Below are 55618 nucleotides of genomic sequence, written 5' to 3'. Positions count from 1 at the left end.
GTACCATACCGGCTTAAAAGTAAAGAAAAATCACTATTTCAACGCAATAACCACAACGTGGTTACATTTCTCACTATCCGTAGAAAAACGCCAAGCGACTTTCAGTCGCACGACCTTTGGTCACATAAGGCTTTTTCATATAAAACAACACAAGAAAGGAGATATTAAATGAAAACAAAACTGGTTTTAGGAGTATTGGCGGTATTGTTACTGTTACAGGCGCAGACGGTTTTTGCAGATGATTACGATAATTTTATAAATGAATTAAACCGTAATAATATCGGTAATATTGAAAAGCTACTTCAAAAAAGAGCAGGGCAAATGGATTTGGCGAAATGCATGTATGGAACAATATACTCTTCAATATATGCCGAAAGTTTTAACAAGGCAAATTGTCTGGATGTGCTTAGACTACTGGTTCGTTATGGAGCCGATGTGAATAGGCAATATAAGTATGATTCTTATTACCCTTTAGAAAATGCAGTATTTAACAAACACTCATTCGCTGTCATACAATTTTTACTGGATGCTGGTGCAAATCCCAATCGTGCTTCTTCTTTTATGCCAGTAAGAAAGGCTTATTCGAATAAAGATATGCCTGTGGTAAATCTTCTGTTGGACAGGGGAGCTAACGGAGAAGAAATTCTACCATCTGCTGCTAGTAATGGAGACAACCAGATGATTCGGCAGCTTATTTCAAGAGGAGTGCAAATTCGTTCCGAAGCAGGAGCTGATGCATTAAGACGGGCGGCATTTCTCGGAAAGTTAGATACCGTAAAATTGCTTGTTGAAAACGGCGTAAATGTTAACGCACGCGCTAATAATAACGATGTCTTGGTTGAAATTGGATCTATCCCGCTTGGCGCAACAGCCGCATCTCTCGCCTACGACAAAGGCGAAATAGAAATCTACAACTACCTCAAAGCCAACGGCGCGATAGACTTTGAACCACGTCAGGTTGTGCAACAGCCGTCAGCGCCTGCGCAATCTTCAAGCAATTACACCCCTCCTCCTTCATCGTCAAGCGGTTCTTCAAGCCAATCACAATCATCGGGTCCAAGCGGGGCGGACGTTGCCGCGCGAGTTGTCGGCGATATTAACAGCGCATTTCAATCGCCGCTTGAAAACGGCAGGTACAGAATTTCGGGAAGACCGGAAGAAATTAGTTTTGCCGGAATTGCAAAAAGCGGAATGGTATATTACAAGGACGCTGCCGGTACGCAAAACAAAGGCACTTATTCAATAGACGGTGATCGTCTAACAATCAATGTAATGAATAGGTCTTACATTTACAGCATAACCAGTAAAACGTCATTTTCCGGAAATGGAGAAGCTTGGTACAGAGTTGGATTTTAGGCATCTGCTAGGCGCCTGACAAAAAAAACATAAGGAGAATTAAAATGAAAAAGAAAATGGTTTTAGGAATAGCGGCGGCATTGTTGCTGTTACAGGCGCAGACGGTTTTTGCGGCGGATACTTATAGTGATTTTGAGGCTGCAATAAGAGAAGGCAATCTTTCCAAAGCAGAACGCATCCTTAAAAACAACGCTAAAAAATGGAGTATTGATGAGCAGGGCAAAGCTTGGCTTTTCACAGTCTTTGATGAGCAATTCAGTTCCTCAAGGTCATTACAGGCAGCACAGTTATTGTATCAATATAATGTTGATTGGGATGATTGGAGTATTAATACTGCCTTACATAGTAAGAAATCAGAAGATTTGATCCGTTATCTGATAACTATTAGAATGCCGTTTGGACGTTACTGTTGGGCTGCTATTACCAATGGATATGGGGAAAATTTTACACGGTTTTTGATAGATAAAGGCGCACCTATTGATTCTCTTATCTATGCTGCCATTGAGAAGGGATATAGCGATAATTTTTTTCAATTTTTATTAGATAAGGGAGTAAAAATAAGCAGTCAAAACTTACAAAAAGCGGCACAAAATAAGCGATGGTCGCTGGTTTCTCTCATGGTAACCCGCTTAAGCGAGGATGACATGAGTTATCGCTATACCCGAGCTGACGCTACCACTGATTACAATTCACAATCAGCGGCTTACCGTAGTAGGAATTCTTTTGATTATGACCCTAATGATAGCAAAACAGCCCTCATGTATGCCGCACAGTCAGGACAGCTTAGAATTGTCAGGCTTTTGGTAGAAAAAGGCGCAAAAGTAAATCTCCGTGCTGATGACGGCGCAACCGCCGCTTCTCTTGCTTACGACAACGGCGAGATTGAAATTTACAATTACCTTAAAGCTCATGGCGCAATTGACTTTGAACCACGCCAAGTTACACAACAGCCGGTAACTCCTGCCCCCGCGCCGGCGCAATCTTCAAGCAATTACACCCCGCCTCCTTCATCGTCAAGCGGTTCTTCAAGCCAATCACAATCATCAGGTTCAAGCGGGGCGGACGTTGCCGCACGAGTTGCAAGTGATATTAACAGCGCATTTCAATCGCCGCTTGAAAACGGCAGGTACAGAATTTCAGGAAGGCCGGAAGAAATTAGTTTTGCCGGAATTGCAAAAAGCGGAATGGTATATTACAAGGACGCTGCCGGTACGCAAAACAAAGGCACTTATTCAATAGACGGTGATCGTCTAACAATCAATGTAATGAATAGGTCATACATTTACAGCATAACCAGTAAAACGTCATTTTCCGGAAATGGAGAAGCTTGGTACAGAGTTGGATTTTAGGCATCTGCTCGGCGCCTGACAAAAAAAACATAAGGAGAATTAAAATGAAAAAGAAAATGGTTTTAGGAATAGCGGCGGCATTGTTGCTGTTACAGGCGCAGATGGTGTTTGCGGCGGATACTAATCGTGATTTTAATGCTGCAATAAGAGAAGATAATTTTTCAAAAGCTGAACGTATCTTGAAAAACAATGCTCATAAATGGAGTATCAAAGACCAAAGAGATTGTTGGTTTATGCTCTCTTTTTATAATAATTCTACAGCATTAAGAACGGCACAGCTTTTATATCAATATAAGGTAATTTTTGGTGATAACGATGTTGATAATTTCATAGTCTTTGAAAAATCAGAAGAATTATGCCGGTATCTGCTTAGTATTGGAATGCCAATAGGAAATAATGCTATTGCAATGGCTGTTAACAAAGGTTATTCAGATAATTTTGTACAATTACTGCTTGAAAAAGGAGGAACACTTAATGATTGGGCTTTACGAGCAGCGGCAAAAAATAAACGTTGGGTATTGTTTCCTGATTTAATAAACAAATCGACAGAAGACAATATTAATTACCGCCAGACTCGCGATGAATATACGGCATGGTACAATTCACTATCTGCATCATTCAAACAAGATGTTTCTTTTAATTATGACCCCAGTGAAAGCAAAACCGCCCTCATGTTTGCCGCACAATATGGACAATTTAGAATTGTCAGACTATTGGTAGAACATGGTGCAAAAGTAAATCTTCGGGCAGAAGGCGGCGAAACCGCCGCTTCATTAGCATACGACAACGGCGAAATTGACATCTACGATTACCTCAAAGCCAACGGCGCAAGGGACTTTGAACCGCGTCAAGTTACACAACAGCCAGCCACACCCGCACCCGCTCCTTCTCAATCGACAACCAATGTGTATGTACAGCCTTCTACGCCTTCACAATCAACCCAATCCACTAATCAATCCCAGTCCGCCGGTTGGAATCTAAGTGTAATGAGTGGAACAAACAATATTGGCGGAACATGGAATAGCTCTGTTGGTAATGGTTTTATGGTTTTAAATGGTAATGGTTCAAGCGGAAGCGTGAATATACAGGCGAATGGTAAAAATTCATCGGGAACAGCAACCATATCCGGTAATAGTCTTCACCTGTATATTACAGATGGTCAATTCAAGGGACAGCAGTTCAAGTACACTATTGTTACCAACAAACTAATTCAGGGAGACGGAGAAAACTTTAGTAGATATTAAGCAGACAGACATTGTGGGGTAAGCTAAATGTTTGACAACAAAAGTGCCGCTGATAATTTTGTAAAAATGCCGATTTTCGGCTTTTTAATAAACCGCCCGTATGGGTGGGTAATGCTAACAACGAGGGGTAAATCCTCGAAAGACAGGGGAATATTGCAAAAAGGCGTATCGGTGGCATAGCCAATTTTTTGGCTAAGACGGCTTTTGAATATTACTTTGTTTTTTTAGAAAGGAAGGGGTTTTATGAAAAAGAAAATTTTCCTAACAGCTTTAGTAATGCTTATTATTTTGGCAGGCGTAGTTTTTGCGGAGGACGATGTATGCAATTACTATGAAAATGGCACTGCTCAAATTGACGCAAGGATTAGTTTTTCTACAGACAAAAAAACTGCCACTATCGAAATAAAAAGTTATGTCGGCAAAGAGCGAATTGAAGTTTATAAAGTAGTGGTTGACAAACATTCCTTTGATACATGGGATATAAAAGGTACTAAAGTTATTGGACCTCACGGTTTAACAAGCATTATAGTTACCTCTGATAAGCCTTTTGGTTTTGGTCAAAATGCCAACGCTCAAACACCTTTTAAAGTTTATTTGAAGACTTGCCCGTAAACTATATAAATAATTACTGTAGCCGCCACCGGCTACAGCACACTAGGTAAACGCAACAGTGACACCCAAATTTCATAGTGTCGCTGACAAGTCGGCGGCACTTGATATGGGGTAATTTGGATTATGTAAAAGGATGTATAACGTTTGCAGCTAACGCTTTTTCCAAGTGTACCTGCTCCCTCTTTGTGATCTTTGTACCTTTGTGCTCTTCGTGTGAGATTTTTCGTAAGGAGATTTAAACTTGAATGAAACAAACCATCGCCTTCGCCCTATTCTTTATCTTCTCCTCGCTTTCCTCGCCGGTTGCCTATGCGCAGGACTTTTCTTCAATAGACAACGATTTAGCGCAGTTGGAGAACTTGATAAACGATACTCTAACCAACACGCAAGAGCAGCAGAAACTATTGGAAGACTTGAAACAGAACTTGACCGCGAGCGGGATATTAATCGCCAACTACGAGAACACAATCAAAGAGCAAGAGACCTTACTGGCGAGCTTACGGGAACAACTAACCGCAATGTCAGAAACCTACAAGAAGCAGTCGCAATTATCAGCGAGATACGCGCAAAGCTCAAAATTCTGGCGGACTTTTACAATAATAGCGATCCCAGTAACAGCAGTAATTAGCGGCGGCGTGGTGTGGGCGGTGAGTAGGTAACTCTCTTTTTTTTACCACGAACCAACACGAACAATTTGGAATTTATCCGTAATATTTCTCACAAAGCTCACGAAGGTACAAAGATCACGAAGTGATAAATTGCTAATTACCGCTAGAAGATGTATGCCGAATAAATTCCTTGAGTACAGGCGGGCAGGCTGCGTGCGATGTAAAAACATCTTTCGGAAATTCCCCGCCGTAGGAGACTTGGGAATAAAACAAAGAAAATTCAGAGAATAAAAGTTCGGCGACGACCCCTAGATAAAGCTTTCTGCCTACCGCTGTCTAGTCGCCGAAAGGCTCCGTAGGCGGGTTCTTCCGAAGTTTTTACAGCGTGCGCAGCCTGCCCGCCTGTACTAAAAAAATTCCTTGGGCATACATCGTGTAGTAAAAAGGGAACATATTACCGTATCACTCCGCAACTTTCCCCATTTTTTCGTGTCAAAATCATAGACGAATAAGAAGCTATAATTTACAATAAAATCTGGAGTAAAACATGAATGGAACATCCGCCGCCGCACAGGTAATTATCGCGGTAATTCCCATAGTGGGAATTGTAATGGGTTCGGTAGTTATTTTCTTCTACCTGTTGTGGAATTACAGACGAAGGACATTATTGATTAAGGCGGGACAATACGCGAAACCGGATTTTAACCTGCTTACGTTCAGCCTGTTAGCGGGCCTTCTTTTAAGCAGCGTTGGCATATCGTTAACTGTATTTTTATCAGTAGCGGTTGAAAAGGCGTCATACGGCTTATTGGGCGGGATCATTCCACTGTCGATGGGCATAGGGCTTTTAATCTTCTATGTGATAAAGCGGACTGAAAAGCGTGATGGCTGATGAATCTGAAATAAACGATCGGTTAGTCGTCAGCCAAATTGTTTCGGGACAGAAAGATTTGTTCCGCCTTTTAGTGCGACAGCATGAAAAGGCCGTCTATGGAATGGGAATGAGCTTCTTCCGTAATTCGGATGACGCTTCAGATTTCGCGCAGGAGGTTTTTTTAAAGGCGTACCGGAGCCTTCCACGTTTTGAAGGAAGAAGCCGGTTTTCAACGTGGCTTTATAAAATCGCCTATAACACGGCGTTAAACGAGGTGAACAGGAGGAAGGAATACCACAGCCTTGCGGAGGAAGACGCTGAAAAACTTACAAACAGCGGGGAAACGCCAGAGCGCATAACGTTGCGTAACGCGGCAAGAGAAGCAGTCCGCGCGGCGATAGATGAGTTGCCGGAACGTTTTAGAATTTGCATCGATTTGTTTTTCTTTTATGACCGTTCATATCAGGAGATTGAGGCGATTACGGGCATTCCCGTAAATACGATAAAATCTCACGTGTTTAGGGCGAAGATATTATTGAGGGAGAAGTTAGATGGGTTATCAGAAAGTTGACATTGACAAAAAGGAGAATGACACAAGTTGTTCAAAGAATATGGATTTGTATTATGAATCGCAAGAAGGCGGGGAAGATTCCATGTCGCTTTTAAGCCAGATACAGGTGTGGGCTCATTCTCTTTTTTGCCATGTCTGCGCTGAAAAAATAGAGCGTTATGAAGCCGCGAAAATTTTAATGAAGGAAGATTTTTTCCCTTCCTCTCCCGCTCTTGAAGAGACAATAATGGCAAGAATAGACGCCGAGCAGCCGGATGAAGCGCGTGATACCGTGGGCGGCTTTTCAACGCAAAGCTGGGTAATAGCGGGATTCGTTATTCTAATATCGCTCGCGACCGTATTTTTCGGGCTTGATTTCCAGCGTCTCGCGTTGGAATCGGGAATGTCATTCATGCTGCCCGTAGGCATAACAATCGGCATTGTCCTAACCACCTACGGCGCTCTTTTTATCGGCAGCCACCTGAAGGAATTATCTGAACGCTTTGGTTTGTAAGCAAATAACAGTTTCATTGTCACTTTGTTTATTATTCTTCGTATCCTGCGCCGAACAAGTTACAACCCGTACAGATTTCGCGCTTGGAACAGTCTGCTCCGTCACTATTTTTGAAAAAGGGCAAACGGGAGTTTGCGATGAAATTTTTTCCAGAATACGCGAAATAGAAAATCTTATGAGCGTGAATATTTCTTCCTCTGATGTCAGCAGAGTAAACGCCGCCGCAGGAATCGCGCCGGTACAGGTGCAGGAAGACACGTTTAAAGTAATTGAACGCGCCATATATTTTGCCGAATTAAGCGGCGGCGAGTTTGACCCCACAGTGGGGCCTATTGTTTCTCTCTGGGGAATTGGCTCCAGACCGCGCGTCCCAAGTAACGAAGAAATTAACGAAGCGCTGCCGTTAATAAATTGGCGTAACATTGAAATGGACGCGCGGTCGAAAAGCGTATATCTGACGCATAACGGCATGGCTCTTGATTTGGGTGGCATCGCTAAAGGTTATGCGGCGGACGAGGCGGTTAAAATAATTAAATCGAGTAATATAAACAGCGCGAAAATTGATCTTGGCGGCAATATTATCTTGCTTGGCATTAGGCGTGACAAGAAACCGTGGAAAGTCGGCATTCAAAATCCTGACGGTAGACGGGGTTCCATTATCGGCGTTTTACAGATACCGGAAAAAACTGTCGTAACTTCAGGAGTTTATGAGCGGAACTTTGAAAAGGACGGAGTGTTGTATCATCATCTGCTGTCCGTAACAGACGGCTATCCCGTGAACAATGGGCTTGTATCGGTGACAATAATAGCGGATGTTTCCATGGACGCAGACGCTCTTTCTACGGCGGTCTTTGTTTCAGGTTATGAAAAGGGAATATCAATTTTAAAAAATTACGGGGATGCGCGGGCGGTTTTTGTTTTTGAAGACAAGAGCGTAATCGCCACGCCCGGTTGTGATTTTACGCTTACAGATAAAAAATATAGTATGGCAGCCATGAAAGAATAACAACTAAAGCTATAATAACAAATCCCGCGGGTTTGGTTTTTACTGTTTTTTCGTCAGGCGCGGGCAGGGTTATATCGCTTAATTCCAACATCAGATTGTCAATTTCTACGAGAATGTTTTTTTTAGGAAAGTTGTATTTCTTGTTCATTATTGCGGAAAATATATGCAAAGACTCGCAGAGTAATTCGCCAAAAGCGCCGGGAATTTTTAAATCGCGCCTAATCGTCAGCTTTGACAGCATTACAAACGATTGTAAGGTGAAAGCCCTATGGACTCCGGCCTGTAACGCGCCGGAGGTTATTTTTATCGCGCCAAAAGAAAATAAAACGCGCCCGTAGGGAATAATCAAATTAAATACGATAATAAACATTATTATTGGAAACGTGATTAAAAAATTGATTTTTTGTCCTGAAAGCAAAACCAAAATACAGAAAAACGCGAATTGATAACACCGGTATCCCGTGCTGGGAATAAAAAGCAGAGCCGGCATAATTAACAAACCCGTGAAAAACAACGCTTTCGCGCTAAAAATATTTTTGTAAACTTCAAGCCTGCTCATAATTTTCTCTCATTAATCTGATACCATTTTGAAACGCGGGTAAAGGCTTCGCAAAAAACACCTAACGCGATTCCCGTAATAAGCCCGGTCAGCAAAAATGGCGGCGCGATATAGCGGATATTTCCCTTAAAAATAAAAAAATGCGCGAGCGCCAACTGCGAAAGATTTGAAATAACGGCCCCCGCAGTCCCCACGCCGATAAATGTTATGTGTTTTTTCCCCAACAATCGGCGTAAGACAAACATAAGGGCGGCTGACAAAAAAGTCCCGACAAGCGAAAATAAAAAAACATATGAAAATAAAGTTCCGGTAATCAACGCCTGCCCTATAATTTTAACGCAGATCAATAACAAAAAAGCGGTAAAAGGAAAAATATCCAGCGCGAGCATTATCGGCATATTGGCAATCCCAATACGCATAAAAGGCAGGGGCTTTGGTATCATGTATTCAATGGCGGAAAGAAACAGGCACAAAGCGCCTAACAGGGCGAGATTTTTTCTACCAGGAAATTCCGTCAATATCATCTTCAATCCCATTTACAATTACAAATACATTATTGGGAAGACAAGCCGCCCACTCTCCTTGCCTTGAAAGAGAACCTACGGCTATACAAGTATGATTATCACATGGCGAAGACTCAACCCACGCGCAGTTTCCGCAAATGCGTACCGTCGTATCTCCAATCGGCCCCGCCACTACGACCGTCGCGTCGGCTTCAATGGGATAAACCCATTCTTTGTCCTGCCCTTGAATCACCACCTGCGCTTTTCCATGCGGCCTTAAATACGCCATGTAAGCGGCAAAAAACGTCAACCCCGCCACCGCAAGGATGATGATAATGTCAAATATTTTTACCCCAATTTTCATAATGACACTATATCATAAAAAGCGCAAAATTAACCGTCTTTACTCTTTTTAAAAAACTAGTTACATTAAATCTATGAAAAAGATTTCTCTTACAGGCATTAAACCCACAGGCGATTTGCACATTGGCAATTATTTTGGCGCGATAAAACCCGCGCTTGAGCTTGCCAAAGAATACGACGCGCGTTATTTTATCGCCGATTATCACGCCTTAAACACAATGAAAAATCCTAAGGAACTCAATACTACGATAAGGGAAGTGGCCGCAGGCTGGCTCGCCTCCGGTCTTGACCCTGATAAAGTAATTTTCTACAGGCAAAGCTCAATCCCAGAAGTTTTTGAGCTTACTACAATGCTAATGGCATTTACGTCAAAGGGGCTGATGAACCGCGCCCACGCGTACAAAGACGCCGTGCAGAAAAACAATGATAAGGGCGATGATACCGACGCGGGAATTAACATGGGATTGTTTACATATCCCGTGCTAATGGCGGCTGACATTATTCTCTTTGATTCCGATATAGTTCCAGTCGGCAAAGATCAATTGCAACATATCGAGATGGCGCAGGATATAGCGCAGTCTGTAAACGCAAATTACGGGCAACAGGTTTTAAAAGTGCCGCAGGCGGGAATTCAGGAAGATGTCGCGGTAGTGCCTGGCCTTGACGGGCGAAAAATGAGCAAGAGCTACGGCAACGTTATCCCTCTTTTCGCGCCGGAAAAAATTCTGCGTAAAACTATCATGAGGATAACTACAAATTCGCAAACCGTAGAAGAGCCGAAAAATCCCGATGAAAGCCAGATTTTCCAACTCTACAAATTATTCGCGGACTCCTCTGAGCAGGCCGCTCTTGCCAGCCGTTACCGCGCGGGAGGCATGGGCTGGGGGGACGCAAAGGAAGAATTATTCCGTGTGGTAAACCGGTGTCTTTCACCCATACGCGAAAAGTTTGACGCGATCATGGCGGACATTCCGTCACTCGATAAAATTTTGGCGCAGGGAGCGGAAAAGGCGCGTCCTATCGCAGCCGCGACCGTTAAACGTTTTAGAAAAGCGGCAGGAGTAGACTGATGAGTATTATTTCATGTATCGGAAGCGGAAACATGGGTTCCGCTTTAATGAGCGCCGCCAAGGGAGCGGACATTTACATTACGGACGTTGATTTAGAAAAAGCAAAGACCTGCGCGGCGGCTTTAGGGGCGAAACTTTTATCCACAAACATTGAAGCCGTGCAAAAGGGAGACATTATTTTTCTAGCCGTAAAGCCGCAAGTTTTACAACAAGTGTTAGCTGAAATTGCCCCAATCGCGAATCAAAGACTTAATTCAAACCGCGCGCCCGTTTTTGTTTCAATGGCGGCGGGCTGGTCTATCGCTAAAATACAAAGTATTCTCGGCGCAAAAATGCCCGTCGTGCGCATAATGCCCAACACTCCGGCGTTAATTGGCAAAGGAATGATAGCTCTGTCAGCCTCGCCAGAAGTTTCCGCGCAGAGTGTATCGGAACTTGAAAAAATCTTAGGCGGCGCGGGCATTATCGATAAAATTGACGAGCGTTTCATGGACGCCGTTACAGGCCTTTCAGGTTCCGGCCCCGCGTTTGTCTATTTATTCATAGAAGCGTTAGCTGACGGCGGAGTCCGCGCAGGTTTGCCAAGAGACAAGGCCCTCCGCTACGCCGCCCAAACAGTGTTGGGTTCCGCCGCAATGGTTCAGGAAACAGGAAAACACCCGGGAGAATTAAAAGACATGGTAACCTCCCCCGGCGGAACCACAATAGCCGGAATCACCGCCCTAGAAGCCGGCGCATTTCGCGGCACGGTAATCAAAGCGGTAGAAGCCGCTTGGAAACGCTCCTTGGAAATTTAACCCCAAGACCTCACACAAAGATCACAAAGGGACAAAGATCACAAAGGAGGATTAAGGGTTGAAATATAGCGGTAACCACCCCTGAATTTGCCGCATTGGTTGCTCTTGCCCCCGCCACGGTAAAAAAGTTCGCCGCCACTCCTTGCAATGTATAACCTGTCCTTGCCGTCAGGGTAATTGTCGCCGTGTACGCGGTCCCAGCTTCAAACAACGCGTGGTTGGGCTCCACGTAACGGTTCCCCGGTACTGCAACGTAGGTGTAACTTCCGTTACCGGCTTTGCTCCGACTGCCGGAGCTGTTACGCCTACAATTTCCTTAATGTCGATTGCGGGAAAGTTTTGCGCCGTTACCGGCCTCGCCAGCGCAAACACGGTAATGGCGATAACCGCCATCCTTGTGATAAATTGCCATTTTCTCGTATTTTTCATAACACGCTTCCTATTGTGATAATTAAAAAAGAGAAACTTGTGCCTGATGCCGTTTTGGAATTTCTTACGCTCATACGGAGAATATTAACAGTTTAAATTATATTTCTCAAGGGTGCCAAAAAGGTGACAGTCACCCTTTACCAAAATAAACCTCCCGAAAAATGTTTTTACATCTCACGCAGCCTGCCCGCCAGTACTCAAGGATTTTTTTAGGCATACATTCTGACCACTAAAACACATTTAAAAAAAAGAATCATCAAAAAAACACTATTTATGTGTTTTAGTGGTCAGACGCTAATTAGCATTTTATCACTGTGATCTATTAGCAATGAGCAATAAACACTATCGGCAGCATACAAATGTCGCATAACGACATTAGAGAAAAGCGGTATCAGATTACTTTGCGCTCCGCAGGGCTCAGGGACAGACCAGTCGGAAGCCGAGCATGATGTAACGGCCTCCTGTAAAGGTGTAACCCCGAACCGCCGAAAGCAGGACCTCGTCGTCGCCGTTCCATGCCCCGCCGCGAAACACCCGGCCAAGACCGGCAACCGCTCCAGTGGGATTAGTTTGGATACTGCTTGAGTAGTCTCCATACCAGTCCCAGCACCATTCACAAACGTTCCCATGCATGTCATATAAGCCCCACGCGTTTGCAGACTTCAATCCCACCTGATGCGTATGATTTCTGCTGTTGACTCGATACCACCCCGTGCTGTTGCTTATCGTAGCCCCCGTGTTGTACGCAGTCGTCGTCCCCGCGCGGCACGCGTATTCCCACTGCGCCTCGGTCGGCAAACGGTAACCGGTGGAACCTGAAACCACCTCCACGGCATCCCATGCCGCAGTGTCACCAACTATATATTCATCTTCGTAATATGGCACGCTTCCCCATACCGCAGGATCGGTACTCCCAGATATTCTGTACGCCGGGCTTAACCCTTCCATAACGCTCAACTTGTTGCAGAATACTAAAGCGTCATACCAGTTTACCATCTCAACAGGTAATTTGCCGGGCGTACCGCTTTCCCCCGCTACGGCTAACCTAAAAGCACTCGGATTGCTCCCCATTACCGCCTGATACTGCTTCTGTGTTACCTCATACTTGCCAATCTTAAAACCGTCCAAAAATACCGGATGTTGCGGTTGGTCTTCTCTGCCCATTCCCATTATAAACATTCCGCCGTCTATTGTTACCATTTCCATTGTTGAGGCTGTGCCGCCATCATCTCCGCCACAGCCTGTCAAAGGCATGGCTAAAAACACGATTACCGCAATAAAGGCGATAAAGCCGAAAATTTTTTTTGTAAAATTCATAAAAAACTCCTTTCGCTCATGGTTAGAAAATAGCATAAATTAAAAAAAAACGCAAGGGCAATTATTCCTCGGATTCGACGCTACGAATTTTTCTTGTTGTTTTTTCCCGCTTATTTTGGTTGGCAAGTAAAATAGCGTCGGCGTCATCTGACAACTCATTTGCACATAACGCGCAGTGGTAAAAGCCGCCCATAGGCGGCGTACTTTTACCGAGGCAAAAACGGCACCCTTTAGAAACAAAGCGTGGACCTCACGATAAGATAGCGGACATAAACCCCTTCTTCCCTCTTCTTTGTGATTTTCTCTTCTTTTATGTGAAGTCTTTTGATTATATTTAAAGCGTTAAATTTCCGATAAATTAGTATGCTCCGTAAAGGAATGTTGTCTTTTTGCCTATTTTTCTCTGTTTTTTACGCTGTTTACGCGCAGGGTACCGAATTTGGGCAGCATCCGCTTGTTTTACGCGGCGAAGTATATGTAGATTTAGAGCAAATATACGCCGGCCACGTAGACGAAGAATACCCGCTAACCATTCCTTCGGCAAGCAGACGCGCGCTTGAAGAGGCTGCCCTGTTTTATTCGGCGATGATCCACGGGTGGACGTTTAGTTATGAAATAGGAGAACGGGCAAGAAAAATTGACGAACTCCTTGAATTGGAACCTGCGGGAGAAATTAAATTCGGCGATCCATCGCTTGTAGTTACAGATACCGAAATCAAAGATATGCGGCTTAGGGTATGGACGGATTACCATTTGACCGACGCGGGACAAAAAAAGATTCATGTGTGGCGCACGGGAATGATAAGAAACATGCAGGCTACAGGTTACGCCCCTACTTCCTTTAAAGAGTATCCCGGCTGGATCGCCGTAAAAAAACTTGCCCTTGAGGATTCGGCGAGAGCGGCGTTACGTGCCGCCTTACGCGGAAGCGAAAGAAATCGGCCAAAACATGCGAATGGATTTATCAGCCTGGCCGCTTTCCCGCGTTATTACATTGACGGCGGGCGTTGGGCAGTCTTCGCCAGATTCAGAGTGCAGATAACGGAAATAATTCCTTTTGCCGCTTATTGATTTTTTTCAGGGTCTAAACGGTATTCTTTAATTGTTCTTCCTTTAACTATAGTACAATTTCGCCCGTTCTCCTTGGCGGAATACAACGCTTTATCCGCCAGAGCGTACATTTCTTCCGTATCGGTTGAAGCGCCGCATTTTTCCACATATACTCCAAGGCTCATTGTCACATATTTGGAAACGCTTGATTTTTCATGAGGGATTTTCAACAATTGTATTAATTTAGTAACGCGCGATATGACGGCATTTACATGAGTAACGTCTTCTTTTTCAAACCAAAGCAGGGCAAATTCTTCACCGCCGACTCTGGCGCAGTAGACCCCCATTGTATCTTTTAATCTGTTAAACGCTTCGCCTATGGCGCGAAGGCAGTCGTCGCCTTTTGGATGACCGTAAAAATCATTGTAGTTTTTAAAAAAATCAATATCCGCGACGGCGAGGCATAAAAAATCATCGCCCGCCCTGTAATTAACAAGATACCTGTGAAAAGTCTGCATAAAATCACGGCGATTTCTAAGTTTTGTTAATTCGTCCACCGTGCTTTCTTCCAAATACTTGTCTCGCTCATTTTCCATTTTAGAAATGCTTAATTCCGACATAAAACGCAGCTTAGTAATCCGCCAGCAGGCAAATACGCTGACCATGACGGAAAATATCACGTTGAAAATATCGGTAACATATATTTGTGGCGGTTTAAAAAAAACTGATAAAACTATAAAAACTGACGCTGCCGTCAGCGTAAGGCAAATATTTAAAATAGGAGAATTGACAAATAAGATCAGGGCGCATACAAGAAGGATCATAAAGCCCACGGCATAATTATTCCGATCCGCCAAAACGCTTATATATAAACCAAAAAATATTATATTCACATAATAAATTACGGTTAATATATAAATATAAGTTTTATTAATTGCCTTTCTATGACTGTTAATTAATCTGATATAAATACCGGTAAGCGCGGTAAGCAGCAGCCCGACTAAAGCGGTAATTAAATATATGCCCGCGCCATAAATATTATTTTTTATAAATATGGGATAACACGCGAAAATACAGGCTAAAACTACAACAAAAATATTTACAAGGCGAAGACTATACAAATTATTTTTACATTCCTTATTCATGAGTAAATAATACTGCTCGCGCCCCAGCGAATAATACCGCCAGAAATTTAACAATCCGTACATTCTTTTTCCTTAATAACCAATTTATCTAAATTTCTTCAAAAAATCAAGATATTTCCTGTTTTTTTAGTTAAATTTTAAGCTTGATAGGCATATCTTTAAATTTTAAATATTCTTACTTTTTCCCTGAATACAAAGTAAACTCCATTTTTTCCTTGTTCTGCGAGAGGGCATTTAACCATAAATTTTTCTTTTTTGTAATTTCCTTGCTCTTTCGGCCTATTGCGCGTAATTTTTCATATACCATCGAACCGTTCTTGGCGGCAAGCCATGTTTTGTAATGATCCCCATGAAAAATTGCCGTGGATTTTTCTTCGACTTCTTTATCAATGTACTTTTCAAAAGCGTCAAGAAGAAGCTGATATTTTTCTGTAATACCCCTAAGATAATCAAGAATCAGCCTGTCAAACGACGGTATCTGTTCGCTGATATTAATTAAGTCGTGTAAAAATTCAACGGCAAGATAGTAATCCTCATCCCTGCAATACGCTTTATACCCAAGACGGCATATATGCACATAAGATTCATTTGTTATAGTCTGCATGTCCCGAATCGGCTGGGGCGGCGTTATGGAAAATTTAGGCATGGCTTGCGCGACTCTTACAAGCAGTTCAACCATATCTTGATATATGCGCTGTTCCCATAAATTTTCGCGAGTGGAAGAAAAAAGTTTAGTTATGTACTCAGCGAATTGTTCCTTATAACGCTCATTCTTGTCAAAAACAACTTCACAGGTGGGAATCATAACCCCTTTAAACTCAATATGGCCGGTATCAAAGAAATAAATCGCGTTATTTCGCGCCAGAATACATTGTTCCGCGGCGTTTTCTTTCTCATAATTCATCATTACCTGTTTGGCAATCATGATTCTCGATTCTTTGGGCGAAAGCTCGTTTGCTCTAGTTTGCAGTCTCGCCCCTGAGTTAAGAAGGAAACCGGAAAGGTTGCCTCTTTCCGTAATTATCAACGGGCTTTGCGTATTTCCGCCCGTAATTCCGGCGGAAATTTTAAAAACAGGGAGGTTTTCAGCGTTACTTGAACGCTTTGTGGGTATTTCCGGATCTCTGACATTATCGGTCTTGCCAAAATAATCAATAATGCACAGAGTTACCATAACCGCGTCTTTGGCGCTGGCGGCGACGACAACCATTTCATCGCCCCTTTCCCTCTGGCTTATCGCGCCACATTGGGTAGAGATGCGCCTGATTTCATTTTCAATAGCCCAATCCAAATTGTGCATCATAGAAAGATTTTTTCTGGATTCCATGCAGAATTTCGTATAACCGTGAATATCAAGCATCGCGATATAAAGGTTGGATATTTGCAGAGTTTTTTTCAAATCCCCCGCTTCGGGAAAATCCCTGTCCGGAATGATCAATTCTTTCCAGAGTTTTTTGTGGGTGGTTGGAGAAATAGCCGCAAAAAATCCCCAATTCAGGCCTTTTAACAGTTGAAACGCCCTCATTATCACAGGATGCGTCCATTTATCCTTAATCGCGGGCGCGATCAGTTCCCTTAACTTGGAAAAAGCGGTAATTTCCTTTGTAATTATTTTGTCATAAAGGAATGAGAAAAACTCATATTCTGTCATTCCGCTGTTATATTCGCCAATGTTTTTCACTTTTATTTCCTGAATATGATTATACTATATACCAAAAAAAAATAATAGAGTGTAAATTAAAAATATATTGTTAATTCAATATTTTTAAGTTATTATTAAGATAATGGAAACTGTTGCGAATCTTAACAATTCAGCTGTCGCATTAACAGAGGCAAATAAGCCTTTTGAGGCGATTCCCCTGTTCCGCGAGGCGTTAATTTTAGAGCCGGAAAATCCCCTTTTATGGCTAAATTTAGGCATAGCCCAGCAGAAAACAGGCGAGTACGCGGAAGCGATTGACAGTTTTAAACATTCATTGGTTATCGACAATGATATTTGCGAGGCATGGAATTCAATGGGCCTTATTTATTACGAATTGAATGATTTTGTTCTTGCCGAAAATTGCTACAAAACGGCGTTGTCCTGCAACGACAATGATCCAAAAGTTTGGAACAATCTTGGCGTTTTATATTTTAACATAAATAATTTTGAAGAAGCCCGTAATTGCTTTGAGAAAACGATAAGCATATTCCCGCAGTATAAAGACGCGTTGATCAATTTGCGGGACACATGCAGGGAATTGGGCGATTACCGCGCGGCTGCGGAATTTGAGCGGATTATTTCCAACATAGATATAACTGTCGGATATAAATTATAAATGAAAGTGCTTTATGTCGCGGAACTGGTAGGTAAAGCGGGCGTTTATACGTTTAAAAAAACGTTATGTGAACTAAAAACCCGTTTTCCCTGGGATTTTATGATTGTCTGCGCCAACGGAGCTACTGGAGGGAACGGGCTTGGCCGCACTCACGCCGCATACATTCACAAACTTGGCGCTAATGTTATCACCCTTGGAGACTGTTGTTTCTACAAAAAAGATTTGACGGAAAATCTTGACAAATGCCATTATGTTCTGCGCCCGGAAAATTTAAGTACTGACGCTCCCGGAATCGGATCAAAAATTTACGCTGCGGAGAACGAAAAAGTAGCCGTCGCGGTTTTTATCGGCCAGAACGGATTTGGCCGCGTTCACGCGAATAACCCCTTCACTGCCCTGCCCACGGTTATTGAACGTCTAAGAAAACAAACTCCCTACATCATAGTAGATTTTCACGCGCAGGCAAGCGCTGAAAAAAAGACTTTTATTTACGCCGCCGACGGCCTTTGTTCCGCCGTAATCGGTTCCCACACCAGAGTCCAAACCGCCGATGAAACTGTCATGCCGAATGGAACCGCATACATAAGCGACGCTGGCCGCACGGGGAGCCAACAGTCCGTCGGCGGCTGTGAGATAAATTCGCGCATAAAAGAATACCTGACAGGCATCCCCGAATGGACAAAAGAAGCCTGGGAATCCCCCGAACTTCAAGGCGTGTACTTGGACATCGGCAAAGACGGTAAAGCGCGTTCTATAGAGCGGATACGTCTTGCCGCAAATTAATTTTTATTTTTTTGAATCGCTTCTAAAAGTCCAGACAGATAACTTAAACCGATGGCGCGGTCGTATAATCCGTATCCTGGCATGGAGACTTCGCCCCAGATGGTTCTTCCGTGATCCGGCCTTATCGGGCCGTCAAATCCAGTGTCGTATAACGCTTTCATAATGGCGTACATGTCAAGGGAGCCGTCGCGTGACAGATGGGCGGATTCTTCAAAATCGCCGGGGGCGTTATGTTTAACGTTGCGGACATGGGCAAAATGCACGCGGCCTTTCAGGCTGCGTATAATTGCGGGAATGTCGTTGGCGGGGCTGCTTCCTAAACTGCCGGTACAAATCGTTATGCCATTGCAAGGATTGTCTACCGCTTTAACAAGACGCAGAAGATCATCTTTATTTTTCATTATTCGAGGCAGGCCGAATACCGACCATGACGGATCATCGGGGTGAATCGCCATTTTTATTCCGTACTGTTCGCAAGTCGGCATAATCGCTTTAAGGAAATATACCAAATTTGCAAATAACGTTTCCTCGTCAATTTTATTGTAAAGTTCAAACAGTTTGCGGATATTCGCCATTCTTTCAGGTTCCCAACCGGGAAGCAAATGCCCATGCGCCTTTTCGCTCATTACGTCAAACATATTGTCGGGATTGACTTTATCAATTAATTCCTGCTGATACGCCATTACAAAAGCGCCGTCGGGACGGGGTTTCGCCAAATCAGAACGCGTCCAGTCAAAAACGGCCATAAAGTTATAACAGACAAGACTTATGCCGGCCTGCGCGATTATTTTTAAAGTATTAATATATTTTTCTATATATTTATCGCGCTTATTCCCGGCGGTTTTAATATCGTCATGAACATTGACGCTTTCTATTCCCGCTATAACAAGCCCGTTATCCTCAACTTGTTTTTTAAGCGCGAAAAGCTCCTCTTTTTTCCATTCCACCCCAGGCGGAACGCCGTACAGAGTGGTAATAATTCCGCTAATGCCGGGAACCTGCCGTATCTTGTCCAAAGTTACGGGATCAAAACCAGGTCCGAACCAGCGCATGGTCATTTTCATTTTTAATTTACTTTACCTTGAAGCGTAACGACGCTTTTTTAAGATTTTCGCCATATGCGCGTAACAATAAATTTCCTCCCGAAGCGCCCGCTTTAATCATCGCAAGCGCCCTTCCTTCAAAAGTAACAACTTTTGTTTTAGTAAATCCCAAATTTTGGGTCAAATCACCGGAACAGGCTCCAAGGAATTCCGCGTCCCCTTCCAGTGAAAATTCTATCAATTCTTCATTGGGGCAAAGAATGCCGTTTTTATCGGTAACGTTAATTTCTATATGCGCGATTTCACCGGCTTTAAGATTAGCGTTATCAGAAATAAGTTTTATATTTTGCGCCTTGTCCGCCGTCTTTAAAATATATGTGCAAGCCTCTTTGCCGTTGTTGATTCCCTTTACTTCAATATTACCTTGCGCGTATTCAAAAGTCCACTCTACAATTCCGTTTTTAAAATCAATTTTCTTTCTGCGCCCCATTTTCTTACCATTGATCCACAGTTCCACTTCATCGCAGGTTGTAAAAATCGCGATCTTTACGGTACTTCGTAAAAAATGCTCATGGTTAAGGTGGGATGTCAGCTGGGGGAACGACCAGCGTCCCCGCGAATAGTCAGGCTTTTTATATTGATCATAAAACGCAAAATAGACAAAGGGCTCATCCGTCCAGATGCTTTTGCGGAAAAACGCATTAGGCTTCATAAAGCCGCAAATATCCAAAATTGATCCCGGCCAGCCTTTTGAAGGCCAAGAGCTTTCGCCAAGATAATCAATTCCCGCCCAGATAAATTGTCCTATTACGTTTTCATTTTCAAGAACAAACTGCCACGGGTTCTTATCGCAAATATCTTCATAGTTAGTCCCTACGCTTGAATAATACTCATAACACTCCGTCCCTACAATGGGCTTTTCAATTGACTTTGTATAATGTTCGTATAACGGCTCATGGTAATTAAGACCCAATACGTCAACGCTCCTTGCAAGTTTTTTTGTTATTTTTACAAGCTCTTGCGGCGGTTGGTTCACAAGACTGCGCGGAATCGCGTGCGGGGCAAGGGCGCAGGTCACAGGACGCGTATCAAGACCGCGGACAATGGCGGCTAATTTTTCTTGCGTATCAAGCATGCCGTCATCGCCCTGATTTTCCACCTCGTTGCCGATACTCCACATAAAGACGCACGGGTGGTTTCTGTCGCGCAGAATAAAATCCGTAAGGTCACGCTGGGCGTCTTCGTCAAAATGCGTGGCGTAATAGCCGCTCTTCCATTTGTCAAAACACTCGTCTATTACATAAAACCCAAGTTCATCGCATAGATCCAAAAATTCTTCCGCTGGCGGATTGTGGCTTGTCCTTATCGCGTTACAGCCTAGAGTTTTTAAAATACTTAGCCGCCGCCGCCAAACAGCGTCATAATAAGCGGAACCCGTTATACCGCCGTCATGGTGCAGGCACACTCCTTTCAATTTTACTTTCTCTCCATTTACCGTCATTCCCATGTTATACGCAATCTCCACAGCGCGGACGCCGAATACGGTCTCTATTGCCTCCCCTGCCCCGCCCTCCTGCTCCAGATAAACGACTGCGCGGTATAAATTCGGCTCTTGCGCTGACCACAGTGCGGGGTTTTGAATACGCAAAGTTTGTTTCACCTCTGTTTCTTCTTTCCCGCCGCAGTCAAAGGAAATTTGACTCTCAGCGGCGCAGGTTCCATCGGGGGCAAGCAGGCGCAGGCAAACGGCGCCGCCGCCTTTTTTATCACGGCTGACAATTGTTACAGTTACGGCAATTTCGGCGGATTTTTTGTCAGCTGACAATAAAGGCTCAACATGAACGCCCCATGTTTTAATGTGCGTAACGGGATAAATTTTTAAATAGACATTCCTGAAAAGCCCGCTGCCTGAATACCACCTGTCCGGCGCTTCACAGCCGTTATCCAGTCTTACGGCGATGATGTTTTTTCCCTCTTTCACAAAATCAGTAATATCAATCTCAAAACTTGAATAGCCGGATGAACGTCCGCCCGCTTTTTTTCCATTTAAATAAATCGCGCTGTTACGGTATGCGCCGCCAAAATAAATATAAACTGCCTTTCCTTCAATATCCTTTAATGTAAATTCTTTACGGTACCAGCAAACTCCCTCCCACGCGAAAAATCCCTGCATATTTTGACTTGTCCTAGTATCCCCCTCTCCGCGGAAAAACGGCTGTGATATAACCCAGTCATGCGGAAGATCTGTCTTTTTCCATGCGCTGTCACAAAAATTCTCCGCATAGGCGTTTTTAACGTCACCAAGCAAAAATTTCCATGACTCGCTAAAAAGAACCGTTGAATTATCATTCATATATAACCTCAAATCTTACAGATACTTTACCATATAATAAATAAAAAGTCATAAAAACACGTCATTACTAAATTAAATGGTATTAATTAAAAAATAATAAAAATATAGGATTTAACCGCTATAGTTTATATCAAAAAGATATGTTAGTATTTTTTTATGACAAAAATAGGAAATACAAAGGTGCTTATTATTGATAATCATCCGCTTTTTATTATGGGACTTACATCTCTTCTTGAAAAAACTTCTAAATTTAATATTATCGGTACAACCGAAAATTACAGAGACGCGTTCAAAATCGCTGAAAAGGAGAAACCAACACTGGTACTGATGGAAATCCGCCTTGGCGATGAAAACGGATTTGAGTTAATTAAAAAATTAAAGATTTTAAATCCTGAAATTTCAATTTTAATAATTTCTTTTCTTGATGAGCGTTTTTACTCTGAAAGAATTCTTCGTCTTGGAGCGCAGGGATATGTTTCAAAAACAAAATCTGCCGACATTATCATTGAAGCCATAAATACGGTTTTGGATAATAAAATATATTTAAGTGAAAATGAAAGAGAAAGGTTATTTACCTTTCTGGAAGAAAACGCCGGCAAAGACAAGAAGGACTGGACTGCTTACATGCAGACGCTTTCCAACCGCGAATTACAGGTTTTTTTGCTTATTTCCAAAGGATATGGCACGGTTGAGATTGCTTCTATGCTTAAATTAAGCGCCAAAACAATTGACACGCACAAGGAACACATGAAAGCTAAACTGCATTGCAATACGACGAAGAAACTAAGGCAGCACGCGATAGAATGGGCTAACCACCATGAGCTTTAACTTTAGTTTTTAAAAGTTTTTATATTTAATTTGATATTTTTATATCGTCAAACCAAATAGAAATTCCTTTCATCGCGCCGTTTTCACTGACAAACTCCAGTCTTTGTATGTCTTTCCATGAAAATTTACCTTCCGGCGAAAGCCATTTTTGAGTCGCGTTAACCCACGCTCCGTGTTCAGTCATTCGCGCGAGAGGGATTTTTATAACGTGCCATTTTCCATCAGGCGGAAGTATCGCCTCATTTATCGTATAACGTATGCGCCACGGAATCGCGGCTTCGCTGTTTAAGAAACGCACGTCAAAATTGACTGAAGTTTGCGTCCGCGCCTTAAATTCCAAATTAAAACCGTTATTAACAATTAAACTGAAATCCTTTATTGAATTGTCAATGTCAAAATAAAACACGTCGTACTGCGACGTGTTCCCCCAGCGGATTGCAAATTCCCCCTGCGCCGAATTCGCGTCGTACAGGCTGAAATCCACGCCGTTTCCCCAGAAACCTGCCGATACGTATTCATTGTTAGGATAATCGTCATATATGACAAAACCGCTATTCAAAGCCTGTTCCACGCGTTCAATCTGAGCGGGAGGATTATAGCCCATAGCGCGTACCACTTCCGTATTAAGATCATGGTTAAAGCTTCTCCTATTTGAATTAAAAATTCCAAAACCTCCAAAATAATCCCAGCTTGCCCTGGAGATATTTCTTTTATCCAAGGCGTCCGAAACAATTTTATACCATGTTACGCGATCTTCTTTTGGGCTGTTAGGAATATATACGCCAAACTCTCCGCAGAAAACGGGAACATTCCTTTCATTGGAAAAAGCGATTACCCTGTTTAATGACGCGTAAAGCGCGGAGGGGGCGGATTCACGCGAATAATTCGCGATGGCGGTTTCAATCCATGTTCCCCTTAAATTAGCCGGAACCTTAGGCATTTTTTCTTTTATGTAAGGAAAGGGAACGCCTCTAAGCGCCGCCATTGAAGGCTCTCCCCATGTCGCCCCCTGATGAGTGAAAATAAATGGATCATAAAAATGAAAAGTATAAATTAAATTCGCGTCCGAATACTTTGGAATCGTATTAAGTTTTTTTATCGAATTGTAATCAGTCCCACCCACAATAATAGTATGCTTGCCGTCAATTCGCCGTATAGCTTCAATCGTCTTCCCCTGAATTTCCCCCCACCGCGCGTCAGATATGCCGTGAGGCTCGTTTAAAATTTCATATAACACATAACTGCCGCGATCTTTAAAGAGACGCGCGATCTGTTCCCAAACGGGAATTAAAATCTTATCTACATCCGTACTTGTAGGAAGTATAGGATCAAAAGAATGGTTGTCAATAATAATATAGATTTCGTGTTTCTCCGCCCAATCCACCGCTGTTTTTAAAAACTTAACCAAAAGCGGATCAAGGGTATAATTGGGGGCTCCGCCCGTCATATTGTGCATTTTAATGGGCAGTCTTATCACGTCCGCTCCAAGGCTTTTAATATCTATAAAGTTCTGTTCTGTAAACTTTGTAAAAGGAATGCCTCCCGCGTTATTCGATTCAAACCACTCTGAATAATTAAACCCTTTAGAAAAAGGAGCCGACCGGACAGCCGCTTCTACGGTACCTGTTTCCGAAAAATCAACCGGTTTTGATTCAGTTGTATTGTTGCCGCTGCTGCTATTGCTACTACAGGCGGCTAAAATTATCATAAAAATAAGAATTAATTTAATTTTCAAGAAATCCCCCTAATTTTATTCTACCACATACCGAAAGAAAAATACGAAACTTTTTGTAATTATATGTAAAGATTCACACAAAGATCACGAAGGTACAAAGATCACAAAGTAATAATCGCGGTTAAAAAAACAGGTAATAGTCATTAATATCGAAATTAAGTTGTATTTTCATATGCTTTGATTAAATTGATCTTGTTCTTTTTATAATAATTTGTTATATTTCCATATAGGAGGGATTGATGGACGAAAATTTCGTTTCCTGGGATGATTCTTATTCTGTGGGCTTCGAGCATATTGATAACCAGCACAAGGAACTTGTAAAGATGGTAAATGAGCTTTACATGGCCTGTAAGATGGGGGCTCTCAAAGAGGACATTGTATATTTACGGACTGTCAGCAAAGCTTTGGAATATGCCAGAGTGCACTTCTCTGACGAGGAAGAATATATGGGCATGGTTTCCTATCCTGAATTGGCAGAACATAAAAAACAGCATGAAGCATTTGTCGTAGAGATTAAAAAGTCCGTAAAATTATTTGAAGATGGAGAAGCGGCGCCGATTGAATTGGCCAATTTCTTGAAAAATTGGCTTCTTAACCACATTGCCATATCTGATAAGAAATACGCTCCATATTTAAAGCAATTAATTCAGGATACAGAGCCTGTTAAATAAAATTATTTTAAAATAAAAAAAGATAAAACATCGTTAAAAATATTCGCGCAGTTTTTCTTTCCAGTTGCCGCCTTTCTGGATAGTCGCCTTAACTCCCATGTCCGCAAGTTTTTGTACCCGCTCGTCATTATCGCTGGCAGTCACGGCTATAATTGTCATTGAATGGCCGGAAAATTTAAGCTGCCTTATTAATTCCTCGCCTTTCATATCGGGAAGTTCCAACCCAGTAATAACGCAGGATACTTTACGCGTTCCGACAGCGTCCAATACGTCTTCGCCTTTGCTGAAATCTTCGGAATTAACGCCCAGTTCCGCCAAAAAAGACTTCATTACCTTGCGAAAAAAACCGCTGTTATCAACATGGATTACATTCATACGACCTTCCCTTTAGGATAAATTCCCTTTTAAATTGACGGATACATCCTCAGCAACCAGTATACACGGAATATTTAAAAAATGCAATGATTTTATATCCAAAAATTCACGCCATCTTTCAACGCAAAAGCGGTAATTTGTTAAATTTTTAACCCCATAGCTTGAATAATTTCTTTATCCAAATCAGCGGGAAATGTCCCCCTGAATTGCGTTTTAAATACTCCAAAACCGCCAAAATAATCCCAGCATATCCACGGGATTTTCTTCTTCGTGAGTTCGCCGCAGATAAATTTGTACCACGTTACGCGATCTTCCCTGGGGCTTTGTTTCATAAATACGCCGAACTCTCCGCAGAAAACGGGAACTTTTCTATCCTTAGAAAAAGTAACCGCCCTTTCAAGAGTTTCGCTTAGTTTAGCCAGCTTTGAATCCTTTTCGTATCTTTTTAAAGATTCTTCAACCCATGTGCCTTTAAATGTTTCATGGACTTGAGGGATAAAATTTAACGGGGAAGGAAACGGAAGATCCGACAGCGGGTCAAGAGACGGTTTATTCCATGTCGCGCCCTGATGCGTAAAAAGATGAGGATCATAAAAGTGAAAAGTATAAATTAAATTTTTATCGGCATATATGGGAATTTGAAATAGTTTTTCTATTGAATTGTAATTTGTGCCGCCCGCGATAATCTGCCGCTCTTTATCAAACTTTCTTATCGCCTCTATCGTATTCCGCTGAATTTCTCCCCAACGATCATCGGCAATGCCGTGAGGCTCGTTTAACACTTCGTATAATAAAAAATTACCGCGATCTTTAAAAGTCATGGCAATCTGTTCCCACACAGGTATAAGAATTTTATCAATATTATCGTCCGTGGGATTAATCGGATGAAACGAATGATTGTCTATAATAAGATAAATCTGATGTTTTTCCGCCCAATCGGCGGCGGCCTCAAGGTATTTTAATAATTCAGGTTCAAGGGTATGATCTTTTTCGCCAAGAACAAAATTATGAAAAGCGACGGGAAGGCGGACAACGTCGGCCCCCAGACTTTTTACATCGATAAAATCCTGTTCGTTGAACTTTTTAAAATCAATATCCTTAAAAGTACGCGCCTCAAACCATTTGGAAAAATTAAATCCGCGCGAGAATGGAACATTTGCCATATATTCTCCTTTTTCGTCCATAATAATAACTAGGAACCTTTAAAAATATAACCGAGGTTTTTTGAGATTTCCTCTATTTAATATTACCGCAAATAATGATAAAATCAATATATGGAATTTAAGTATCGTAATCCGGTGTTAAGCGGATTTTACCCCGACCCGTCAATTTGCCGCGTCGGTAATGACTTTTATCTTGTCAACTCAACGTTTGCCTATTTTCCCGGCATACCAATTTTTAACAGCAAAGATTTGATAAACTGGAAACAGATAGGCAATGCCATTGACAGGCCGGGACAATTATGTTTTGACGGGCATGATATTTCACAAGGTCTTTTCGCCCCGACAATCCGTGAAAACAACGGCGTTTTTTACATTCTTTGCACGCTTATAAACACGGGCGGCAATTTTATAATTACTGCGAAAGACCCAAAAGGCCCCTGGTCAGATCCAATCTGGCTCTCCGGCGCTGATGGAATTGACCCTTCGATTTTTTTTGACGACGATGGAAAAGTCTGGTATATCGGCACTCATCCCGCGCCCGAAGGCGAAGCGTATTCAGGCAACTATGAAATTTACATTCATGAAATGGACATGGAAAAACTTGCCAACGGAAAAAATCCGCTGACCGGTCCAAGCATTGGCTTATGGCGCGGCGCTCTTCACGGCGCTATCTGGCCTGAGGGGCCGCATATCTATAAAATCGGCGGCTGGTATTATTTATTGCACGCCGAAGGCGGGACAGGTATTGAGCACGCGGTTTGCATCGCGAGGGCAAAAGAAATTAAAGGGCAGTGGGAAGGCAAAAGGAGCAATCCCATCGTCACGCACAGGCATCTTGGAAAGAGGGCAAAAATAATTAATGTGGGACACGCCGATTTAGTTGACGATACTGACGGAAACTGGTGGATGGTTTTACTCGCGTCCCGCCAGTTTGACGGCGTATGCCCTCTTGGGCGCGAAACTTTTATCGTTCCGATTTATTGGGAAAACGAATGGCCGTTCATAGCTACCGCTACCGGCCTTATCGAAGACGGATTGCCCCAGCAGGAATTTGACGGAGAAAACGTAAATTTTGACCTGCTTGATTCCTGTGATTATTTTAACGGTGACTCGCTTCCGTTCCATTGGCTGACCTTGAGAATGCCGGTTGATAAAAAAGACGCGGCCTTCAGTTTAACGGAACGAAAAGACGCGCTGCGCCTCTTTACAACGGCGGCTTCAATGCGCGGGAAAGAACATCCGGCTTTCGCTGGAAGAAGAATCAGGCATAAAGACTGGTCGTTCCGCGTTTTAATGGAATTTACCCCTAAAAAAGAAAATGAGTCGGCGGGATTAATCTTATTGCAAAACGAAAATTTTCAGTACCGTCTGGAAAATTATCTTTCACCTAACGATACTTTTATGATCCGCCTGATAAGAGCCGCCGGCAATGAAGACGAAATAATCGCCTCTGATCAGTACCCAAATTATGAAACGCCAATGATGTTAGCCGCCGTGAATAAAGACATGAAACTTTCTTTTTTTTACGGCAAAGACAAAAACTCCCTTAAATGTTTAAAAGACGATATGGACGCTCGCCTGCTCAGCACGGAATACGCGGGCGGTTTTGTGGGAACATTAGCCGGAATCTTTGCCACTGGCGGCGGGGAGAACACGGGCAATTACGCCGACGTGATATTTGCCGATTACAGAGGTTTGGCGTGAAAGATCTGTTAATGTCGCCTCTTTTTAGCGACGGAATGGTTTTACAGCGGGACAGCCATTTCCCTATTTGGAGCAGAAAAAAAATAACCGTTATTTTTTTAGGGAAAACTTACGAAGCAAAACCCTCAGACGGAAAATGGCTCATAACGCTCGATCCCGTCAGCGCGGGCGGCCCTTTTGAAATGCAAATAAAAAGCAATGATGAATCAGTTACGATAAAAGAAGTTTATTCAGGCGACTTATGGCTCTGCTCAGGGCAAAGTAACATGGAAACGCCAATGGAACGCCTTCGCGATAATTTCAGCGAAGAGTGGGAATTAAAAGAGTATCCCGTTATCAGACATTTTAAAACTCCCCAGGAGTGGGATTTTTCTTCTCCCCGCGAAGATATTTCAGGCGGAAGTTGGCAAAAACCGTCTAAAGAAACGCTTTCTAGTTTTACCGCGACTCCATGGTTCTTCGCAAAATATATGTACGAAAAATACCACGTCCCTATCGGGCTAGTTAATACCGCCTGGGGCGGCACTCCTATTGAATCATGGATGAGCCGCGACGCCCTATCTGACTATCCGCAAAAAATCGCCATTGGGAATCAATACGCCGACGACGCAAAACGCGAAGAAATTATCAGCAAGTCTGCATCCGTTATTTCTGAATGGGAAAAAAATGTCGCCCATGAGGATATCGGCATTCCCAAAGATTGGAAAAATCCCGACACGGATATTTCTTCGTGGGACGACATTACCCTGCCGGGAGATTTTTCAGGAGCGGGGCTTGAAAATTTTTGCGGCGCGTTATGGCTTGCGAAAGATTTTGAAGTTGGGGAAGATTTTGCCGCCAAAGAAGTTAAAGTCTGGCTTGGAACTATCATTGACAGCGATACCGTTTTCATTAACGGCGTAGAAATCGGAAGCACAGGATACCGTTATCCGCCGCGCAAATATACATGCAAAGGATTAGTTAAAAAAGGCATAAACCGCGTCGTAATAAGAGTTATCTGCAATAGAGGCGACGGCGGCGTGACGATCAATAAACCTTTCCGTGTTTTTACTGACGGCGAATCCGTGGAACTTCGCGGGACATGGAAATACAAGATAGGCGTAAAAGCCCCAACGCGCCCAGAAGAATTTTTCTTCCAGAGTCTGCCAATGGGAAACTTTTACGCGATGGTCTGCCCTTTTCTTAAATTTCCAGTTAAAGGAGTTATCTGGTATCAGGGAGAATCAAACGATTTTTATCCAAACGAATATAAAAAACTTTTTCCCTTGATGATTAACGATTGGCGCAAAAAGAACAATAATGAAAAATTGCCGTTTATCTTTGTCCAACTGCCTATTTGGAAAGAATCTTCAGATAACAACGAAGCGCACGGTTGGGCGATAATCCGCGAAGCGCAGGCGGACGCGATGTCCCTGCCAAATACCGGTATGGCGTGCGCTCTTGATCTTGGCGAATGGAACGATTTACACCCCATTAACAAAAAAGACGTAGGTTACCGCCTTTTCCTTGCGGCGGACAAAACGGTATTCGCCGCCGAAAATACTTCGCCTGGGCCGACAGTGTCGCGTTTTGAGCGCCAGCAGGGCAAGATTAACATATTTTTTGATAATTGCGGCGCGGGATTAAAAGCAGTCAACGCGCCTTCATCCGCGACTGCTCTTGATCCGTCTAAGGAATCTTGCCCCTTATGTGAAAATAATCCCAATACCGCGTATGTCAGCGTAATCGGCGAAGATGCCCATGTCCGTCTGCCGGCAAAAATTGAAAGCGCGAACAAAATCAGCATTGATATATCAGGAATAAAAAATCCCAAAAAAATACTGTACGCGTGGGCGAATAATCCGCGTGACAGGCAATTGTTTAACAGCGACGGTTTGCCCGCGCTTCCTTTTAAGATTGAATTAAAATAGGAGTAATTATGTTTGACGCGAAAAAAACAAAAGACAAACTCATTGAATGGTTACGCGATTATTTTGAAAAAACCGGCCAAGACTGCAACGCCGTAGTCGGCATTTCAGGCGGCAAGGACAGTTCCGCAGTCGCGGCTCTTTGCGCGAACGCGTTGGGAAAAGAGCGGGTTTACGGCGTTTTAATGCCGCAGGGAAACCAGCACGACATCGCCTATTCGCGCGAGTTAGTTGAAATTTTGGGCATTAAAAAAATAGAAATCAACATAAAAAAAAGCGTTGACGCTCTTCTTGAAAGCATAAAAGAGGCCGCTTTTTCTTTGAACAGGCAGTCTGTCATCAATATACCAGCCAGAATAAGGATGACTGCCCTATACGCCGTATCCGCCTCCGTAAACGGCAGAGTCGCCAATACGTGCAATTTAAGCGAAGACTACATAGGCTACGCCACAAAATACGGCGACGCCGCCGGTGACTTTAGCCCCTTATCTCAGCTAACGGTTACTGAAGTGAAGTTGGTAGCGAAAGAATTATCGCTCCCCGCAAAATTTATCGACAAAGTTCCCGAAGACGGCCTTAGCGGTTTAAGCGATGAGGAAAATATCGGCTTTTCCTACGCCGTCCTGGACAGGTATATCCGCGAAGGCGTTTGCGAAGACTCGGCGATTAAAGAAAAAATAGACAGGATGCATAGGCTAAATTTGCATAAGTTGGAATTGATGCCTTATTTTGGGAATAAATAGATAGAGAAGAATATAACCACGGAGTACACGGAGTTACACGGAGGAAGAGAAGATTTTCGTACCAAAACCGTGTAACTCCAAGCTGTCCGACGAACGGCAGTCCTCCGTGGTTTTAAAATTCTTTTTTGCCCTCGAAGAACGCAAAGTTTAACGAAGAAAGAAATGTTTTCGTACTAAAACTCCGTGTACTCCGTTTCCTCCGTGGTTTAAATTCTTTATTGACCTCGAAGAACGCAAAATTTAACGAAGAAAGAAATGTTTTCGGAATTAAATCCCCTCTTCCTTCATGATCTCCTCCCCCTCCGTGTTCTTTGTGTGAATTTTTTTAAATAAATTTTCATTTTCGGTCAAGCGCCACGCATCTGCACGCCATATATAGGCGACAACAATTTTGTTGTTAAGGAGACCTAATGAAATCTAAAATTCAAAATTCTGTTCAGTACGAGTGGGGACCTTTCCCTTTCGAGGGCGGGACGCAAATCTATGACATCCGTCATGACCCGGTGTTCAAAGCCGTATTCACAAGAGACACCGCGTATTCAAGAGCTGCGCTGTCCGATCTTATTTCGGCGCTTATAGGCAGCGTTATTAAAGTGGGGACAATCACAGCCAACGAACCGCCAGTCAGCGATTTTAGGCAGCGGTACCTGCGTTTTGACATCGCCTGCAAAACCAAAAAAGGCGAGCCAATAAATGTTGAAATGTCTTTTAACCCGAAGGCTAACGAGCATGTTCGCCTTGAGTACCACGCCGCAAGGCTGTTTGCGGGGCAGGAGCTTCATGGAAAAGGCAAAAATTATGTCGATTTGAAAAAGACATATCAAATAGCCATTTTAGCGAAGAAAAAATTTTTTCCTGACAAAAACCTAATTCATGATTTTATTTATTATGATCCCAAGACCCTGGTTTCTTTGGGAGGAAAGACCAGAATAATAACAGTTGAACTTGAAAAGACAAAACCCATAGCCGAAAAACCTATAGAAAAGATGACAAACGCGGAACTGTGGGCGGTATTTATAGAATATTTGACAGATCCCGAAAAAAGGGGTAAAATTGTTGATATAGTTAATAAAGAGGAGGGCATAGCGATGGCGGTAAAAACAATGACGGGCTTCACGCAGAGGGAATTAGACTACATACGCGAGTCATATCGGATAAAATGCGATATGGACTATCAGGACGAAGTGGTAACCGCCCAGCGTAAAGCCCTTAAAGATGGCCGTAGAAAAGGCCGCAAAGAAGAAAAATTAATAATCGCTAAAAATTTGCTTGTAAAAGGTTCTTCCTTTGAATTCGTTCATGAAATAACAGGACTCTCTTTGGAAAAAATTAAAGAATTAAAATCGGGATAATCAATAGAGAGGAGGGCATAGCAATGGCGGTAAAAACGATGAAAGGCTTCACGCAGAGGGAATTGGATTACATACGCGAGTCATATCGGATAAAGTGCGATATGGATTATCAGGACGAAGTGGTAACTGCACAGCGTAAAGCCCGTAGAGAAGGACGTAAAGAAGAGAAACTAAATATTGCGCGGAATCTCAAAGGAATGGGAATATCAATTTCTCAAATAGCTAAAGGAACCGGCCTCTCCACGGATGTTATCGCCCAATTGTGAGGAATTTTTCCCATAAAGCCTCACACTAAGATCACTAAGGGACAAAGATCACAAAGGGAAAAAGGTTTTTGTCCGTAATCTTGTCGTGAATCCCACGCATAGTCTTCAGATATAAGGAAGAAAAGAATATAACCACGGAGAACACGGAGTTTTGGTACGAAAGTCTTTTCTTCCTCCGTGTACTCCGTGGTTTAAAATTCTTCTTGGACATTCCCCTTAATTTTCAAAATCCGCTAAGCGGCCCGAGATTACTTGGATTAGTTGTTTCAACAACAACCGTATTATCAGTAAATGTGAATACAGAATCATTACCTGTATCTACAACTACAAGTTCCTGTGTCCGTAAATTTTTTTCCGTTATTTCAAAATATATATAACCTGATCCTGCTGTAACTTCTTTGGTTGCTTTTGATCCTGCGTTTATGTAATATGTAGTTATATGCTGACCATCTGATTTATCTTCCGTAAAATTAAAACTCTGCCATTTGGCATTGCGTAAAGTCTTTCCGAATTCATTCCTTATGGTAAGCGTTGTCTTTGTTTCTTCAGTTTCGCATCCAATTAAAACAAAAATAAGCGTTAATGTTATTACTGTAAAAAGTTTCTTCATGTTTTTCCCTTTTATATCAGTTGCTATATTGAGGGGATAGCCCACTAACTGCGAACTATCCCCTCATTGTTCCCAATCTCTTCTTTCTTCTACAGGTTATTGAGTAAAAGACCGAACAGCACGAACCCGGTAAGAGTTGGATTTATAAACCCAATCCTGACCTCCAGGAGAGATGGTGTAGGAAGTACCATTATAATAATGAGTTAAACTACTGGTTCCAAAATTTTGAACCCATGCATCAAGACTATTGTACGCTGTTGATGACCAGTAACCAGCATTTGAGAACCCTCCTATAGTTGTTCTGCTTTGATATAATAAATCAAGCTCGCCCCTGTCAGGAAGCCTCCAGTTAGTGAAATTACCGCCTCTATAATTTGTCGCAGTTGACACTGCGTCTGTCCAATTATATGCCCCCAATTCCCCGCTGCACTCTTTGTACTGACCGCCTTGGGCAAAAAAGATCTTACCGCCACCAGGTCCTGTGTCTCCAATTTGATATTCATTACCGCCATTTCCCTTTACCCTAAAAGTAAATTCGGCGTTATTATCGCTATTGGTTTTGATCATTACTTGAGCGTTCAAATTGTTCCCCGCTGTTTTCGGGCTAAAGCTTATAATAAACGTTGTAGTACTTCCGGGAGCAATAGTCATTGAAGCGAAAGGTTGCTGGGTAACGCTAAAATGTTCGGAGGCGTTATTCGACAGATTGATAACGTTACCTTCAACAACATTAAACCTTAGGTCGGCTTTCCCTGAATTCCCTATGGTAAAGGTGACATCTTTATTGTTATTAACTAGCACGGAACCAAAATCATAATCCCCAAATTGCGCGATAGGGGCATCGCCAGCTTGTACTGTTATCTGGGGTTCCCTGTTTACTCCCAAAGTTCCAAAAGTACCTTCATTGGCGGGGTTGTCTACATCGACAATAATTGTATAATCATTAATAGTAAATGGTTTTTGTTGGTTTTGATCAACAACAACCCACTCTTTAGTTCGGGCGTTGATGGGGTTTGTCTTCCGCTTAAAATAAATATATCCTTTACCTTCCTGTACTGCCTTGGTAATATTAGCGCCGCTTCTTATTGATTCAGTGCCCTGGGTAAATGAAACATTATTCCACCGTACATCTGTAATTTCCGAGAAAGAATCGTTTTGGATTTTTAAAGAAGTACCGCCCGTCGAAGGATTGCCTGTCGAAGAATTGTTCTTTTTAAGTTGAACGGTTAATCCAGCCCTGTTCAATATTAAAGTATCCCCTGAAAGGGATGCCGAACCGTTGGAACCATAATTTGAATAAAGTGTTAAATTGTTCCCTTCTCGATACCATGTTCCATTAACGGATTGTATGCCTCCTTCGGCGCTCTGAATTATCATTACCCATGTATCTTGGGCAATATCAAGTGTTATTTCTTCCCCGTTATTATTACCTGTCCATTTACCGATAACATCAGAGTTATTATTCTCATCCGTATTCCCGTCATCACACCCTGCCAAAACCAGCGCAAAAATTGCCAATACCGTAAAAATTTTCTTCATAATATTTCCCCTTATCTAAAAATGATTGTTTGTTCCCCGGTTTTAACAACCGAGCTTCCGTTATATGTAAAACTGTATATAAAACCATTCTTCGCGGTAAAATCGGGAATGGCGGTATTTTCAAAGGTTGAGGCTATTTGATAGTTTTGGTACAATTTGCCGTCAGCAGGGATGCCCCCTTCGGTGCCAAGCGGCAGTTTGTAAACGCCGGTTTTTCCGGGCGCGACAGAAATATTATTGTTACCTGTCTGTTTGAATACAGTTCCTAAATACCTCAATTCAAATTGTAAACTTGAAGAGTTTATAATCTTTATAAACGCGTTGCGAAATTCAAGGTTCTGCGGCTGAGGTATCTGTTTGACGTAAGATTTATTTTCTTCTATTACAAAATTAATCTGCACATTGGGGTCTATGCCGCTTGCGATTACATCGCCGCTTTCAGTGTCAAAAGCGTCGTTTATCCGGTACAGGTACTCAATAGAAAAAGTTGAGCCTACCCCATAATTGTCGCTGGTACGGACATCAACTTTTTGCGAACCGCCCGCCGTTAATTCCAATAGTACCGGGCCGCTGAAAGCGTCCTGATGAACCACTACTTTGTAGCTTGATTCATTAAAGAATGTTACTTTTCCGGTTTTTACCACCAGATTATTTCCATTATTTGAATTGTTATTGTCATTTGTATCTGAACAGGCGACAAAGAACAAACCGATGATCAAAAATAAAACAAAATGGACTAAAGTCCGATAAACAAATTTTTTCATTGTTAGAATTACTCCACCACGAAACAATAAAATAGGCTGTCCAAACCGGTATTGCCAATTTGGACAGCTTAATTGAAAAAATTACAATGACCCTATATCATCACTCAGATCGCGCGGATTGGCGCTTTCGGTAAAGGTAAAAGAATAACCTGCCGCGGTTTGACCGCTTCCCGAAATTGATATTGTGTAGTCATAACCGTTTTTAAGCGTGGGAGTCGCGCCGTTGTTCAAAATGGGTATTGATAAAGCCTGATTGTAATAGGTAAGAACAATAGCCTGTTGAGATCCTGTGTTAGTACTTTTAATTTCATAGGTAAGCGTTTCGCCTGAACCTATTGAATCATACCCGTTCTGGCTTTTAAGCCTGTTGCTTCCCGAAAGGGTAACCCGTCCGCTCTGATTCGCGACGCTGTTTGTAACAGTGACATAAGCCACAGGAGAACTCAGCGTAGCTTTTATGCTGTCCCAAGTCGCTCCCTGATCGGCAGGAAGAGTATACGCTTGAATTTCAGCGCCGGTCGCGGCCCTCGGCGACACGCTGACGGTTTCAAACTGGCTTGTGGGTTTTAAGGTAGTTACTTGCCCTGTGCTTCTACTGTAATACACAAAAACCGGATAGATTGCGAAACCGTCCGTATTATCAGAATATAAAAGCATATTGGAAGCTAACGAAGGCAGATAGCCGATTTTTTCACCGTCTGGACTGTCCTTCCTCAGTTCCATGCCAATTCGTCCCAAATTGGTTACACGGTACGCGTAATCGCCTGTATAATTGGGGCTGATTTCAACACGGAATTTCTTGCCCTGCCCATAGGTTGCCATTGCCGAATATTCAATTTTTGCCCGTGACAGAGTAGTTTTGTTAGCGTCATATTCATCTTTGGCAATGCCGCGCAGTATTATAAAGCCGCCGACATTGAAATCGTCCACATCGTCCGAAATGTCAAAGTTCTTGCTGCTTAACGCCTTGACTCCGCCCAGAATGTTGCTGGAAGATGGAGTCTGTCCTTGGAATAAAACCATATCCTTTGACGTGTTATTGATCACGGTCAAAGTTCCTGCCGCTTCGTTGTCCCAACTGACACTGCCGTCTCCTGTGTTGTTGTTGTTATTGTTCCCGTCATCATTAGTGCCAGGACACCCCGCGAAACTCACTACAAGCCCCACAATCAACATAAGTACCCACATTTTCTGCATTTTCTTCATTTTTCGCTCCTTAGTAAAATTTATGCCCTAGACCATGTCAAGAGCTATTTAATTATATAACATACCATTATATGAACATTTTGTCAACAAAAACAGAATAAAAATGATAAAGATTTTAAAAAATGCTGATTTTACGGATAAACAGCCTGTATTTTTTAATAATCCTTGCATAAAGCAAATAAATCAAAAAAAATATTAGACCAAATTTCGGTCATTTATAATCATCAATTTATTATGTATTTAATGAATGAAAAAACCATCGCGCAGGTGTTTGCGGAAAATGTGGCTTATTACCGTAAAAAACAGGGAAATTCCCAGTATGATTTAGCGATGACAAGCGGCATAAGCAGAACGATGATTAGCCATTATGAAAGAGAGGGGATGCTGCCCCCAGCCGACCGTTTGCAGGCTTTGGCCGACGCTTTGGGAATTCCTGTCTACAAACTGTTTATGGAACATGAAAAGGAAAAAAATCCTGAAAATGACTTGTCAACTATAGACGCCAGAAGCGTAAAAAAACTCCGTGATATTCTTTCCCTTCCCCCCGATGACCGCAATGACCTCTACCGTATCCTTAATAAAATGCTCAGAAAAAACCAGCTTGAAAAGATAAATAGGCCGTAATTTTAAATATCCCATTTCAAATATATTGACATTTGTGTTTCTTATGGTGTATTCTTAACATTAGATTTTAATATTTACAATATTAAGGGTGAAAAAATGGTAATAGATGTAGATTTTGAGGTAAACAAATACAAAAACTGTAAAGACAGGGACGAGCTCACAAGGCTGATTAAAGAGTATAAAAACCTTGCGATGCAGAACGCGGAAGATTTTTCCACAGCCGGAAAATATAATTCGGTGGCGTTTAAACTGCAGGAAATCTGCGACAAACTTCCGCCGCCTAATCTAAAGAATCCGGCCGCCTCCCGCAAAAGCGCTCCTACCAAAACAGCCAACCTAACCAAAGAAGAGCGAGCCCGTATAGAATCCGAATGGGAAAAAAAGGCTAAAAGATAACCGAAAGAGCTCACACAAAGATAAATATTTGGGGGTACAATAATGCCTACGATACGGAAAAGCGCTGATTTACGGAATAATTATGGTGAGATATCGGAATTTTGCCATAATTACAGAGAACCAATATTTATTACCAAAAACGGTCAGGGCGATTTGGCTGTAATGAGTATTGAAACATACGAGGCACTAATGGGAAGGCTTGAATTGTATCAGGCGCTAGAAGTAGGTTTGAATCAAATAGAAAATGGAGAAACAATTCCTGAAGAAGAAATGCTGGAACATATAAAAAATTTATAAGGCTCAATAATTGTATAGGGTAGAATTCTCAAAAATAATTAAAGAGGATATTGATCAAGCCCATAATTATATAAAGGAGACTCTGGAAGCTCCGATGGCTGCTGATAATCTAAAAAAAGAATTATTGGAACAAATAGAAAGCATTAAAAATAATCCGTATGCAAGACCGTTAGTTCAAGATAAATATTTGGCGTATTTAGGCTTAAGATCAAAAAAAGTAAATAATTATTTATTATTCTATAAAATAAAAGAAACTGATAACAAGGGAAAAAAATATGTATACTTAATCAGATTTATGTACGGTAAAAGAAATTGGATAAAAATATTTAAAAATGAATCTATAAATGAATTAATGTAAGGCATGAACCGTCAATGACGTTTTGTAATAGGGGTAAAGTCCAATTTTTGTCCGTTATCTTTTCGTGAAGTTCCACGCTAAGCTCTCGGACAAAAACCTTTAATCCCTCTTTGTGTTCTTCTCTTCCTTTGTGTCCTTTGTGAGAAATTTCTTTAATTAATTTTTCCAGTTTACTTCATAAGATATTGGAGTCTCCAAGACCAGCAAATCTAACAATGGAATGTCAAAAACCACCCTCTTGCCGGAGAAAGTTCCACCCTTTGCGCTTGTTACCGAGCCGGGAAAATCAACCGAGACGCGAATTCTTGATGAGGCTATTTCATCGCTTATTGATTTATTGTAAAAGGAGGCGACTACTTCCAGATATTCAGTCTTGCTCATTATTTCGCCTGTGGCAATGGGAGCCATTAGGGCGTTAAGGTAATCGCTAATATCCGAAGAAAGATAATCAAGCATCGCGGAGCCGTTTTCCATGTTAATGGAAAATACGCATTTGCCGCCTGAACGACCTTGTTCAAAAGTGACGATACCCTTCTTGTCCGCCGAGGCAAGAAAGGTATTTATCTGTGAAACTCGCGCATGTCCGTCTACAGCGGACGGAGAGGTGTTTTTAAAAGTTACTGTGTCAATTCCCGGGGCTTTTGACATTGACCGCGCAATGGATTGGCCATCCAGTATCTGTGAAAGCTCCTGCCCGCCCGCGGCGGCAATGGATCGAATTAACGCGGTTACCCTTTGCCCCAAAGACATGCTGACGGTCATAACAGCCGAACCGGTTGCCGTAATATTGCCGTCAATCTTGGCGGTACAAGAAAAAAGCGTGAAAACCCCTACAAATAGAGGCAAAATGATCGATTTTTTTATAAAATAACTTTTCATTACTATTATAATACTATAGAATTAATGAAAAGTTACAGTTATAATCGCAAATAACGCAACTTTAATTTACATTTTGTGTCAAAATGTCATAGGGTATTTAATACTCGAAAAAAAAGTTATTTGGAGGAAAAAATGTCTGTTCCGTATACTGAAAAACCCTGGGAATTTCTAAAAGAATATCGTGAAATAAAAGTCTTTTCCGGTGAATGGCCTACTTTGCCTGAAATGTTTAAAATAACCGTTTCCCGTTATCCGCAGCGCGCCTGTTTTACCATTTATGAGCCGAACAGAATCAGTCTGAATTACACCGAAGCGCTCAAGCTGATAGAAGCCGTCGCCCGTTGGCTGCATAAAAATGGAATTCGCCGTGGTGACAGAGTCGCCGTTACTGGAAAAAACGCCCCTGAATGGGCAGTCGCGTATCTTGCCATCCTTTTCGCCGGCGGCGTGGTTGTCCCGATAGATTATCAGCTTAAAAATGAAGAAATCGACATGCTGTTAAAAGCCTCAGGCGCGCGCATGATTTTTGTTGATGAAGAAAAACATGAGTATTATACGTCAAAAAGATCCGGCCTTGAAAAAGTTCTTTCCTTAAGAAAAGGAGTGGGAACATATATTTATGATCTTGACGGGCCTCAAGCTGAAATTGAAAAGGCGGTAGAGACCGATACCGCCGCGGTGCTTTTTACATCGGGAACAATGGGAATACCCAAAGGGGTTATTCTAACGCACAGAAACCTTGTCTCGGATTGTTATCTTGCCCAGGGAACGCCTCTTATAGTTTTACATACCGACGTATTTTACGCGATATTGCCGATTCATCATTCATACACGATGCTGGCGGTATTCATAGAAACAATTTCAACAGGTGCTGAAGTTGTTTTTGGAAAACGAATGGTGACGACGCAAATTTTAAAAGACCTTAAAGAAGCGAAGATCACCATGCTGTTAGGCGTGCCTATGCTTTTTAATAAAGTTCTTTCAGGAATCTTAAGGGGACTAAAAGCCAAAGGGCCGATTGTTTACGGGCTTATATCATTTTTAATGGGCATTTCCGGCCTTATAAAAAAAGTTTGTAAAGTAAATCCCGGCAAGAAAATGTTCGGGTTCGTTCTGGACAAGGCAAGCCTTACGTCGATACGCATTTGTATCTGCGGCGGCGGCCCTCTCGCACCCAGCGTATTTAGAAAATATAACCAGCTTGGCATCGACTTTGTTCAAGGTTACGGTCTTACCGAGACTTCCCCGATTATAACAATTAATCCTATCGAAGCGTACAAGGAAACCAGCGTTGGCCGCCCATGTCCCGGCGTAGACATGAAAATTTTAAATCCCGACGAGCGCGGAATCGGCGAAGTAATCGTAAAAGGGCCTATGGTAATGCAGGGCTATTATCAATTGCCGGAAGAAACAGCCGCGGCTTTTACAAGTGACGGTTATCTTAAAACAGGCGACTTGGGTTATATGGATGGCGAAAACTATTTGTACCTGACAGGCCGCGCGAAAAACATGATCGTTACGGAAGGCGGCAAAAACGTTTATCCCGAAGAAATAGAAAACGAGTTCCAGCTTTATGAGGAAATCGATCAGATTTTAATACGCGGATATATACAGGATAAAAGGACGAAAAGTGAAACCATCGAAGCTCTTGTGTATCCCAATCCCGAATTCAAAGACTCAAACGGCGCGATTCCTGACGCGGCTGATATGAAAGACAGAATTAATTTGATCATTACTGAAGTCAACCAAAGATTACAACCCTATCAAAAAATAGACCACGTTGTAATTCTTGATAAGCCGATGGAAATGACCACTACCAAGAAAATTAAACGTGGCGAGTTGAATAGTTAAGTTAATACGGAAGAATTCACACGAAGGACACAAAGAAAGAGAAGAACACAAAGAGGAATTAAAGGTTTTTGTCCGAATGTTATGCATATGCTTCACGATAAGATAACGGACAAAAACCCCTTCTTCCCCCTTTGTGATCTTTGTTCCTTTGTGATCTTTGTGTGAACTCTTCCGGAAATTATTCTGGTTTTTAGGATTTTTTAAACACAATGAATCTTTGTCCAAGATAGTTCAATCCGGTAAAAATGCACATTCCTGTAAATAAAGAAACATTATCCCGTATTTTTTGCGGATATTCCGCAAACAAAAAGTATAGCGCTGTTCTTGCTATTTTATAAGCTAAAAACCATGAGACCGTAATAGTTGCAATATAGGCGATTATCATATACAAAGACCATTTGCGGACATTAAAGGTCCAGTATTTATTGAGAAAAAAACTTAAAATGCTTCCTAATACATAGTTTGCCGCAGATGAAATCCAGTACCCAAAGCCAAAAATATTGTACATAACAAACATCAAGCCGGAACCTGCAATTGTATTGACAAATCCGACCATTAAAAATTTAAGAAGAATACGATCAAATATCATCAGTTGTCCAGAACTTCACGATGGATAATTTCCGCGGAAGGGTATCTAATAACAATAAAATTGTTATCCTCGTAATTTGTATCAAGCAGCGTAAAAGGCCGCCCTGCTTTTTGCGCCATATCCCACTCAGCGCGGCTTAATAGCAGAAAAGATTCTCCATGATGAAAAGAAGGATTGAAAAATTTTACCGAGATTAACCAACTTGAAAGTTGTAATTGAGTGCTTTTATCTGGATTCAGTCCGTCAGGCTTTAGTGAAGCCAGTTCAACTTTTCCATTGGTCAATTCGGTTGTTACATTTGCGTTCAAGGAGGTTGCAAATCCATAATCAAGCTGATTATCCAGTAAATACTTTATATAGCCTTTCCTGACGGAATTTATATCCCGTCCTGCCATATTTTGAAGATTCAGATAACATTGCCCGCAAATGAACAAAATAATTCCCAAAATAACAGCCGCGCGCTTGAGATACCCGTAAAATTTTTCAGCATGTTCAAAGAAAATAGCGATAAGCGGAATGTATAACACCATAAAAGGTATGAAGAATCTGTCGGTAACATCTTCATCAACTAAAATAAAGATAAAAATATTGAAAATAGCTGAAACAATGAAAAAATACGGCGTAAATTGATATTCTGCGGATTGTAACATCGCGTTATTTTGAACCTTCTGCCGGCATGATTTTATAACCGCCCAAAATAAAAGAAATGTTGCTATTATCGCGATTACGCTGAATATGCCCTGGGCCGACAAAAGCGAACTTCCGGGAAAAAGCCCGAAAAATCCCGCGAAGCATACAAAACATTGACCAAGTTTTGGAAAGAAATCAACGTACAGATCAGTCAAACGCATATTTTCATGAGAATGAAAACTGTACCAAAAATGCAGAAGATAATTTGCCGCGAAACCTGCACAGCACACGACAAAACTATAACATGCCAAAAACAGGGGAAAGTTCTTTTTTTGCGCCGCTTTAAAATATAAATAAATACAGGTTATTAATAATGGAATATGGACGCAAAGCAAAGAGCGGATTCCCTGTATGCCGAGCATAAACGACAATGCGGTAAACAGGATAAAGTCAATCAATGCTGTTTTTGTCGTACCCATTTGACTGCTAAGTCTGATAAACAAGCCGAGACAGCAAAAAAACTGGACAATAAATAAAATGTAATAACCGCCAAACGTTACAATATTCCAATAAACTGTTGAGACGGGCGCGATTAAAAAAACACACGTAATAAATATCCATTTTGCCCGTATCTTCATTTGTTTGGCCATAAACAGATATGAAAAAATCAATGCCAAATTGTTGAGCAATATAGTAAGAGCGCGTATCAAAGCCCAGTTCTCATAACGCCCTAATAATTTAAAAAGCGGCATGATGAATATAGTTTGATATATTACGCGTATCTCCGTTGAATAATGCCAGTTGCGGCTGACAAAAGTATTTTCATCGGCCAACAGTTTTCCTAAAACCATTTCCGATGAATTATCATTGCTCAACCATTGCCATCCGTGCCGATATGAAAAAATACTGACATAAACCAGCAGAAATACGCATATTCCAACAGCCAAAGCAATAATCAATCGCGTATTTTTAGCGTCTTCCAAAAACTTAGAAACGGTTTTATAGAACAGACAGCAAAGAGCCATTACAAAAACCACAAGGCCGAAAAATGGCAGGGACAATAATGACCGCAAGCGGTTTTCAAAAACGCCGCTTGATGTTCCCTTGCGGGAAATACGCGAGTCAACAAATGAAAAAAGAGCGTTCTGTACCGGCGGAAGCAGCGGTATAATACAAATTATTATACACGCAAGTAAAAGTATTATTACTAACTTCCTTACCTTTGTTGAATGATAAATTCTGTCCAGTAAAACTTCAGGCGTTTCATTGTTCTTCATTTATTTTCTCCTGTATAAATAAAGTTTTTTCGACATGGTATCTGGGACGATGTTTTGCCTCCAAATATATTTTTCCTATGTATTCACCGACAATACCGAGGGAAAAAAGTATCAAGCCGCCTATTCCCCACAAGGAACAGGCTATACTTGCCCAACCAGATATTGTATGACAGGAGAAATACCTGACAAAAAAATACGCAATCATCGCAATACTGACGGCAAAAATTAAAACTCCCAGCAGAGTTATAAGGCGTAATGGCTTTACTGAAAATGAAGTAATGCCCTCCATGGCGAATTTAATCATCTTCTTCAACGGATATTTGCTTGTTCCAGCCATACGTTCAGCGCGAGTGTAATACTCAATGCACGTTTTGAATCCAAGCATGGGAATAAGGCCGCGTAAAAAAAGATTTACTTCGCCGTATTCCGCCAGCGCTTCAAGCGCTTTTTTTCCCATTAGGCGGAAATCGGCATGGTTATATACAACGTCCACGCCTAAAAAACGCATGAAACGGTAAAACCCCTGCGCCGTGGACCGTTTAAAAAAACTGTCTTTTTTCCGGTTTGAGCGGACACCGTATACAATTTCAAATCCTGCGCGGTATTTTTCCGTCATTTTGCAGATAACATCAATATCATCCTGTAAATCCGCGTCTATGGAAATAGCCGCGTCAACATGATTTTTAACCGCAAGCAATCCGCATAAAAGGGCGTTTTGATGCCCTCTGTTTCCCGATAATTTTATCCCGCTAAAAACAAATCTGTTTTCCGCATGAAATTTTTCTATCAAGCTCCATGTGTTATCGCTTGAGCCGTCGTCAACAAAAAGTAATGTCGATTTTTCATTTATAATTTGTTCAGATATAAGTTTCTGTAATATACCAGACAGTTTTTTCGCTGTTTCAGGCAATACTTCCTGTTCATTGTAACATGGGACAATAATTGCCAATACCGGTTTATTATAGTTTGTATCCATATATAAGCTACCTTATAATATTCTTTGAACCGTCATTCAAAACACTTTTAATTGTCCATTTCATGACAAGAACAACTGCTAACATTATTATTAAGCTAAGATAAAATAAACTGGCCTTATTCTCAAACAGAAAATTAAAATAGGTTGCACACGACGGTAAAATTATTAGCAATGATATATACCATCTTTTTGGAATTATTACCGCGTATAATACGGATGTTATTTCAGCTAAATAGAAATAACGCTCATGCATCTTGGGAAGGAAAAAAGGAATGATTAAAGCGCAAAAAAAGAACAAGGTAATATGTTCAATTGCAATCTGTTTGGAACTATCGCCGGGCGCATTGTTTTTTATCTTGTGAATGATCAATAGAAGCATTCCAAACATTATAGCAAGAGTTAATATAATACCTATTCTACTAAAAAGCATTACATCATTATTAGCTTTAAATAATGCAAACACAGACGGGGCATTATGTGTCAGTGCGTCAGCATAACTTGTCAGTTGCTTAAAATAAGCCCTTAGCATCTGGATATGCGCTCCAAATGGCAACCCAATTATAACAGTGGAAATAAATCCGGCAAAAAGATAAATTAATTTACTAAATACAAAATATTGTTCAAAATATAGAAATATAATGAATGGAAGTATAAACACAGCTTGCAGTTTTATTGATATTGCAACACCATAAAAAAAAGCGCTAATACGCTTTTGTTCTCAAGAAAATATAAGAGTGATAAAAATACAAATGCCGTATATATGCTTTCACATTGCGCCCAAATCCCGCTATTAAAAAACACTGTCGGGCACAGAAGAATGAGCGCATAGGCGGCTAAAGCGCGCAATTTATTATTATGTATATGTAAAACAATTTTTCCAATAGTAAATGCCAATAAAAAATCGAAAAGGCATGAAATAATTTTTACACAAGGAAGCCATAGGCTTTTGGGTAAAAATGATATAATGCTTAAAAAATAGTGATAAAAAGGAAAATAATCAGATTTTATGGTTGCAATACCAAAGAAATGCCCATTTTGAGACAGATGTTCAATCCATGGAATAATCCATGCTCTGTAATCAACAGAAGAAAATTGAAAGCCGGCTATTCGGATAAATAGCGCAATAATACTTATCCCTAAACATCCAACAATGAAATAATTTTTTCTAAAAAACTCTAAGACAGCATTTTCAAAATACAGAATAAAAAGAAAAATTCCAGACGCTATAATGCCCGCTATTGGTAAGGCGATCACAAGCGTTGATAATAGATTATTTTCATCGGCTGTTGGAATACGCGGACTATTTTTTTCAAAAAACTGCAAGCAAAAGAGCCGTAACTGCGGGGAAGCAATAATAAAAATACAACATATTGCTACAAATGAAAAAATAACAGTTAAAATAATTTTTTCAAATGAATATTTTTTATAAGACACTAATACCTCCTTAAATCGGTTTGTCATATCTATTTTCCATTTTTGCCTTTGAGAGAAACATACCGGGTATTATCCGCAGTCATCGTTTTGTACGCTCTTTGTATCCTTAAAAGCCCCTGCGCCGTTTTCAGCACCCCTTTTTGGTGATTAATGTTGAGTGCCTTAAACCCTTTGCTTAAGCGGGAAAGTTCCACATTGATCTGTTTTCTCATTCCTTCGTTTTTCATAAGAAATCTATAGAATCATAGTATAGATTTACAAGAAATCAGTCAAGGTTTTTACGAATATATAAAGAAAATATTGTTAAAAAGGGAGTTTTATTGTATTTTGAAGAAAGGTGATAAATGCAAGTTTCTATAAATACCCGAATAATGGCAGTCAGAAAAGCGTTGGGGCTGTCGCAACGGGCTTTTTGTCGGGGTATTTTTCTTTCTCAAGGTTTCTACGCTCAAATAGAAAGCGGGCTCAAAAAAGCCAACGAGCGCATCTACGAACTAATATCAACAAAATATAATGTTAACAAAGAATGGCTTTTGACAGGTAAATGGGAGATGTTTTCCGGTTTGGCTCCCGATGTTGATCTTGAACAACTGATTGAGATTTACAAGGAGATTGATCCCGCGTTTATAGAATATATTATGCTCCAGATAAAACAGCTTCTTGACGTTCAAAAGCGCAAAAAGAAAACGGAAAATAAAGAATAATAAATTCCCCTACTACTTTCCCCTTGCCACAGCGCTCTTAGCATGCCCTTCCAGCCCTTCGGCGCGGGCTAGCGTTTCCGCGGCGTTACGCGCTTTTTCAAAGCCTTCGCCTGGGGCGCAACGCAGCGTTGTTACGGTTTTTAAAAAGTGGCGCACGGACAGGCCGCCTGTAAAACGGGCGCTTGTTTTTGTGGGCAAGGTGTGGTTTATTCCGGCGGAATAATCGCCGATAACTTCCGCGCTGAACGCGCCTATAAAAAGCGAACCGTAATTTTTCAATTTGGGAATCCAACTGTCCGCGTCTGCGGTTTGGAGTTCAAGGTGTTCAGGCGCGATTTTGTTGGCTATTCGGATTGCCTCTTCCTGTGTTTCATAGACGATAATAAGGCCGCCTGCTTCTAATGAAGCGCGGGCAGTTTTTTCCGTCGGCAGAGTTTTAAGCCTTCTCTCTACTGCCGCGGCAATTTTTTCGGCAAACTCCTTGCTTGAAACCAACGCCATCGCGCGCGCGTCCGGGTCATGTTCAGCCTGACTTAGCATATCAGCCGCGGCAAGATCGGCCGCTTTTTCAATATCGCCGTCACAAGAGCGCCCGTCCGCGATGATAAAAACGTCAGTGGGGCCGGCGATAAAATCAATTCCCACTTCGCCAAACAACAGCTGCTTGGCAGTCGCGACAAATTTATTGCCTGGGCCGGCTATAACGTCAGCGCGAGGAACGGATTCAGTGCCAAGAGCGAGAGCGGCGATTGCTTGAGCGCCGCCTATAGCGAAGATACGGACATTGTTGTTATGCGTAATTTCAGACGCTATCATGGCGGCGGCAAGTATTTTTTTATCGGGGATGCCGTCTTGAGTCGGGGGTGAAGAGAGAATCACTTCTTCCACGCCGGCGCAAAAGGCGGGAATCATGCACATGAGGACTGAGGAAAAAAGAGGGAAACGCCCTCCGGGAACATAAATTGCCGCCCTTTGAACAGGGATAATACGCTGGCCTGTAACAAGCCCCGGCTCCATTTCAAATTCAAAATCGGCGAATTGTTCCCGCTGTTTTTCAGAAAAGCGTTTTATGTGCAGGGTGGCAAGCTCCATCGCGTCTATAAGAGCGCGGTCATTTTCACGTAACTGATCAAGAGCGCGTTTTGCTTCAGTTAGCGGAACTTCAAGCCGCTGAGGGGAAGATTTGTCAAACTTGGAAGCGTATTTTTTGACAGCCGCGTCCCCATTGGCGCGTACCTGTTTTATTATTTCCTTTACAACTTTTTCAGTCTTCGTGTCACAAGAGCGTTTTGTTTCATTTTTCCAATACGAATCAAACTCAGTACTTTGAATTATTTTCACGTTACGCCTCTTATAATCTTTTCACACGCTTCAATAAACGCGTCCATATCCTTGTCTGTTCCCATACTGACACGCAGGTAATCTTTTATTTTTTCCTTATTAAAATGCCTTACAAGTATTCCTTTTTCGCGTAACGCGGTAAAGAAGTCCGCTCCTTTTACGCGCGGCGGTTTTATAAAAAGAAAATTTGACTCTGATGGCAGAACGTTAAACCCAAGATCGCGTAAAGAATTCACTATCCGTTCCCTTGTGGCGGTGACATGAGTGTTTATTTCATCGTAGTATGCCGCGTCCCTAAGCGCCGCCGCCGCTCCCGCTAGGGCAATGCGGTCCATGGTGTACGAATTAAAGGAATCGCGGATTCGGCATAGGGCCTCTATCAATTTTTCATTGCCAATGGCAAAACCAGCCCTTAACCCGGCAAGAGACGCGGATTTTGAAAGCGTATGCACTGTCAGCAAATTTGGATGATCGTTGACACGCGGAACAGCCGATAAAGAGCCGAGTTTTGCGTCTTTCACGCCGCTAAAGGCGATATAAGCCTCATCTAAAATAAAAACTTTCCCTATTCCCATAAGATATTCAGCAAGAGATAAAATTTCTTCTAACGGCAGAGCGATTCCTGTCGGGGCGTTTGGATTTGGAAGGATAACTCCGCCTGACTTAACTTTATATTCATCAAGATTTATTGTAAAATCATCGCGTAACGGTATTAATTTGTACGGTATGTCCCAAAGATTGGCATAAACAGGGTAAAAACTGTAAGTAATGTCAGGGAACAGAATAGGCTGTATTTTTTCGCCATTTGTTCCGCTAACGCTCTCTTTTGCGGATTCAAAAAACGCGCCGAAAGCGAAGGCTAAAATTTCATCGGAGCCGTTGCCTGCAAATACCTGTTCCGTTTTAACGCCGTAACGCGCCGCCGCCGCTTCGCGAAATTCAGTACATTCAGGATCGGGATACAGGCGCAAGCTTTCATTTGCCGCTTTTTGAACGGCTTCTAAAACCTTAGGCGAAGGCGGATAGGGATTTTCGTTTGTATTAAGCTTAATGAATCTCCCGTCCTTAGGCTGTTCGCCCGGCACATACGGGGAAAGATTTTTAACGCGGGTATTCCAATATTCGCTCATAAAAACTTACTTTTTGTGCCTCCGATCAAGTTCGTCAAGTATTTCCTGAATACTCACTCCCGCTTTTGTCATCAGTACGGTCGTAAAATACAGAAGATCGGCGGCTTCCCAAATAATTTCTTCGCGGGTTTTTGCCTCGCATAATTCTTTCGCCTCTTCCATAATTTTTTCGCGCACAAGCTCGTCGTCAAGGGTTGCCGTATACGAACCCGGCGCGGGATTGCGAAAACGGTCCTGTATTATGTTCTGCAAAAATTGCAGCGTATAACTCCTGTTATTTGTAAAACACGACCACGCGCCGGTATGGCAAACTGAGCCTTCCGGCTCCGCAATGGCAAGAATCGCGTCATGATCGCAGTCCGTCCTTAGTCTGATTAGTTTTAACACATTGCCGGAATTTTCGCCTTTCATCCAAAGTTTGTTTCTTGTGCGGCTGTGAAAGCATACGTTGCCGCGCTTGAATGTTTCAGCTAACGCTTCTCTGTCGGTAAAGCCGGTCATTAAAATTTGGCCGTCGGGGGCTTGAACGATAATGGGAATGAGCAGTGAGGAATGAGCAGTGTGCAATAGAGGAGAATCAACGGATAATCGTGTTGCATCCGAAGGCGTTGCGGGGGGGACTCCCCCACTCCCTTTCTTCCAGTTAAGCGACACGATGAAAGCGTCCGCTAGGTTTATCTTTCCAGTGTATAACGCCATGCCTAGCTGAACGTCACAGCCGAGAGCGGCGATTTCTTCAACTTCAGCTAACGTTGATACTCCGCCGGCGACGGTAATCTGGCAGGAAACCGCTTCCCGCAATTTGCGTACCGGGGCAAGGTCGATACCCGTCATGGTGCCTTCGCGCTCTACGCAGGTAAACAAAAGTTCGCCCGCGAAAGGCTCGACTAATTTGGCCGCTTCAATAATATCTAGGCCTGTGGGGGTTTTCCAGCCGTCCACGACAATTTCTCCGGCGCGGGCGTCAACCGCGGCGATTAGCCTCTGCCGCCCGATTTTCTTCGACATGGTTTCAAGGAAGGGGATATTTACCGCAAACTCCCCGCCCGCGGCGCCCGCCCCTTTTTTTGCCTGATCGCGAAAAGCGCCTGAGCCGACGATTATTTTTCGCGCCCCAAGACTGACCAGTTCCTGCGCCTGCTGAGGCGTTTTTATGCCGCCGCCTACTCTGCACTCGGCTTTTCTAAGAAGAGGTTTTATCATTTCAAGGTTGGAACCTTTCCCCATCGCCGCGTCAAGATCTATGACAGCGACTTCGCCGTAGCGGTCGAATTCTTGCGCCAATTCAAGATGATTGTCCCGTTGCAGCACAAGTTCCTCGCCTTGTTTTAACTGAACGACTTTGCCGTTTTGTATGTCTATCGAAGCTATTACCATAACTTATTATATTGTAAAAATCGAGGAAGAATCAATGGTTAGTGAGCAGTGAGCAGTGAGCAGTTGTTTGGAAGATTATCTTACTTACCAGACTCACTACCTACTATCCACTAAAATATTTTCGTCTCTCATTCGTCTGCTAAGGTAGAGGAGAATTAATATGAGAAGAAATTTTAGATGGGTATTTGGCGGTATTTGCGCTATGCTGGCGATGGCCGCCGTATTCGGCGCGGTTATTATGCTGTTGTGGAACGCTCTTTTGCCGATGCTTTTTAGCTTTCCGCAGATTAGCTACTTGCAGGCGGCGGGGCTGCTCATTCTGGCGAGGCTGTTGTTTGGCGGCATAGGGGGGCATGGCGGACATAAGAGAGCGATGGGAGACGAGCGGCTTTTTCATGGGAACAAACTTCGTGAAAAGTGGATGAATATGAGCGAGGAAGAACGCAAAGAATTTATGGAAAAGGAAAAAGATTTTTTTAAGTTTCATAAAGGCTTTTCACGCTTTAACGGCTGTTTTGATGATGAAGAAACAAAACAGAATGACAAGTCCGGCGAAAAAAAGGATGATAGCGGTGAGTAATTCTGTCATAACCGTACAAAACCTGACCAAGCGTTACAAGGGCGCGCAAAAACCCGCCGTGGACGATATTAGTTTTTCTGTTGGAAAGGGCGAGTTCTTCGCGTTCCTTGGCGCTAACGGCGCGGGGAAAACGACGACTATTTCCATTCTGACAACGACGCTTTCAAAAACTTCAGGAGAGGTAAAAATCGGCGGGTTCGATATTGAGAAAGAGGCGAGGAAGGTGAGGGAAAAAATTGGCATCATATTTCAACAGCCAAGCCTTGACCCGCAGTTGACGGCGGAGCAGAATATCCGCTTTCACGCCTGCCTGTACGGAATGTGCGGATACCGTCCCGCGTTTCACCTAATGCCCGCCGCGTACCGCAAACGCGTAACTGAGCTTGCCGAAATTGTAGGAATACAGGACGCTCTTTTTAAGCCTATCAAAAAACTTTCTGGCGGTATGCAGAGAAAGCTGGAAATTATCCGCAGCCTTATCCATACGCCAGACGTGCTTTTTCTTGACGAGCCGACTCAAGGTTTGGACGCTGTAAGCAGGCGCGGGTTGTGGGAATACATTAATGAAACGCGAAACCGTTACGGAACAACGGTTTTCCTTACTACGCATTACATTGATGAAGCTGAGAACGTGGATACGGTATGCCTTATCAATAACGGAAAAATCGCCTCCTGCTGTCCGCCGCATGAATTAAAACAAAGTTTAATGCGGCATGAACTCATTCTGGACGCCGATGACAGGTTGGCGCTGACAAATGAGCTGTCCTCTCTTGGACTTCAGTTTTCGTTGAACGGTCGCGTTATTGTTCCCTACAAAGATTCAGCGCAGGAAATTATTTCTCGGATAAAGACAAAACTGACCGTGTTAAAAATACACGAACCTTCATTGGAAGACGCGTATATTGAATTTCTAACCAAACAAAAGGGGATATAGTATGAGCGAATTTGTTTTAACGCGAAAAAAATCGCGGCTGTTTAGGGAGTTAAACACTGTTTTAACCGTCATGGCTCGTGAAATAACGATATTTTTCAGATCGCCGGGAACCGCGATTATGAGTATCGCGATGCCTATTGTCTTAATGGGAATGATCGGCGGCAATTTAATGCAAAACATGGCTGGCGGGCTTGGCTTTCAATTTGGGCAATTTATGCTGGTGGGAATGTTAGTCAACATGCTGTTCATGATGACTACAATGGGCATGACTTCTCTTGTAGACGATCACGACATAGACTTTAATCAGGAAATGCTTGTCTCTCCCGTATCCCGTTATTCGATTGTAATAGGCAAAATACTAGGTTGCGGTTTCGCAGCGATTATGAGCATGGCGGGAACTCTTGTCGTCTCTCTTATAATGGGCATCACTCTGCCCGCCGGCAAACTGCTCTTGATTCTCGCCCTATCGCCGCTCATGTGCTTGTCAGGCGGGGCGTTGGCGATGATCATCATAGGTCTTATTAAAAATAAAAGAGCGGCAAATCTTGCCGTAATGCTCATTGTCATGCCGCAGATGTTTTTGTCCGGCGCTATTATCCCAATCAACAATTCATCGGGCGTTCTGTTAGTTTTAAACCGCGTAATGCCGATGACATACTGTTTAGACCTTGTTCGCGCCGTTGTTTACAGGGGTAATCCAGAGTATAATAGCGTTGTTATGTTTAATCCGTTAATTAATTTTATGGCAATTCTTTTGCTGACGGCAGTTTGCCTTGTTCTTGGCACTTTCTTCTTCGCGCGAAGCGAGAAAGACAGGTAACATTAATGGCGAAAAATTCTGTCTCGCAAACATTTAAAAGTTATCAGCAAAAACTGTTAAACTTCATTCGCAACCGGGTGAACCAGATTGAAGACGCGGAAGATATTTTACAAGATGTGTTCTATCAATTTAGCCGCGTTGATAATTTGATTCACCCGATAGAAAATATTTCCGCGTGGCTTTACCGCGCCGCCCGCAACAGAATAATTGATCATCATAAAAAGAAAAAAGACGAATCCTTACCCGCGTTATACGATGAGGACGGCGATGAGTACATTTTTGACGAAATAGCGGACATTATCTACGGCAAAGAAGCGACGCCTGAAACAGAAATGCTTCGCTCGCTGGTTTTTGAAGAGATACAAACCGCCCTTTCCGATCTGCCAAAAGAACAACGCGAAGTTTTTGAAATGACTGAACTGCTTGGTTACTCAGTAAAAGAAACCGCTGAAAAAACCAATGTTCCCGTCAACACCGTTCTTTCCCGCAAACATTACGCGGTAAAGTTCTTAAGAAAAAGACTTGAAGAATTGTACGTTGACGTTATGGGAATTTAACGCAAAATATTATTGAATAATTTCTGCCAATCTGATACAATAAATACTTACTAAGGAGAAGAAGTTTTATGAAAAAGAGTATTTTTATGTTATTTGCGGTTATTTTCACAACCAGCTTAGTGTTTTTTACGTCATGCGGCAAAAAGGACGCGGGGACGCTTACATGCGGGGTGACAGAATATGAGCCGATGAACTTTAGGGATGAAAGAGGCGATTGGACGGGTTTTGACACTGAACTTGCCATGCTTGTCGGAGAAAGGCTTGGCATGAAGGTGGCGTTTCAGGAAATAAATTGGGACAACAAATATCAGGAGCTTCAAGCCGGTTCTATAAACGCCATCTGGAATGGATTTACAGCTAACGCGTCTGAAGACGGCGTGCCAAGAAGCAACATGGTCGATTTCAGCTACAGTTATATGATAAATCAGCAAAGCATCGTCATCAAAGCCGACAGAGCGAAAGAGTTTAGGAGTATGGATGATTTAATTGGCAAGAAAGCCGCCTGTGAAAGCGGTTCAGCGGGAGAATCATTCGCAAAAGAATATTTAGAAGATGCAAACCTTATTACCGGTACGCCCGCGCAAATCAGCACTTTCCTTGAAGTCAAATCAGGATCCGTTGATTTCGCTGTTGTTGACATTCTTTTAGCGCGGAGGCTGGCGGGCTCGGGCGATTATTCCGATTTAACCATCGCGAACATTACCCTTGATCACGAAGTTTACGCCGTCGGTTTTAAGAAGGGAAGCCCTCTTACTCATAAAGTCAATAAAGCGTTGAAAGAGTTATACGACAATGGGAAAATGATGGAACTCGCGAAAAAATACAAGCTTGAAAACTCTCTCGTTCTTGATACTAAATTTAAGGGATAATTCCATTATATGGGATTTTCCGCGGTAACATTAAGGCTTTTAAGCGGTTTCCAAACCACATTCCTTATTTTTTCGCTGACCCTTTTATTCGCCCTTCCGCTCGGCCTGATTATCTCATTCGGCTCAATGTCAAAAGTCAGGCCTCTCAAATTTATTGTCAGAATAATTGTCTGGTGCGTCAGGGGCGTGCCTTTGATGCTTCAGATATTTATAGTGTTTTACGTGCCGGGGTTTGTCTTCGGCGCGCCGATTTCTTCAAGGATTAACGCCGCCATAATCGCGTTTTCAATTAACTACGCGTGTTATTTCAGCGAAATATTCCGAGGCGGCATTGAAAGTATTTCCGCAAGCCAATACGAAGCGGGACAAGTTTTGGGAATGACAAAAGCGCAGATTTTTTTCCGCGTTGTGCTGCTTCAAGTTATAAAGCGCATAACGGCTCCGATGTCAAACGAAGTTATTACGCTTGTGAAGGACACGGCCCTCGCGCGGGTAATCATGGTAGTGGAAATAATCAGGGTAGCGGAAACATTCGCCTCGACCAGAGCGATCATTTGGCCGTTGTTTTACACGGGCGCTTTTTATTTGTTGTTTGTCGGCCTCCTTACGCTGTTGTTTGGATACGTCGAACAAAAATTAAGTTATTTCAGGGCGTAAAAATGGCAATTCTTGAAGCGTATAACATCGCCAAACGTTTTGGCTCATCCGAAGTTTTGAATAACATCAGTTTTTCGCTTGACGAGGGCGAAGTTCTCGCCATTATCGGATCTTCAGGCAGTGGAAAAACAACTCTCTTGCGCTGTTTGAATTTTTTGGAAAAGCCCGACTTTGGCAGCGTCATAGTTCGCGGGGAAACGCTGATAGACTGCAAAGGCCATTCCCATTGGGACGAGTCCGAGATAAGGCAAAAACGCCGTCATTTCGGGCTTGTATTTCAGGCGTTCAATTTGTTTCCACAATACACCGCCTTTGAAAACATAACGCTTGCCCGCGAGTTGGAAGCGAAAAAAAGAGCGGATTACAAAAAAAACAGAAAAACCATTATCGAAGAAATACGCAAAGAGGGCATGGTTCTTCTTGAACAAATGGGTTTATCCGCGAAACGCGATTTATATCCCCACCAGCTATCGGGCGGCCAGCAGCAGCGCGTCGCCATCGCAAGGGCGTTGGCTTTAAAACCCGATATTTTATGTTTTGACGAGCCGACTTCCGCCCTTGATCCAGAATTAACAGGAGAAGTGTTAAAAGTAATCCGCGCTCTTGCGGAGAAAAACACGACGATGATAATT

General features: G+C 42.4%; 62 protein-coding genes (1 of these 62 running past the window's edge). 35 read left to right on the top strand and 27 right to left on the bottom strand.

The annotated features are described in order from the left end of the window. Positions 1-168: 168 nt before the first annotated feature. The 10 genes from ACYVRA_RS13055 to ACYVRA_RS13010 all read left to right on the top strand — a co-directional run bounded on the left by ACYVRA_RS13055 (position 169) and on the right by ACYVRA_RS13010 (position 8113). Positions 169-1356, top strand: a complete 1188-nt coding sequence (locus ACYVRA_RS13055; RefSeq protein ID WP_461253155.1) for an ankyrin repeat domain-containing protein — start codon at positions 169-171, stop codon at positions 1354-1356. Positions 1357-1400: 44 nt separating this feature from the next. Beyond that, on the top strand, positions 1401-2705 hold the full coding sequence (locus tag ACYVRA_RS13050) for an ankyrin repeat domain-containing protein (protein WP_461253154.1): 1305 nt from the start codon (positions 1401-1403) through the stop codon (positions 2703-2705). 44 nt (positions 2706-2749) lie between these two features. After that, on the top strand, positions 2750-3949 hold the full coding sequence (locus ACYVRA_RS13045; RefSeq protein ID WP_461253153.1) for an ankyrin repeat domain-containing protein: 1200 nt from the start codon (positions 2750-2752) through the stop codon (positions 3947-3949). Between the two features lie 27 nt (positions 3950-3976). Then, positions 3977-4129 (top strand): hypothetical protein, encoded by a 153-nt coding sequence (locus ACYVRA_RS13040; protein ID WP_461253152.1) that lies wholly within the window; start codon positions 3977-3979, stop codon positions 4127-4129. Between the two features lie 63 nt (positions 4130-4192). Next, the gene (locus ACYVRA_RS13035) at positions 4193-4561 is read left to right on the top strand and encodes a hypothetical protein (RefSeq protein ID WP_461253151.1); all 369 of its coding nucleotides are present in this window, start codon (positions 4193-4195) and stop codon (positions 4559-4561) included. 245 nt (positions 4562-4806) lie between these two features. Then, entirely contained in the window at positions 4807-5220 is a 414-nt protein-coding gene (locus ACYVRA_RS13030) for a hypothetical protein (protein ID WP_461253150.1), read from the top strand. Between the two features lie 496 nt (positions 5221-5716). After that, positions 5717-6061 carry a hypothetical protein gene (locus tag ACYVRA_RS13025; RefSeq protein ID WP_461253149.1) on the top strand — a complete coding sequence of 115 codons (345 nt, stop codon included), beginning with the start codon at positions 5717-5719 and terminating at the stop codon, positions 6059-6061. Further along, the gene (locus ACYVRA_RS13020; RefSeq protein WP_461253148.1) at positions 6054-6614 is read left to right on the top strand and encodes an RNA polymerase sigma factor; all 561 of its coding nucleotides are present in this window, start codon (positions 6054-6056) and stop codon (positions 6612-6614) included. Before ACYVRA_RS13025 ends, ACYVRA_RS13020 begins: the two co-directional genes overlap by 8 nt. Further along, positions 6595-7107 carry a peptidoglycan-binding protein gene (locus ACYVRA_RS13015; RefSeq protein WP_461253147.1) on the top strand — a complete coding sequence of 171 codons (513 nt, stop codon included), beginning with the start codon at positions 6595-6597 and terminating at the stop codon, positions 7105-7107. Before ACYVRA_RS13020 ends, ACYVRA_RS13015 begins: the two co-directional genes overlap by 20 nt. Continuing rightward, positions 7097-8113 carry an FAD:protein FMN transferase gene (locus ACYVRA_RS13010; RefSeq protein WP_461253146.1) on the top strand — a complete coding sequence of 339 codons (1017 nt, stop codon included), beginning with the start codon at positions 7097-7099 and terminating at the stop codon, positions 8111-8113. The genes ACYVRA_RS13015 and ACYVRA_RS13010 overlap by 11 nt, the downstream gene beginning before the upstream one ends. On the opposite strand, the gene ACYVRA_RS13005 is transcribed toward ACYVRA_RS13010, so the two are convergent. Genes ACYVRA_RS13005 through ACYVRA_RS12995 form a run of 3 tightly spaced genes read right to left on the bottom strand, consistent with a single transcriptional unit; the run spans position 8073 to position 9539 of the window. Next, entirely contained in the window at positions 8073-8672 is a 600-nt protein-coding gene (locus tag ACYVRA_RS13005) for a hypothetical protein (RefSeq protein ID WP_461253145.1), read from the bottom strand. The genes ACYVRA_RS13010 and ACYVRA_RS13005 overlap by 41 nt on opposite strands. Continuing rightward, entirely contained in the window at positions 8669-9196 is a 528-nt protein-coding gene (locus tag ACYVRA_RS13000; RefSeq protein WP_461253144.1) for a Gx transporter family protein, read from the bottom strand. Before ACYVRA_RS13000 ends, ACYVRA_RS13005 begins: the two co-directional genes overlap by 4 nt. Next, on the bottom strand, positions 9171-9539 hold the full coding sequence (locus ACYVRA_RS12995; protein ID WP_461253143.1) for a NusG domain II-containing protein: 369 nt from the start codon (positions 9537-9539) through the stop codon (positions 9171-9173). The genes ACYVRA_RS13000 and ACYVRA_RS12995 overlap by 26 nt, the downstream gene beginning before the upstream one ends. Before the next feature lie 73 nt (positions 9540-9612). On the opposite strand from ACYVRA_RS12995, the gene ACYVRA_RS12990 reads away from it, so the two are divergent. Then, positions 9613-10608 carry a tryptophan--tRNA ligase gene (locus ACYVRA_RS12990; RefSeq protein WP_461253142.1) on the top strand — a complete coding sequence of 332 codons (996 nt, stop codon included), beginning with the start codon at positions 9613-9615 and terminating at the stop codon, positions 10606-10608. Next, positions 10608-11405 carry a pyrroline-5-carboxylate reductase gene (gene proC / locus ACYVRA_RS12985; RefSeq protein ID WP_461253141.1) on the top strand — a complete coding sequence of 266 codons (798 nt, stop codon included), beginning with the start codon at positions 10608-10610 and terminating at the stop codon, positions 11403-11405. The genes ACYVRA_RS12990 and proC overlap by 1 nt, the downstream gene beginning before the upstream one ends. Positions 11406-11573: 168 nt before the next feature. Here proC and ACYVRA_RS12980 read toward each other — a convergent pair whose 3' ends face one another. The 3 genes from ACYVRA_RS12980 to ACYVRA_RS12970 form a co-directional block, all read right to left on the bottom strand. Next, positions 11574-11834 (bottom strand): hypothetical protein, encoded by a 261-nt coding sequence (locus tag ACYVRA_RS12980; RefSeq protein WP_461253140.1) that lies wholly within the window; start codon positions 11832-11834, stop codon positions 11574-11576. Positions 11835-12251: 417 nt separating this feature from the next. Further along, positions 12252-13151: a formylglycine-generating enzyme family protein gene (locus tag ACYVRA_RS12975; RefSeq protein ID WP_461253139.1), complete on the bottom strand. Its 900-nt coding sequence runs from the start codon at positions 13149-13151 to the stop codon at positions 12252-12254. A gap of 61 nt (positions 13152-13212) precedes the next feature. Continuing rightward, a complete protein-coding gene (locus tag ACYVRA_RS12970; RefSeq protein WP_461253138.1) occupies positions 13213-13344 on the bottom strand; it encodes a hypothetical protein in 132 nt (43 codons plus the stop codon). 170 nt (positions 13345-13514) lie between these two features. Here ACYVRA_RS12970 and ACYVRA_RS12965 point away from each other — a divergent pair, with 170 nt between their 5' ends. After that, positions 13515-14222, top strand: a complete 708-nt coding sequence (locus tag ACYVRA_RS12965) for a hypothetical protein (RefSeq protein WP_461253137.1) — start codon at positions 13515-13517, stop codon at positions 14220-14222. Here ACYVRA_RS12965 and ACYVRA_RS12960 read toward each other — a convergent pair. Both ACYVRA_RS12960 and ACYVRA_RS12955 read right to left on the bottom strand, forming a co-directional pair. Next, positions 14216-15409 (bottom strand): GGDEF domain-containing protein, encoded by a 1194-nt coding sequence (locus ACYVRA_RS12960; protein WP_461253136.1) that lies wholly within the window; start codon positions 15407-15409, stop codon positions 14216-14218. The genes ACYVRA_RS12965 and ACYVRA_RS12960 overlap by 7 nt on opposite strands. 112 nt (positions 15410-15521) lie before the next feature. Further along, positions 15522-17027 (bottom strand): hypothetical protein, encoded by a 1506-nt coding sequence (locus ACYVRA_RS12955; RefSeq protein WP_461253135.1) that lies wholly within the window; start codon positions 17025-17027, stop codon positions 15522-15524. 103 nt (positions 17028-17130) lie between these two features. Between ACYVRA_RS12955 and ACYVRA_RS12950 the strand changes: the two genes are divergently transcribed. Together ACYVRA_RS12950 and ACYVRA_RS12945 are read left to right on the top strand one after the other, a co-directional pair. Further along, the gene (locus tag ACYVRA_RS12950) at positions 17131-17664 is read left to right on the top strand and encodes a tetratricopeptide repeat protein (RefSeq protein ID WP_461253134.1); all 534 of its coding nucleotides are present in this window, start codon (positions 17131-17133) and stop codon (positions 17662-17664) included. Continuing rightward, on the top strand, positions 17665-18447 hold the full coding sequence (locus ACYVRA_RS12945; RefSeq protein ID WP_461253133.1) for a TIGR00282 family metallophosphoesterase: 783 nt from the start codon (positions 17665-17667) through the stop codon (positions 18445-18447). On the opposite strand, the gene uxuA is transcribed toward ACYVRA_RS12945, so the two are convergent. Next, positions 18444-19511: a mannonate dehydratase gene (gene uxuA / locus ACYVRA_RS12940; protein ID WP_461253132.1), complete on the bottom strand. Its 1068-nt coding sequence runs from the start codon at positions 19509-19511 to the stop codon at positions 18444-18446. The genes ACYVRA_RS12945 and uxuA overlap by 4 nt on opposite strands. A 7-nt stretch (positions 19512-19518) precedes the next feature. After that, positions 19519-21843 (bottom strand): glycoside hydrolase family 2 TIM barrel-domain containing protein, encoded by a 2325-nt coding sequence (locus ACYVRA_RS12935; RefSeq protein WP_461253131.1) that lies wholly within the window; start codon positions 21841-21843, stop codon positions 19519-19521. A gap of 156 nt (positions 21844-21999) precedes the next feature. On the opposite strand from ACYVRA_RS12935, the gene ACYVRA_RS12930 reads away from it, so the two are divergent. Next, a complete protein-coding gene (locus tag ACYVRA_RS12930; RefSeq protein WP_461253130.1) occupies positions 22000-22671 on the top strand; it encodes a response regulator in 672 nt (223 codons plus the stop codon). 25 nt (positions 22672-22696) lie between these two features. Here the strand turns inward: ACYVRA_RS12930 and ACYVRA_RS12925 are convergent, their stop codons facing one another. Beyond that, positions 22697-24406: a glycoside hydrolase family 5 protein gene (locus ACYVRA_RS12925; RefSeq protein WP_461253129.1), complete on the bottom strand. Its 1710-nt coding sequence runs from the start codon at positions 24404-24406 to the stop codon at positions 22697-22699. Between the two features lie 239 nt (positions 24407-24645). On the opposite strand from ACYVRA_RS12925, the gene ACYVRA_RS12920 reads away from it, so the two are divergent. Beyond that, the gene (locus tag ACYVRA_RS12920; RefSeq protein ID WP_461253128.1) at positions 24646-25077 is read left to right on the top strand and encodes a bacteriohemerythrin; all 432 of its coding nucleotides are present in this window, start codon (positions 24646-24648) and stop codon (positions 25075-25077) included. 33 nt (positions 25078-25110) lie between these two features. Here ACYVRA_RS12920 and ACYVRA_RS12915 read toward each other — a convergent pair whose 3' ends face one another. Beyond that, positions 25111-25452: a response regulator gene (locus tag ACYVRA_RS12915; protein WP_461253127.1), complete on the bottom strand. Its 342-nt coding sequence runs from the start codon at positions 25450-25452 to the stop codon at positions 25111-25113. 140 nt (positions 25453-25592) lie between these two features. Continuing rightward, a complete protein-coding gene (locus ACYVRA_RS12910) occupies positions 25593-26615 on the bottom strand; it encodes a glycoside hydrolase family 5 protein (protein WP_461253126.1) in 1023 nt (340 codons plus the stop codon). A gap of 111 nt (positions 26616-26726) precedes the next feature. On the opposite strand from ACYVRA_RS12910, the gene ACYVRA_RS12905 reads away from it, so the two are divergent. From ACYVRA_RS12905 to ACYVRA_RS12885, 5 genes are all read left to right on the top strand, one after another. Next, on the top strand, positions 26727-28319 hold the full coding sequence (locus tag ACYVRA_RS12905) for a glycoside hydrolase family 43 protein (protein WP_461253125.1): 1593 nt from the start codon (positions 26727-26729) through the stop codon (positions 28317-28319). Beyond that, a complete protein-coding gene (locus ACYVRA_RS12900; RefSeq protein ID WP_461253124.1) occupies positions 28316-30229 on the top strand; it encodes a sialate O-acetylesterase in 1914 nt (637 codons plus the stop codon). The genes ACYVRA_RS12905 and ACYVRA_RS12900 overlap by 4 nt, the downstream gene beginning before the upstream one ends. 8 nt (positions 30230-30237) lie before the next feature. Further along, positions 30238-30969, top strand: coding sequence for an NAD(+) synthase (nadE, locus tag ACYVRA_RS12895; RefSeq protein ID WP_461253123.1), 732 nt, complete (start codon positions 30238-30240; stop codon positions 30967-30969). A 410-nt stretch (positions 30970-31379) separates the two neighbouring features. Then, entirely contained in the window at positions 31380-32321 is a 942-nt protein-coding gene (locus tag ACYVRA_RS12890; protein ID WP_461253122.1) for an Rpn family recombination-promoting nuclease/putative transposase, read from the top strand. A 23-nt stretch (positions 32322-32344) separates the two neighbouring features. Further along, a complete protein-coding gene (locus ACYVRA_RS12885) occupies positions 32345-32587 on the top strand; it encodes a hypothetical protein (RefSeq protein WP_461253121.1) in 243 nt (80 codons plus the stop codon). A 223-nt stretch (positions 32588-32810) separates the two neighbouring features. Here ACYVRA_RS12885 and ACYVRA_RS12880 read toward each other — a convergent pair whose 3' ends face one another. From ACYVRA_RS12880 to ACYVRA_RS12865, 4 genes are all read right to left on the bottom strand, one after another. Then, entirely contained in the window at positions 32811-33197 is a 387-nt protein-coding gene (locus ACYVRA_RS12880; protein WP_461253120.1) for a hypothetical protein, read from the bottom strand. A gap of 96 nt (positions 33198-33293) precedes the next feature. Next, entirely contained in the window at positions 33294-34736 is a 1443-nt protein-coding gene (locus ACYVRA_RS12875; protein WP_461253119.1) for a choice-of-anchor D domain-containing protein, read from the bottom strand. Between the two features lie 11 nt (positions 34737-34747). After that, positions 34748-35500, bottom strand: coding sequence for a hypothetical protein (locus ACYVRA_RS12870; protein WP_461253118.1), 753 nt, complete (start codon positions 35498-35500; stop codon positions 34748-34750). An 81-nt stretch (positions 35501-35581) separates the two neighbouring features. Beyond that, the gene (locus ACYVRA_RS12865) at positions 35582-36706 is read right to left on the bottom strand and encodes a hypothetical protein (protein WP_461253117.1); all 1125 of its coding nucleotides are present in this window, start codon (positions 36704-36706) and stop codon (positions 35582-35584) included. A gap of 243 nt (positions 36707-36949) precedes the next feature. Here ACYVRA_RS12865 and ACYVRA_RS12860 point away from each other — a divergent pair, with 243 nt between their 5' ends. The 4 genes from ACYVRA_RS12860 (at position 36950) to ACYVRA_RS12845 (ending at position 38381) form a co-directional block, all read left to right on the top strand. Next, complete coding sequence (locus tag ACYVRA_RS12860) at positions 36950-37330, top strand: helix-turn-helix domain-containing protein (protein ID WP_461253116.1); 381 nt, start codon at positions 36950-36952, stop codon at positions 37328-37330. 96 nt (positions 37331-37426) lie between these two features. Next, entirely contained in the window at positions 37427-37726 is a 300-nt protein-coding gene (locus ACYVRA_RS12855; RefSeq protein ID WP_461253115.1) for a hypothetical protein, read from the top strand. 42 nt (positions 37727-37768) lie between these two features. Continuing rightward, a complete protein-coding gene (locus ACYVRA_RS12850; protein ID WP_461253114.1) occupies positions 37769-38023 on the top strand; it encodes a type II toxin-antitoxin system Phd/YefM family antitoxin in 255 nt (84 codons plus the stop codon). A 10-nt stretch (positions 38024-38033) separates the two neighbouring features. Further along, positions 38034-38381, top strand: a complete 348-nt coding sequence (locus tag ACYVRA_RS12845; protein WP_461253113.1) for a type II toxin-antitoxin system RelE/ParE family toxin — start codon at positions 38034-38036, stop codon at positions 38379-38381. A 156-nt stretch (positions 38382-38537) separates the two neighbouring features. Here ACYVRA_RS12845 and ACYVRA_RS12840 read toward each other — a convergent pair whose 3' ends face one another. After that, positions 38538-39260 (bottom strand): hypothetical protein, encoded by a 723-nt coding sequence (locus ACYVRA_RS12840; protein ID WP_461253112.1) that lies wholly within the window; start codon positions 39258-39260, stop codon positions 38538-38540. A gap of 132 nt (positions 39261-39392) precedes the next feature. On the opposite strand from ACYVRA_RS12840, the gene ACYVRA_RS12835 reads away from it, so the two are divergent. Next, on the top strand, positions 39393-41111 hold the full coding sequence (locus ACYVRA_RS12835) for an AMP-dependent synthetase/ligase (protein WP_461253111.1): 1719 nt from the start codon (positions 39393-39395) through the stop codon (positions 41109-41111). A 190-nt stretch (positions 41112-41301) separates the two neighbouring features. Here the strand turns inward: ACYVRA_RS12835 and ACYVRA_RS12830 are convergent, their stop codons facing one another. From ACYVRA_RS12830 to ACYVRA_RS12805, 6 genes are all read right to left on the bottom strand, one after another. Further along, complete coding sequence (locus ACYVRA_RS12830; RefSeq protein ID WP_461253110.1) at positions 41302-41700, bottom strand: GtrA family protein; 399 nt, start codon at positions 41698-41700, stop codon at positions 41302-41304. Then, a complete protein-coding gene (locus ACYVRA_RS12825; protein WP_461253109.1) occupies positions 41700-43607 on the bottom strand; it encodes a hypothetical protein in 1908 nt (635 codons plus the stop codon). Before ACYVRA_RS12825 ends, ACYVRA_RS12830 begins: the two co-directional genes overlap by 1 nt. Further along, on the bottom strand, positions 43594-44583 hold the full coding sequence (locus ACYVRA_RS12820; protein WP_461253108.1) for a glycosyltransferase family 2 protein: 990 nt from the start codon (positions 44581-44583) through the stop codon (positions 43594-43596). The genes ACYVRA_RS12825 and ACYVRA_RS12820 overlap by 14 nt, the downstream gene beginning before the upstream one ends. Positions 44584-44590: 7 nt before the next feature. Further along, positions 44591-45136 (bottom strand): hypothetical protein, encoded by a 546-nt coding sequence (locus tag ACYVRA_RS12815; RefSeq protein WP_461253107.1) that lies wholly within the window; start codon positions 45134-45136, stop codon positions 44591-44593. Positions 45137-45252: 116 nt separating this feature from the next. Beyond that, entirely contained in the window at positions 45253-46017 is a 765-nt protein-coding gene (locus tag ACYVRA_RS12810; RefSeq protein WP_461253106.1) for a hypothetical protein, read from the bottom strand. A gap of 29 nt (positions 46018-46046) precedes the next feature. Further along, entirely contained in the window at positions 46047-46244 is a 198-nt protein-coding gene (locus tag ACYVRA_RS12805; RefSeq protein WP_461253105.1) for a hypothetical protein, read from the bottom strand. Between the two features lie 144 nt (positions 46245-46388). On the opposite strand from ACYVRA_RS12805, the gene ACYVRA_RS12800 reads away from it, so the two are divergent. Then, complete coding sequence (locus ACYVRA_RS12800; RefSeq protein WP_461253104.1) at positions 46389-46721, top strand: helix-turn-helix domain-containing protein; 333 nt, start codon at positions 46389-46391, stop codon at positions 46719-46721. A 12-nt stretch (positions 46722-46733) separates the two neighbouring features. On the opposite strand, the gene hisD is transcribed toward ACYVRA_RS12800, so the two are convergent. The 3 genes from hisD to hisE are packed head-to-tail and all read right to left on the bottom strand — an operon-like array spanning position 46734 to position 50569. Next, positions 46734-48062, bottom strand: coding sequence for a histidinol dehydrogenase (gene hisD, locus ACYVRA_RS12795; RefSeq protein ID WP_461253103.1), 1329 nt, complete (start codon positions 48060-48062; stop codon positions 46734-46736). After that, positions 48059-49192: a histidinol-phosphate transaminase gene (hisC, locus tag ACYVRA_RS12790; RefSeq protein ID WP_461253102.1), complete on the bottom strand. Its 1134-nt coding sequence runs from the start codon at positions 49190-49192 to the stop codon at positions 48059-48061. Before hisC ends, hisD begins: the two co-directional genes overlap by 4 nt. A 6-nt stretch (positions 49193-49198) precedes the next feature. Then, entirely contained in the window at positions 49199-50569 is a 1371-nt protein-coding gene (gene hisE / locus ACYVRA_RS12785; protein WP_461253101.1) for a phosphoribosyl-ATP diphosphatase, read from the bottom strand. A 160-nt stretch (positions 50570-50729) separates the two neighbouring features. On the opposite strand from hisE, the gene ACYVRA_RS12780 reads away from it, so the two are divergent. From ACYVRA_RS12780 to ACYVRA_RS12750, 7 genes are all read left to right on the top strand, one after another. Further along, positions 50730-51149 (top strand): hypothetical protein, encoded by a 420-nt coding sequence (locus tag ACYVRA_RS12780; RefSeq protein WP_461253100.1) that lies wholly within the window; start codon positions 50730-50732, stop codon positions 51147-51149. Beyond that, positions 51088-52083, top strand: a complete 996-nt coding sequence (locus ACYVRA_RS12775) for an ABC transporter ATP-binding protein (protein WP_461253099.1) — start codon at positions 51088-51090, stop codon at positions 52081-52083. Before ACYVRA_RS12780 ends, ACYVRA_RS12775 begins: the two co-directional genes overlap by 62 nt. A 1-nt stretch (position 52084) precedes the next feature. Beyond that, the gene (locus ACYVRA_RS12770) at positions 52085-52903 is read left to right on the top strand and encodes an ABC transporter permease (RefSeq protein WP_461253098.1); all 819 of its coding nucleotides are present in this window, start codon (positions 52085-52087) and stop codon (positions 52901-52903) included. Positions 52904-52908: 5 nt separating this feature from the next. After that, positions 52909-53460, top strand: a complete 552-nt coding sequence (locus tag ACYVRA_RS12765) for an RNA polymerase sigma factor (protein ID WP_461253097.1) — start codon at positions 52909-52911, stop codon at positions 53458-53460. Between the two features lie 68 nt (positions 53461-53528). Beyond that, positions 53529-54329, top strand: a complete 801-nt coding sequence (locus ACYVRA_RS12760; protein ID WP_461253096.1) for a transporter substrate-binding domain-containing protein — start codon at positions 53529-53531, stop codon at positions 54327-54329. A gap of 9 nt (positions 54330-54338) precedes the next feature. After that, the gene (locus tag ACYVRA_RS12755; RefSeq protein WP_461253095.1) at positions 54339-54986 is read left to right on the top strand and encodes an amino acid ABC transporter permease; all 648 of its coding nucleotides are present in this window, start codon (positions 54339-54341) and stop codon (positions 54984-54986) included. Positions 54987-54988: 2 nt separating this feature from the next. Then, positions 54989-55618, top strand: partial view of an amino acid ABC transporter ATP-binding protein gene (locus tag ACYVRA_RS12750; RefSeq protein WP_461253094.1) — the 5' portion only. It continues 147 nt past the right edge of the window; the window shows 630 of its 777 coding nt (coding positions 1-630); the start codon lies at positions 54989-54991; its stop codon lies beyond the right edge, outside the window.

The organism is Treponema sp. R8-4-B8 (assembly GCF_054786175.1).
This window is presented reverse-complemented; position numbering and strand designations above follow the sequence as displayed.

Excerpts from the sequence above, each read along its gene's own strand:
- ACYVRA_RS13055 (WP_461253155.1), top strand. The coding sequence starts at position 169 with ATGAAAACAAAACTGGTTTTAGGAGTATTGGCGGTATTGTTACTGTTA.
- ACYVRA_RS13050 (WP_461253154.1), top strand. The coding sequence starts at position 1,401 with ATGAAAAAGAAAATGGTTTTAGGAATAGCGGCGGCATTGTTGCTGTTA.
- ACYVRA_RS13045 (WP_461253153.1), top strand. The coding sequence starts at position 2,750 with ATGAAAAAGAAAATGGTTTTAGGAATAGCGGCGGCATTGTTGCTGTTA.
- ACYVRA_RS13040 (WP_461253152.1), top strand. The coding sequence starts at position 3,977 with ATGTTTGACAACAAAAGTGCCGCTGATAATTTTGTAAAAATGCCGATT.
- ACYVRA_RS13035 (WP_461253151.1), top strand. The coding sequence starts at position 4,193 with ATGAAAAAGAAAATTTTCCTAACAGCTTTAGTAATGCTTATTATTTTG.
- ACYVRA_RS13030 (WP_461253150.1), top strand. The coding sequence starts at position 4,807 with ATGAAACAAACCATCGCCTTCGCCCTATTCTTTATCTTCTCCTCGCTT.
- ACYVRA_RS13025 (WP_461253149.1), top strand. The coding sequence starts at position 5,717 with ATGAATGGAACATCCGCCGCCGCACAGGTAATTATCGCGGTAATTCCC.
- ACYVRA_RS13020 (WP_461253148.1), top strand. The coding sequence starts at position 6,054 with ATGGCTGATGAATCTGAAATAAACGATCGGTTAGTCGTCAGCCAAATT.
- ACYVRA_RS13015 (WP_461253147.1), top strand. The coding sequence starts at position 6,595 with ATGGGTTATCAGAAAGTTGACATTGACAAAAAGGAGAATGACACAAGT.
- ACYVRA_RS13005 (WP_461253145.1), bottom strand. The coding sequence starts at position 8,672 with ATGAGCAGGCTTGAAGTTTACAAAAATATTTTTAGCGCGAAAGCGTTG.
- ACYVRA_RS13000 (WP_461253144.1), bottom strand. The coding sequence starts at position 9,196 with ATGATATTGACGGAATTTCCTGGTAGAAAAAATCTCGCCCTGTTAGGC.
- ACYVRA_RS12995 (WP_461253143.1), bottom strand. The coding sequence starts at position 9,539 with ATGAAAATTGGGGTAAAAATATTTGACATTATCATCATCCTTGCGGTG.
- ACYVRA_RS12990 (WP_461253142.1), top strand. The coding sequence starts at position 9,613 with ATGAAAAAGATTTCTCTTACAGGCATTAAACCCACAGGCGATTTGCAC.
- proC (WP_461253141.1), top strand. The coding sequence starts at position 10,608 with ATGAGTATTATTTCATGTATCGGAAGCGGAAACATGGGTTCCGCTTTA.
- ACYVRA_RS12980 (WP_461253140.1), bottom strand. The coding sequence starts at position 11,834 with ATGAAAAATACGAGAAAATGGCAATTTATCACAAGGATGGCGGTTATC.
- ACYVRA_RS12975 (WP_461253139.1), bottom strand. The coding sequence starts at position 13,151 with ATGAATTTTACAAAAAAAATTTTCGGCTTTATCGCCTTTATTGCGGTA.
- ACYVRA_RS12970 (WP_461253138.1), bottom strand. The coding sequence starts at position 13,344 with ATGGGCGGCTTTTACCACTGCGCGTTATGTGCAAATGAGTTGTCAGAT.
- ACYVRA_RS12965 (WP_461253137.1), top strand. The coding sequence starts at position 13,515 with ATGCTCCGTAAAGGAATGTTGTCTTTTTGCCTATTTTTCTCTGTTTTT.
- ACYVRA_RS12960 (WP_461253136.1), bottom strand. The coding sequence starts at position 15,409 with ATGTACGGATTGTTAAATTTCTGGCGGTATTATTCGCTGGGGCGCGAG.
- ACYVRA_RS12950 (WP_461253134.1), top strand. The coding sequence starts at position 17,131 with ATGGAAACTGTTGCGAATCTTAACAATTCAGCTGTCGCATTAACAGAG.
- ACYVRA_RS12945 (WP_461253133.1), top strand. The coding sequence starts at position 17,665 with ATGAAAGTGCTTTATGTCGCGGAACTGGTAGGTAAAGCGGGCGTTTAT.
- uxuA (WP_461253132.1), bottom strand. The coding sequence starts at position 19,511 with ATGAAAATGACCATGCGCTGGTTCGGACCTGGTTTTGATCCCGTAACT.
- ACYVRA_RS12935 (WP_461253131.1), bottom strand. The coding sequence starts at position 21,843 with ATGAATGATAATTCAACGGTTCTTTTTAGCGAGTCATGGAAATTTTTG.
- ACYVRA_RS12930 (WP_461253130.1), top strand. The coding sequence starts at position 22,000 with ATGACAAAAATAGGAAATACAAAGGTGCTTATTATTGATAATCATCCG.
- ACYVRA_RS12920 (WP_461253128.1), top strand. The coding sequence starts at position 24,646 with ATGGACGAAAATTTCGTTTCCTGGGATGATTCTTATTCTGTGGGCTTC.
- ACYVRA_RS12915 (WP_461253127.1), bottom strand. The coding sequence starts at position 25,452 with ATGAATGTAATCCATGTTGATAACAGCGGTTTTTTTCGCAAGGTAATG.
- ACYVRA_RS12910 (WP_461253126.1), bottom strand. The coding sequence starts at position 26,615 with ATGGCAAATGTTCCATTCTCGCGCGGATTTAATTTTTCCAAATGGTTT.
- ACYVRA_RS12905 (WP_461253125.1), top strand. The coding sequence starts at position 26,727 with ATGGAATTTAAGTATCGTAATCCGGTGTTAAGCGGATTTTACCCCGAC.
- nadE (WP_461253123.1), top strand. The coding sequence starts at position 30,238 with ATGTTTGACGCGAAAAAAACAAAAGACAAACTCATTGAATGGTTACGC.
- ACYVRA_RS12890 (WP_461253122.1), top strand. The coding sequence starts at position 31,380 with ATGAAATCTAAAATTCAAAATTCTGTTCAGTACGAGTGGGGACCTTTC.
- ACYVRA_RS12885 (WP_461253121.1), top strand. The coding sequence starts at position 32,345 with ATGGCGGTAAAAACGATGAAAGGCTTCACGCAGAGGGAATTGGATTAC.
- ACYVRA_RS12880 (WP_461253120.1), bottom strand. The coding sequence starts at position 33,197 with ATGAAGAAACTTTTTACAGTAATAACATTAACGCTTATTTTTGTTTTA.
- ACYVRA_RS12875 (WP_461253119.1), bottom strand. The coding sequence starts at position 34,736 with ATGAAGAAAATTTTTACGGTATTGGCAATTTTTGCGCTGGTTTTGGCA.
- ACYVRA_RS12870 (WP_461253118.1), bottom strand. The coding sequence starts at position 35,500 with ATGAAAAAATTTGTTTATCGGACTTTAGTCCATTTTGTTTTATTTTTG.
- ACYVRA_RS12865 (WP_461253117.1), bottom strand. The coding sequence starts at position 36,706 with ATGAAGAAAATGCAGAAAATGTGGGTACTTATGTTGATTGTGGGGCTT.
- ACYVRA_RS12860 (WP_461253116.1), top strand. The coding sequence starts at position 36,950 with ATGAATGAAAAAACCATCGCGCAGGTGTTTGCGGAAAATGTGGCTTAT.
- ACYVRA_RS12855 (WP_461253115.1), top strand. The coding sequence starts at position 37,427 with ATGGTAATAGATGTAGATTTTGAGGTAAACAAATACAAAAACTGTAAA.
- ACYVRA_RS12850 (WP_461253114.1), top strand. The coding sequence starts at position 37,769 with ATGCCTACGATACGGAAAAGCGCTGATTTACGGAATAATTATGGTGAG.
- ACYVRA_RS12840 (WP_461253112.1), bottom strand. The coding sequence starts at position 39,260 with ATGAAAAGTTATTTTATAAAAAAATCGATCATTTTGCCTCTATTTGTA.
- ACYVRA_RS12835 (WP_461253111.1), top strand. The coding sequence starts at position 39,393 with ATGTCTGTTCCGTATACTGAAAAACCCTGGGAATTTCTAAAAGAATAT.
- ACYVRA_RS12830 (WP_461253110.1), bottom strand. The coding sequence starts at position 41,700 with ATGATATTTGATCGTATTCTTCTTAAATTTTTAATGGTCGGATTTGTC.
- ACYVRA_RS12825 (WP_461253109.1), bottom strand. The coding sequence starts at position 43,607 with ATGAAGAACAATGAAACGCCTGAAGTTTTACTGGACAGAATTTATCAT.
- ACYVRA_RS12820 (WP_461253108.1), bottom strand. The coding sequence starts at position 44,583 with ATGGATACAAACTATAATAAACCGGTATTGGCAATTATTGTCCCATGT.
- ACYVRA_RS12805 (WP_461253105.1), bottom strand. The coding sequence starts at position 46,244 with ATGAAAAACGAAGGAATGAGAAAACAGATCAATGTGGAACTTTCCCGC.
- ACYVRA_RS12800 (WP_461253104.1), top strand. The coding sequence starts at position 46,389 with ATGGCAGTCAGAAAAGCGTTGGGGCTGTCGCAACGGGCTTTTTGTCGG.
- hisC (WP_461253102.1), bottom strand. The coding sequence starts at position 49,192 with ATGAGCGAATATTGGAATACCCGCGTTAAAAATCTTTCCCCGTATGTG.
- hisE (WP_461253101.1), bottom strand. The coding sequence starts at position 50,569 with ATGGTAATAGCTTCGATAGACATACAAAACGGCAAAGTCGTTCAGTTA.
- ACYVRA_RS12780 (WP_461253100.1), top strand. The coding sequence starts at position 50,730 with ATGAGAAGAAATTTTAGATGGGTATTTGGCGGTATTTGCGCTATGCTG.
- ACYVRA_RS12775 (WP_461253099.1), top strand. The coding sequence starts at position 51,088 with ATGATGAAGAAACAAAACAGAATGACAAGTCCGGCGAAAAAAAGGATG.
- ACYVRA_RS12770 (WP_461253098.1), top strand. The coding sequence starts at position 52,085 with ATGAGCGAATTTGTTTTAACGCGAAAAAAATCGCGGCTGTTTAGGGAG.
- ACYVRA_RS12765 (WP_461253097.1), top strand. The coding sequence starts at position 52,909 with ATGGCGAAAAATTCTGTCTCGCAAACATTTAAAAGTTATCAGCAAAAA.
- ACYVRA_RS12760 (WP_461253096.1), top strand. The coding sequence starts at position 53,529 with ATGAAAAAGAGTATTTTTATGTTATTTGCGGTTATTTTCACAACCAGC.
- ACYVRA_RS12755 (WP_461253095.1), top strand. The coding sequence starts at position 54,339 with ATGGGATTTTCCGCGGTAACATTAAGGCTTTTAAGCGGTTTCCAAACC.